Source organism: Devosia sp., from assembly GCF_036676215.1.
Lineage (GTDB): Bacteria > Pseudomonadota > Alphaproteobacteria > Rhizobiales > Devosiaceae > Devosia.
The window spans coordinates 113,443-171,113 of record NZ_JAKFDJ010000052.1 but is presented as its reverse complement, the minus strand read 5'-3'; the positions used below and the strand labels follow the sequence as shown (position 1 = coordinate 171,113).

48 protein-coding genes (2 of these 48 only partly in view) are annotated in these 57,671 nt (G+C 64.0%); 15 read left to right on the top strand and 33 right to left on the bottom strand.

Annotated elements, in window-relative coordinates; translation table 11 throughout:
* From V6M52_RS05175 to V6M52_RS05135, 9 genes are all read right to left on the bottom strand, one after another.
* Positions 1 to 338, bottom strand: the 5' portion of a protein-coding gene (locus V6M52_RS05175; protein ID WP_332688015.1) for a DHCW motif cupin fold protein. Its footprint begins 4 nt before the window's first position; only the first 338 of its 342 coding nucleotides appear in the window; it begins with the start codon at positions 336 to 338; the stop codon falls past the left edge of the window.
* A 4-nt stretch (positions 339 to 342) separates the two neighbouring features.
* On the bottom strand, positions 343 to 1,248 hold the full coding sequence (sucD, locus tag V6M52_RS05170) for a succinate--CoA ligase subunit alpha (RefSeq protein ID WP_332688016.1): 906 nt from the start codon (positions 1,246 to 1,248) through the stop codon (positions 343 to 345).
* Between the two features lie 8 nt (positions 1,249 to 1,256).
* Positions 1,257 to 1,631: a cupin domain-containing protein gene (locus V6M52_RS05165; protein WP_332688017.1), complete on the bottom strand. Its 375-nt coding sequence runs from the start codon at positions 1,629 to 1,631 to the stop codon at positions 1,257 to 1,259.
* Between the two features lies 1 nt (position 1,632).
* Positions 1,633 to 2,163 (bottom strand): hypothetical protein, encoded by a 531-nt coding sequence (locus V6M52_RS05160; protein ID WP_332688018.1) that lies wholly within the window; start codon positions 2,161 to 2,163, stop codon positions 1,633 to 1,635.
* A 4-nt stretch (positions 2,164 to 2,167) separates the two neighbouring features.
* A complete protein-coding gene (gene sucC / locus V6M52_RS05155; protein ID WP_332700138.1) occupies positions 2,168 to 3,361 on the bottom strand; it encodes an ADP-forming succinate--CoA ligase subunit beta in 1,194 nt (397 codons plus the stop codon).
* Between the two features lie 184 nt (positions 3,362 to 3,545).
* Positions 3,546 to 4,508 carry a malate dehydrogenase gene (gene mdh, locus V6M52_RS05150; protein WP_332688020.1) on the bottom strand — a complete coding sequence of 321 codons (963 nt, stop codon included), beginning with the start codon at positions 4,506 to 4,508 and terminating at the stop codon, positions 3,546 to 3,548.
* Between the two features lie 306 nt (positions 4,509 to 4,814).
* The gene (zapE, locus tag V6M52_RS05145) at positions 4,815 to 5,927 is read right to left on the bottom strand and encodes a cell division protein ZapE (protein WP_442881815.1); all 1,113 of its coding nucleotides are present in this window, start codon (positions 5,925 to 5,927) and stop codon (positions 4,815 to 4,817) included.
* A 241-nt stretch (positions 5,928 to 6,168) separates the two neighbouring features.
* Entirely contained in the window at positions 6,169 to 6,780 is a 612-nt protein-coding gene (locus tag V6M52_RS05140; RefSeq protein ID WP_332700130.1) for an AprI/Inh family metalloprotease inhibitor, read from the bottom strand.
* A gap of 119 nt (positions 6,781 to 6,899) precedes the next feature.
* On the bottom strand, positions 6,900 to 7,133 hold the full coding sequence (locus V6M52_RS05135; RefSeq protein WP_332700127.1) for a hypothetical protein: 234 nt from the start codon (positions 7,131 to 7,133) through the stop codon (positions 6,900 to 6,902).
* A gap of 503 nt (positions 7,134 to 7,636) precedes the next feature.
* Between V6M52_RS05135 and V6M52_RS05130 the strand changes: the two genes are divergently transcribed.
* Genes V6M52_RS05130 through V6M52_RS05115 form a run of 4 tightly spaced genes read left to right on the top strand, consistent with a single transcriptional unit; the run spans position 7,637 to position 13,401 of the window.
* Entirely contained in the window at positions 7,637 to 8,737 is a 1,101-nt protein-coding gene (locus tag V6M52_RS05130) for a microcin C ABC transporter permease YejB (protein ID WP_332687455.1), read from the top strand.
* On the top strand, positions 8,734 to 9,876 hold the full coding sequence (locus V6M52_RS05125; protein WP_332700124.1) for an ABC transporter permease: 1,143 nt from the start codon (positions 8,734 to 8,736) through the stop codon (positions 9,874 to 9,876). Before V6M52_RS05130 ends, V6M52_RS05125 begins: the two co-directional genes overlap by 4 nt.
* Entirely contained in the window at positions 9,873 to 11,501 is a 1,629-nt protein-coding gene (locus tag V6M52_RS05120; RefSeq protein ID WP_332700121.1) for an ABC transporter ATP-binding protein, read from the top strand. The genes V6M52_RS05125 and V6M52_RS05120 overlap by 4 nt, the downstream gene beginning before the upstream one ends.
* 49 nt (positions 11,502 to 11,550) lie before the next feature.
* Positions 11,551 to 13,401, top strand: coding sequence for an extracellular solute-binding protein (locus tag V6M52_RS05115; protein ID WP_332700118.1), 1,851 nt, complete (start codon positions 11,551 to 11,553; stop codon positions 13,399 to 13,401).
* 171 nt (positions 13,402 to 13,572) lie between these two features.
* Here V6M52_RS05115 and V6M52_RS05110 read toward each other — a convergent pair whose 3' ends face one another.
* Both V6M52_RS05110 and V6M52_RS05105 read right to left on the bottom strand, forming a co-directional pair.
* The gene (locus V6M52_RS05110) at positions 13,573 to 17,919 is read right to left on the bottom strand and encodes a translocation/assembly module TamB domain-containing protein (protein ID WP_332700115.1); all 4,347 of its coding nucleotides are present in this window, start codon (positions 17,917 to 17,919) and stop codon (positions 13,573 to 13,575) included.
* The gene (locus tag V6M52_RS05105; RefSeq protein WP_332700112.1) at positions 17,919 to 19,793 is read right to left on the bottom strand and encodes an autotransporter assembly complex protein TamA; all 1,875 of its coding nucleotides are present in this window, start codon (positions 19,791 to 19,793) and stop codon (positions 17,919 to 17,921) included. Before V6M52_RS05105 ends, V6M52_RS05110 begins: the two co-directional genes overlap by 1 nt.
* A gap of 373 nt (positions 19,794 to 20,166) precedes the next feature.
* On the opposite strand from V6M52_RS05105, the gene V6M52_RS05100 reads away from it, so the two are divergent.
* A complete protein-coding gene (locus V6M52_RS05100; RefSeq protein WP_332687390.1) occupies positions 20,167 to 20,943 on the top strand; it encodes an SDR family NAD(P)-dependent oxidoreductase in 777 nt (258 codons plus the stop codon).
* Here V6M52_RS05100 and V6M52_RS05095 read toward each other — a convergent pair.
* On the bottom strand, positions 20,940 to 21,980 hold the full coding sequence (locus tag V6M52_RS05095; protein ID WP_332700108.1) for an Ldh family oxidoreductase: 1,041 nt from the start codon (positions 21,978 to 21,980) through the stop codon (positions 20,940 to 20,942). The two genes, V6M52_RS05100 and V6M52_RS05095, sit on opposite strands and share 4 nt — an antisense overlap.
* Positions 21,981 to 22,130: 150 nt before the next feature.
* On the opposite strand from V6M52_RS05095, the gene V6M52_RS05090 reads away from it, so the two are divergent.
* From V6M52_RS05090 to V6M52_RS05075, 4 genes are all read left to right on the top strand, one after another.
* Positions 22,131 to 23,024 carry an aromatic ring-hydroxylating dioxygenase subunit alpha gene (locus tag V6M52_RS05090; RefSeq protein ID WP_332700105.1) on the top strand — a complete coding sequence of 298 codons (894 nt, stop codon included), beginning with the start codon at positions 22,131 to 22,133 and terminating at the stop codon, positions 23,022 to 23,024.
* Between the two features lie 170 nt (positions 23,025 to 23,194).
* Positions 23,195 to 24,895 carry a Rieske 2Fe-2S domain-containing protein gene (locus V6M52_RS05085; RefSeq protein ID WP_332700102.1) on the top strand — a complete coding sequence of 567 codons (1,701 nt, stop codon included), beginning with the start codon at positions 23,195 to 23,197 and terminating at the stop codon, positions 24,893 to 24,895.
* Positions 24,896 to 24,898: 3 nt separating this feature from the next.
* Entirely contained in the window at positions 24,899 to 25,543 is a 645-nt protein-coding gene (locus V6M52_RS05080) for a glutathione S-transferase family protein (RefSeq protein ID WP_332700099.1), read from the top strand.
* Between the two features lie 219 nt (positions 25,544 to 25,762).
* Positions 25,763 to 26,278 carry an Hsp20/alpha crystallin family protein gene (locus V6M52_RS05075; protein ID WP_332700096.1) on the top strand — a complete coding sequence of 172 codons (516 nt, stop codon included), beginning with the start codon at positions 25,763 to 25,765 and terminating at the stop codon, positions 26,276 to 26,278.
* Positions 26,279 to 26,362: 84 nt separating this feature from the next.
* Here V6M52_RS05075 and adh read toward each other — a convergent pair whose 3' ends face one another.
* Entirely contained in the window at positions 26,363 to 27,883 is a 1,521-nt protein-coding gene (adh, locus tag V6M52_RS05070) for an aldehyde dehydrogenase (RefSeq protein WP_332700093.1), read from the bottom strand.
* A gap of 203 nt (positions 27,884 to 28,086) precedes the next feature.
* Between adh and V6M52_RS05065 the strand changes: the two genes are divergently transcribed.
* A complete protein-coding gene (locus tag V6M52_RS05065; protein WP_332700091.1) occupies positions 28,087 to 29,937 on the top strand; it encodes a sigma-54-dependent Fis family transcriptional regulator in 1,851 nt (616 codons plus the stop codon).
* Positions 29,938 to 30,021: 84 nt separating this feature from the next.
* Positions 30,022 to 31,188, top strand: coding sequence for an enoyl-ACP reductase FabV (gene fabV, locus V6M52_RS05060; RefSeq protein ID WP_332687114.1), 1,167 nt, complete (start codon positions 30,022 to 30,024; stop codon positions 31,186 to 31,188).
* 7 nt (positions 31,189 to 31,195) lie between these two features.
* Here fabV and V6M52_RS05055 read toward each other — a convergent pair whose 3' ends face one another.
* The 3 genes from V6M52_RS05055 to epmA are packed head-to-tail and all read right to left on the bottom strand — an operon-like array spanning position 31,196 to position 34,039.
* Positions 31,196 to 31,978, bottom strand: a complete 783-nt coding sequence (locus V6M52_RS05055) for a phosphotransferase family protein (protein ID WP_332700088.1) — start codon at positions 31,976 to 31,978, stop codon at positions 31,196 to 31,198.
* On the bottom strand, positions 31,938 to 32,990 hold the full coding sequence (locus V6M52_RS05050; protein WP_332700085.1) for a lysine-2,3-aminomutase-like protein: 1,053 nt from the start codon (positions 32,988 to 32,990) through the stop codon (positions 31,938 to 31,940). Before V6M52_RS05050 ends, V6M52_RS05055 begins: the two co-directional genes overlap by 41 nt.
* Positions 32,987 to 34,039, bottom strand: coding sequence for an EF-P lysine aminoacylase EpmA (gene epmA / locus V6M52_RS05045; protein ID WP_332700082.1), 1,053 nt, complete (start codon positions 34,037 to 34,039; stop codon positions 32,987 to 32,989). Before epmA ends, V6M52_RS05050 begins: the two co-directional genes overlap by 4 nt.
* Before the next feature lie 125 nt (positions 34,040 to 34,164).
* On the opposite strand from epmA, the gene efp reads away from it, so the two are divergent.
* The gene (gene efp / locus V6M52_RS05040; protein ID WP_332689383.1) at positions 34,165 to 34,734 is read left to right on the top strand and encodes an elongation factor P; all 570 of its coding nucleotides are present in this window, start codon (positions 34,165 to 34,167) and stop codon (positions 34,732 to 34,734) included.
* 131 nt (positions 34,735 to 34,865) lie between these two features.
* On the opposite strand, the gene V6M52_RS05035 is transcribed toward efp, so the two are convergent.
* Both V6M52_RS05035 and V6M52_RS05030 read right to left on the bottom strand, forming a co-directional pair.
* Complete coding sequence (locus tag V6M52_RS05035; RefSeq protein ID WP_332689386.1) at positions 34,866 to 35,087, bottom strand: DUF2934 domain-containing protein; 222 nt, start codon at positions 35,085 to 35,087, stop codon at positions 34,866 to 34,868.
* Positions 35,088 to 35,138: 51 nt separating this feature from the next.
* Positions 35,139 to 35,630: a YciE/YciF ferroxidase family protein gene (locus tag V6M52_RS05030; protein WP_332689389.1), complete on the bottom strand. Its 492-nt coding sequence runs from the start codon at positions 35,628 to 35,630 to the stop codon at positions 35,139 to 35,141.
* A 138-nt stretch (positions 35,631 to 35,768) separates the two neighbouring features.
* Between V6M52_RS05030 and V6M52_RS05025 the strand changes: the two genes are divergently transcribed.
* A complete protein-coding gene (locus tag V6M52_RS05025; protein ID WP_332700079.1) occupies positions 35,769 to 36,491 on the top strand; it encodes a class I SAM-dependent methyltransferase in 723 nt (240 codons plus the stop codon).
* Here the strand turns inward: V6M52_RS05025 and V6M52_RS05020 are convergent, their stop codons facing one another.
* The 15 genes from V6M52_RS05020 to V6M52_RS04950 all read right to left on the bottom strand — a co-directional run bounded on the left by V6M52_RS05020 (position 36,492) and on the right by V6M52_RS04950 (position 55,791).
* Entirely contained in the window at positions 36,492 to 37,139 is a 648-nt protein-coding gene (locus tag V6M52_RS05020; RefSeq protein ID WP_332700077.1) for a ThuA domain-containing protein, read from the bottom strand.
* Between the two features lie 2 nt (positions 37,140 to 37,141).
* Positions 37,142 to 38,779: an acyltransferase gene (locus V6M52_RS05015; RefSeq protein WP_332700074.1), complete on the bottom strand. Its 1,638-nt coding sequence runs from the start codon at positions 38,777 to 38,779 to the stop codon at positions 37,142 to 37,144.
* Between the two features lie 165 nt (positions 38,780 to 38,944).
* Positions 38,945 to 39,955: a hydroxyacid dehydrogenase gene (locus V6M52_RS05010; protein ID WP_332700071.1), complete on the bottom strand. Its 1,011-nt coding sequence runs from the start codon at positions 39,953 to 39,955 to the stop codon at positions 38,945 to 38,947.
* Complete coding sequence (locus tag V6M52_RS05005; protein WP_332700068.1) at positions 39,952 to 41,805, bottom strand: DUF2264 domain-containing protein; 1,854 nt, start codon at positions 41,803 to 41,805, stop codon at positions 39,952 to 39,954. The genes V6M52_RS05010 and V6M52_RS05005 overlap by 4 nt, the downstream gene beginning before the upstream one ends.
* Entirely contained in the window at positions 41,806 to 42,840 is a 1,035-nt protein-coding gene (locus V6M52_RS05000; RefSeq protein ID WP_332700066.1) for an ABC transporter ATP-binding protein, read from the bottom strand.
* On the bottom strand, positions 42,837 to 43,856 hold the full coding sequence (locus V6M52_RS04995) for an ABC transporter ATP-binding protein (RefSeq protein WP_332700063.1): 1,020 nt from the start codon (positions 43,854 to 43,856) through the stop codon (positions 42,837 to 42,839). The genes V6M52_RS05000 and V6M52_RS04995 overlap by 4 nt, the downstream gene beginning before the upstream one ends.
* Before the next feature lie 189 nt (positions 43,857 to 44,045).
* The gene (locus V6M52_RS04990; protein ID WP_332686638.1) at positions 44,046 to 45,188 is read right to left on the bottom strand and encodes an ABC transporter permease; all 1,143 of its coding nucleotides are present in this window, start codon (positions 45,186 to 45,188) and stop codon (positions 44,046 to 44,048) included.
* Entirely contained in the window at positions 45,188 to 46,177 is a 990-nt protein-coding gene (locus tag V6M52_RS04985; protein ID WP_332686636.1) for an ABC transporter permease, read from the bottom strand. The genes V6M52_RS04990 and V6M52_RS04985 overlap by 1 nt, the downstream gene beginning before the upstream one ends.
* A gap of 86 nt (positions 46,178 to 46,263) precedes the next feature.
* Positions 46,264 to 48,192 (bottom strand): ABC transporter substrate-binding protein, encoded by a 1,929-nt coding sequence (locus tag V6M52_RS04980; protein ID WP_332700060.1) that lies wholly within the window; start codon positions 48,190 to 48,192, stop codon positions 46,264 to 46,266.
* A 144-nt stretch (positions 48,193 to 48,336) separates the two neighbouring features.
* Positions 48,337 to 50,160, bottom strand: a complete 1,824-nt coding sequence (locus V6M52_RS04975; protein WP_332700056.1) for a heparinase II/III domain-containing protein — start codon at positions 50,158 to 50,160, stop codon at positions 48,337 to 48,339.
* A 309-nt stretch (positions 50,161 to 50,469) separates the two neighbouring features.
* Positions 50,470 to 51,492, bottom strand: coding sequence for a LacI family DNA-binding transcriptional regulator (locus V6M52_RS04970; protein WP_332686631.1), 1,023 nt, complete (start codon positions 51,490 to 51,492; stop codon positions 50,470 to 50,472).
* A gap of 73 nt (positions 51,493 to 51,565) precedes the next feature.
* Complete coding sequence (locus tag V6M52_RS04965; RefSeq protein WP_332700053.1) at positions 51,566 to 52,534, bottom strand: acetylxylan esterase; 969 nt, start codon at positions 52,532 to 52,534, stop codon at positions 51,566 to 51,568.
* Between the two features lie 125 nt (positions 52,535 to 52,659).
* Positions 52,660 to 53,580, bottom strand: coding sequence for a flagellar motor protein MotB (locus V6M52_RS04960; protein ID WP_332686627.1), 921 nt, complete (start codon positions 53,578 to 53,580; stop codon positions 52,660 to 52,662).
* 79 nt (positions 53,581 to 53,659) lie between these two features.
* On the bottom strand, positions 53,660 to 54,523 hold the full coding sequence (gene motA / locus V6M52_RS04955) for a flagellar motor stator protein MotA (RefSeq protein WP_332686625.1): 864 nt from the start codon (positions 54,521 to 54,523) through the stop codon (positions 53,660 to 53,662).
* 230 nt (positions 54,524 to 54,753) lie between these two features.
* The gene (locus V6M52_RS04950) at positions 54,754 to 55,791 is read right to left on the bottom strand and encodes a LacI family DNA-binding transcriptional regulator (protein ID WP_332686623.1); all 1,038 of its coding nucleotides are present in this window, start codon (positions 55,789 to 55,791) and stop codon (positions 54,754 to 54,756) included.
* 247 nt (positions 55,792 to 56,038) lie between these two features.
* Between V6M52_RS04950 and V6M52_RS04945 the strand changes: the two genes are divergently transcribed.
* Together V6M52_RS04945 and V6M52_RS04940 are read left to right on the top strand one after the other, a co-directional pair.
* Complete coding sequence (locus tag V6M52_RS04945) at positions 56,039 to 57,073, top strand: Gfo/Idh/MocA family protein (protein ID WP_332700050.1); 1,035 nt, start codon at positions 56,039 to 56,041, stop codon at positions 57,071 to 57,073.
* A 9-nt stretch (positions 57,074 to 57,082) separates the two neighbouring features.
* Positions 57,083 to 57,671: the 5' portion of a sugar phosphate isomerase/epimerase family protein gene (locus V6M52_RS04940; RefSeq protein WP_332700047.1), read on the top strand. The gene runs 350 nt beyond the window's last position; the window shows 589 of its 939 coding nt (coding positions 1-589); its start codon is at positions 57,083 to 57,085; its stop codon lies beyond the right edge, outside the window.

The window sequence follows — 57,671 nt, the reverse complement described above, 5'->3', positions numbered from 1 at the left end:
TCCACTACGAAAAGCACCGCGCCGTTTTTGCTGGCCGAGCGGTGCTTTTCGGCACCGTCGGCAACCTGGTAGCTCATGCCGGCGGCCAGTTCGAACGTCCGCCCGTCTTCGAGCGTGGTCGAAAGATCGCCTGACAGGCAGAGCAGGATATGACCCTTGGCGCACCAGTGGTCCGCCACATATCCCGCCGAATACTCAACCATGCGGACCCGCACGGCATTGTCCGCTGGCCCGAACTGCCGGGTCCGCCAGATGGCTTCCCCGACATCGCCGGGATGCCGCTCCGCTTCGACGGTCGACCAGTCTGTGGTCCCGAACGGAATGGCTTCCAGCCGCATCTGCCTAGCCCTTCAGCACTTCGGCCAAAGTCCGGCCGATCCGCGCCGGCGACTTCGACACGCGGATACCCGCTGCCTCCATCGCCGCGATCTTGTCTTCAGCGCCGCCCTTACCGCCCGAAATTACGGCGCCAGCATGGCCCATGGTGCGGCCCTTGGGGGCCGTCAGGCCCGCGATGAAGCCGGCCATCGGCTTCCTGCGGCCGCGCTTGGCTTCGTCGATCAGGAACTGCGCTGCGTCTTCCTCGGCCGAACCGCCGATTTCGCCGATCATGATGATCGACTTGGTAGCTTCGTCGGCGAGGAACATTTCGAGCATGTCGATGAACTCGGTGCCCTTGACCGGGTCGCCGCCGATACCGACGGCAGTGGTCTGGCCGAGGCCTTCATTGGTGGTCTGGAACACGGCTTCATAGGTAAGCGTGCCCGAACGCGAAACAATGCCCACCGAGCCCTTGGAGAAGATCGAGCCCGGCATGATGCCGATCTTGCATTCTTCCGGCGTCAGCACGCCCGGGCAGTTCGGCCCGATCAGCCGCGACTTCGATCGTTCGAGCTTGGCCTTGACCCGAACCATGTCGAGCACCGGCACGCCTTCGGTGATGCAGACGATCAGCGGGATTTCCGCATCGATGGCTTCTTCGATGGCGGCGGCCGCACCGGCTGGCGGCACATAGATCACCGAAGCATTGGCGCCAGTCCTTTCCTTGCCTTCGGCGACCGAGCCAAAAATCGGCAGTTCGGTACCGTCGACACCGGAAGACCAGGTCTCCCCGCCCTTCTTGGGGTGCGTGCCGCCCACCATCTTGGTGCCGTAATAGGCCAGCGCCTGTTCGGTGTGGAACGTGCCGGTCTTGCCGGTCAGGCCCTGTACGAGAACGCGGGTGTCTTTGTTGACGAGGATGGACATGAACTTTCCTACAGTCGATTGAGTTCGGTGACGGTCAGCGCGCTTGCCGCATTGCCGGTATTGATAGTGGTCGAGGGTTCGACCATGAGCACGATCGGCTCGTGGGTCAGCGCACGCGGCCGATGCTCGACCGCGCGGGGCACGACTATGAAATCGCCCTCTGCCAGTTCGACCACGCCGTCGCGAAAATCGATGGCGATACGGCCCTTGAGTACGAGAAAACCTTCATCCTCGTTCTCATGGGCATGCCAGTCGAAAACCTCGCCAAACTTGGCGATCTTGACCTGGGACTCGTTGATGTCGCCGGCAATATGGGGCTGCCAGACGCCCTTGATCTGGTTTTCGGCAGCGCTCACGAGGCTGATTTTGCGCGGAACGGCCATGCTAGTTGCTTGCCTCTGCCTTGGGCGTAGCGATGGACAGCTGCACCACGAATGCCTCCTGGCTCCAATGCGCCAGCAGAAGCCGGTTGGTGGCGCCATTGGCGCCAGTCAGGCTGGCAAAGCTGCCATCCCCGTTCTGGATGGCTTCGCCTTCATAGCGATCGAGCTGCTGGATGGCCTGGATCAGGCTCTGCCCGTCGCCAGCCGGCTCGGCCACATCCACGCGGCAATAGCCGAACGTATTCTGCGGATAGCTTTCCACCAGCGCGAACATATTGGCATAGCCCAGTCCGGGCACGTCCTTGCTGCCGGCATAGGATTTGACAAAGGGGCTTTCGCTCTCCTGGTCATAGGCATCCCAGCCCTTGGCAATTGCCGCTTCCACGGCCAGGACGTCGCCGGCAGCGAACGTCTCGCACATTTCCAGCACCTGCACGCTTTGCGGCGTAGCAGCTGCCTTGACCTTGCCCTGCGCCATCACCGGAGTGATGCACAGGGCTAAGGCGACGATGAGTGCGAAGCCGGCGCGCATGGCGCTAGCCCTGCACTGCCTTGACGATCTTCTGGGCGGCATCATCGAGGTCGTCGGCCGAGATCACGTTGAGGCCGGACTGGTCAAGAATGGCCTTGCCTTCCTTGACATTGGTGCCTTCCAGGCGAACCACCAGCGGCACCTGCAGACCCACTTCCTTGACCGCGGCAATCACGCCCTCGGCGATCACATCGCAGCGCATGATGCCGCCGAAGATGTTGACCAAGATGCCCTTCACCGCCGGATCGGCCGTGATGATCTTGAACGCTGCCGTGACCTTCTCCTTGGAGGCGCCGCCGCCCACGTCGAGGAAGTTCGCGGGCTCTGCGCCATAGAGCTTGATGATGTCCATGGTGGACATGGCCAGGCCCGCCCCATTGACCATGCAGCCGATATTGCCGTCCAGCGCCACATAGGCGAGGTCATACTTGGACGCTTCGATTTCCTTGGCGTCTTCTTCGCTGAGGTCGCGCAGGGGTTTGAGCTCTTCGTGGCGGAACGCCGCGTTGTTGTCGAAGCTCACCTTGGCGTCGAGCACGCGCAGATGCCCGTCGGTCATCACGATCAGCGGATTGACCTCGAGCAGGCTCATGTCGGTCTCGACAAATGCCTTGTAGAGGATCGGGAACAGCTTGGCGGCGTCGGTCTTGGCGTCGCCTTCGAGTGCCAGCGCCGCAACGATGGTGGCCACATCGGCTTCGGTGACGCCGGCGGTCGGGTCGATATCGACGGTGATGATCTTCTCGGGCGTGTGCTCGGCAACCGCCTCGATATCCATGCCGCCTTCGGTCGAAACCACGACCGACACCCGGCCGCTCTCGCGATTGACCAGCAGCGAACAATACAGCTCGCGGGCAATGTCAGCGCCGTCTTCGATATAGAGGCGGTTGACCTGCTTGCCGGCGTCGCCGGTCTGCTTGGTCACCAGCGTATTGCCCAGCATTTCCTTGGAGAACGCGACCACGTCGTCGATGGTCTTTGCGAGACGCACGCCGCCCTTGGCATCAGGCCCGAGTTCCTTGAACTTGCCCTTGCCGCGTCCGCCGGCATGGATCTGGCTCTTGACCACATAGAGCGGCCCCGGCAGCGACTTGGCGGCCGCCTCGGCTTCGTCTGCCGAAAAGATCGCCACGCCAGCCGCAACCGGCGCGCCATAGCCCTTGAGCAGTTCCTTGGCCTGGTGTTCATGGATATTCATTGTCTTGACCCTTCGGGTGAAATTCTAGTGCCGACTTGTACATTCGGCGTCTCAGTCAGCCTTCCCTCCCCCTTGAGGGGAGGGATCGAGGGTGGGGGTGGCGGGGTTTGGCGCAGAAGCACAACGACCCCCTCCCCCACCCCTCCCCTCAAAGGGGGAAGGGAACCCTCCTGCGGTGGCAGTCTCAGGCGAGCTTGGGCGCGATCTTCTTGCAGGCCTCGATCAAGCCTTCGACTGACGCGACTGACTTGTCGAATGCCTTCTGCTCAGCCGAGTTCAGCGAGATTTCGATGATCTTCTCGGCGCCACCGGCACCGATCACCACCGGAACACCCACATAGGTGCCCTTCACGCCATACTGGCCATCCAGATACGCCGCGGCGGGCAGCACGCGCTTCTTGTCCTTGAGATAGCTCTCGGCCATCGCAATTGCCGAAGTGGCCGGCGCATAGAAGGCAGAGCCGGTCTTGAGCAGGCCGACAATCTCGGCGCCGCCATCACGCGTACGCTGGATGATGGCGTCGAGCTTTTCCTTGCTCATCCAGCCCATCTTGACGATGTCGGTGAGCGGGATACCGGCAACGGTCGAGTAGCGGGCCAGCGGCACCATGGTGTCGCCATGGCCGCCCAGCACGAAGGCATTGATGTCTTCGACCGAAACCTTGAGTTCGTCGGCGATGAAGTGGACGAAGCGCGAGGAGTCCAGCACGCCGGCCATGCCGATCACCTGGTTGGTGGGCAGGCCAGAAAACTTCTGCAGCGCCCAGACCATGGCGTCGAGCGGGTTGGTGATGCAGATGACGAAAGCCTTGGGCGCGTACTTGGCAATGCCTGCGCCCACCTGCTCCATCACCTTGAGGTTGATCTCGAGCAGGTCGTCGCGGCTCATGCCCGGCTTGCGCGGCACGCCGGCAGTGACGATGACCACGTCAGCGCCCTTGAGGTCTTCATACTTGGAGGTGCCGGTGATCTTGGCATCATAGCCTTCCACCGGAGCCGACTGGGAAATGTCGAGCGCTTTGCCCTGTGGCACGCCATCGACGATATCGAACAATACGATGTCGCCAAGGTCCTTGAGAGCTGCCAGGTGGGCGAGAGTTCCACCGATCTGACCCGAGCCGATAAGAGCGATCTTCTTGCGCGCCATTAGTCCTCATCCCAGACTGCGTTGAATTGGCGCACCTCTTAACCCCGTCGGTCCGGAGGGGCAAGTGAACCCTTCGTCGTAAAGCCGATTTGACCCTTGCTGATGAGCGAAGGGGTGGTGCCGGATGGGCAGGGCTTTGAGCTGTCCCGCAGGGCAAATCGCTCCGGTGGAGCGATTTGAGGCGAGAAGGCCATGAGGGCTGTGCCCGAATGGCGGTTTGCCTCCCCCAAACACAGTTCGTCACTCTCGGGCCTGACCCGAGGGCTCTACACTTGCTGAATGTCCGGTAAGTACAGATCCCTCGGGTCAGGCCCGAGGGCGACGAGCCAGTTCGATCGGGCCTTCCATGCTCGGTTCGTCCCGCAGCGCCTTGGCCAGGTATTCTTCCGACTGCATCTCGACCAGTCGCGATACCGTGCGCTGGAATTCAAACGCCGTCTTGTCGTCCTTGCCCAGTTGCTCGAGCGGCACCGCGAAGCTGGCCCCCAGCTTCACCCCGCGGTCGTAGAGATTGTCGATCAGCAGGATGAACCTTTTCGCCGCGTCAGATTTGGTGCGGCCCATCTGCGGCACGCCGTCGATGATGATCGAATCGAACTGATGGGAAATCCGGACGAAGTCGCGCGAGCCCAGCGGCTTCTCGCAGAGATCGGCAAAGCCAAACCGCGCTGCCCCCATCGCCACCAGCGGCACATGGATCTTCCGCCCGATGCTTTCGACCACATCCGGATGTCCCGGCTCACCACCGGTGATGCGCAGCCACAGCCGGTCCATCTCCGCCTTCACCTCCGGCCCGGTGCCATAGGCATAGACATGCTGGCCGGCAAACTTCATGCGGCGATAGTCCTGCGCCGCCGCTAGTCCCGCCACTGTTGTGTGTGTCTTGAGCAGCGCGATGAACGGCAGGAACAGCTGGCGATTGAGGCCATCCCTGTACAGCTCGTCCGGGATGACATTGGAGGTGGCGACCAGCGTAACGCCTTGCGCGAACAGCTTGTCGAACAGACGGTAGAGCAGCATGGCATTGGTGATGTCATGCACGTGAAATTCATCGAGGCACAGCAGCCGCAATCCAGATTTGACGATGGGCTTCACCACTGCCTCGACCGGATCGGCATCCTTGCCCTTGGCGCTCTTGCGGAATTTCGCCATGCCCGCATGGATCTCGTCCATGAACTCGTGGAAATGCACCCGCCGCTTTTGCTTGATCGGTACGGCGGCGAAGAACAGGTCCATAAGCATGGTCTTGCCCCGCCCCACCTCGCCATGGAGATAGAGCCCGCGCACCGGCGCGCCTTTGTCGAACAGCTTGCCGAGCAGCCCCTTGGGCTTGTCCGCCGCAAGCCCCGCCAGAACGCCATCCAATAGCGCTGCCGCCTCGCGCTGCGCCGGATCGGCCAGCACAACACCACGACCCACCAGCTCCGCGTAGGCGGTGCTGACGGGTCCGGTAGAAGCGACAGGGACGGAGCGTGCGGGGCGCGAAGGCAAACAGAAGGACTCTCAGCAGACCTCATCCTGAGCTTGTCGAAGGACGAGGTCGTGGCACGATGCGGGCACGACCTCGTGGTTCGACAGGCTCACCATGAGGTCTACTGGACATTGCGGCAGCACCGGAAGCGCAGAAGCCGGCCATTTGCAGGCCGGCTTCACCGAAAACTCAGCGCGACATGGAGATGGCCTGGCCACCACCCATGGTACCGATATAGCGGCCAGCACTCGGCGCGAGGAAAGCGGCGATATTGCCGTTGTCATCATAGAGCTGGAGTTGGCTGCCGACCTGCTGCCACCCGGTGACGGAGGCGATCTGCGGCACGGTGCAACCCGGGGCAGAGGCACGATAGTAGCTCGTACCGGTCTTGGCCGTCATTGGCAGGTTGATGCGGCAGGTGGCGGCGCCGGCCACCACATTCCATACCCCTTCGGGGCCGGCACTCATGCCGCCGGCAACTGGCTGGGCCAGTGGATCAAGCGAAACGATAGAGCCACCCGGATTGGCCGAGGTAGTAGGCGCTGCCATCGCCGTCTGGTTGGCTGGAACACCGCCCAGCACAGGCTGGCCGGAAAGGCCGGGCGCCACGGTGCCGGTCGCGCCGAGAGCGGGCAGCGTGCCCTGCTGCACGGTCGATGTTTGCACCGGCTGCAACTGGGCCGGAGCCCCGATCGTATTGAGGTTGGCTGTATTAGAACCGGTAGATTGGCACGCCGCCAGCACAACGGCGATTGCCGCCACGCCCACCGCGGACAACGATCCGCGCATCCAAACCGTCATGGGTTCGCTCCTGCCCTAAGGCTTAATAAAGGTTAACAGCTGGGCTGGCTTATAGCCAAAGCCCGCGCTGCGTTCAACCGCCCGGTCCGCACTCGAGCAAAGGCACATCAATATGGCCTTTATGGGTCGGGCGTTGCCATCTCCTTCAACAGTTCCGCGGCCAGGACAGTTGCATCACCGGCCTCTTCCTCGGGCACCTGCACCGGCACGCCGTCTGGGCCAAACAGATTCGGCACTCCCGGCAACCCGCCCTCACCCTGTTCCAGTGGATGAAATCCATAGGCCCGCAATGCCACTTCGAGCGCCCTGGCCATGGACGCATTCTTGGCTTTGGCAATGATCTGGTAGGCCATGAAGGCTCCTCGTTGTCGCCCGATCCTGCCGGGAGTGGGTTTGATGGGCAAGGATTATTGCGCGGCCACTGGCGCGATCTCTCAGTCGACACCTCCCCCTTGCGGGCTTGAGAGCGGCCCCAACGGGCAAGATTGCTCCAGCGGAGCAATCTTAGCGATCAAGGCCATGAGAGCTGTGCTCGAATGGCAAGATCAAGGGTGGGGGATGTTTAGGCCGGATATCGGGGCTCTCGTGCCCTCTCCTAGTCTCCCTTTGATGGGGAATTACGCGCGGGGTGGTGGATCGGCTTCGTGCCCCTTCCAACCGCCATTCGGGCATAGCCCTCATGGCCTTCTCGCCTCAAATCGCTCCACTGGAGCGATTTGCCCTGCGGGACGGTTCGAAGCTTGCTAAGCCTTCATCAAAGTGATGCACTTGGCTCAAGCCGTTTCACCGCATGGTGATTTGCTGGCGGAACGGCCCAGCGCTTAGCTCCACGCAAACTCGTCTGCCCGGAGACCCGATGGGCGCCTACATCCTCCGCCGCCTGTTGCTGATGATCCCGACCGTCTTCGGCATCATGGCCATCTCTTTCATCATCACCCAGTTCGCCCCCGGCGGCCCGGTCGAGCAGGCCCTCGCCAATCTCTCCGGCCAGAATTCCTCGATTGCCGAGCGCATCTCGGGCGGCGGTGGCGGCGACCTCGGAGGCCAGGCGCCCCAGACCCAGCAGGGCGGCTCGACCTATCGTGGCAGCCAGGGCCTGTCGCCCGACCTGGTCGCTCGCATCGAAAAGCAGTTCGGCTTCGACAAGCCCCCGCTCGAACGCTTCGGTATGATGCTTTGGAACTATCTCCGCTTCGATTTCGGCGACAGCTACTATCGCGACATCTCCGTCATCGACCTTGTGCTCGAAAAGATGCCGGTCTCCATATCGCTCGGCCTGTGGATGACCTTCATCGCCTATGGCATCTCGATCCCGCTTGGCATCAAGAAGGCCGTCACTGACGGCTCGCGCTTCGATATCTGGACCTCGACTGTGGTCATCATCGGCTACGCCATCCCCGGCTTCCTCGTCGCCATCGCGCTGATTGTGCTGTTCGCTGGTGGCAGCTTCTGGTCGATCTTCCCGCTACGCGGCCTCACGTCGCCGGGCTTTGACAGCTTCCCCTGGTGGCGGCAGATACTCGACTATTTCTGGCACCTGACCCTGCCCATCATCTCCATGGGCCTGGGCGCCTTCGCGACGACCACGCTGCTGACCAAGAACTCGTTCATCGACGAGATCGGCAAGCAATATGTCACCACCGCCCGCGCCAAGGGGCTGACGGAAAACCAGGTGCTCTATCGCCACGTCTTCCGCAATGCCATGATGCTGATCATCGCCAGCTTTCCCGGCGCCTTCATCGGCGCCTTCTTCGGCGGCTCGCTGCTGATCGAGACCATCTTCTCGCTCGATGGCCTGGGCCTGCTCGGCTTCCAGTCGGTGGTCAGCCGCGACTATCCGGTGGTCTTTGCCACGCTCTACATCTTCTCCCTGCTCGGGCTGGTCATCGCGCTGATCTCGGACCTCGCCTATATGTGGGTCGATCCGCGCCTCGATTTCGAAAGCCGCGAAGTATGAGCGAGATGGCGACACAGGCCGCGGCCATCGAGGCGCCGCGCAACCGCTTGCTCTCCCCACTCAGCGCGCGCCGGCTCGCCAATTTCCGCGCCAATCGCCGCGGCTACTGGTCGCTGTGGATTTTCCTCGCGCTATTCCTGGCCACCCTCGGCTCCGAATTCATCGCCAACGACAAGCCCATCATCGCCTCCTACAAGGGCGAACTGCTGTTTCCCGCCTTTGTCGACTACCCCGAATCCAGGTTCGGAGGCTTCCTCGCCATCACCAATTACCGCGACGACTTCATCGCTGCCGAGATTGAAGCCAATGGCTGGGCCATCTGGCCGCCGATCCGCTTCAGCTACGGCACGGTCGATGGCTTCCTGCCCTATTCCGGCGCCGTCGCGCCCAGCTGGATCATGACCCAGGCCGAAAACTGCGCCCGCTATCCGCTGCAGGCGGCCGACCCCAATTGCCATCGGGGCAATTATCACTGGCTCGGCACCGATGCCAGCGGTCGCGATGTCGTCGCGCGGCTGCTCTACGGCTTCCGCATCTCGATCCTGTTCGGCCTGACGCTGACCATTCTCTCCTCGGTCATCGGCGTCGTCGCCGGCGCCGTGCAGGGCTATTTCGGCGGCTGGGTCGACCTGCTGTTCCAGCGCTTCATCGAGATCTGGACCTCCATCCCCGCCCTCTATCTGCTGCTCATCATCTCCTCGGTCATCGCCCCCAATTTCTGGGTTCTGCTGGGCATTCTGCTGCTCTTCTCCTGGGTCTCACTGGTCGGCATCGTGCGCGCCGAATTCCTGCGCGGCCGCAATTTCGAGTATATCGCCGCCGCCCGCGCCCTCGGCGTCTCCAACATCACCATCATGTTCCGCCACCTGCTGCCCAACGCCATGGTGGCGACGCTCACCTTCATGCCCTTCATTCTCTCCGGCTCCGTGGTCACTCTCACCTCGCTCGACCTGCTCGGCTTCGGCCTGCCCCCCGGCTCGCCCTCGCTCGGCGAATTGCTGGCCCAGGGCAAGAACAACCTCCAGGCGCCCTGGCTCGGTCTCACCGGCTTTTTCACCATCGCGACCATGATGACCCTGCTGGTCTTCGTCGGTGAAGCCGTCCGCGATGCCTTCGATCCGCGAAAGTCGATCGCATGACCGCGCCCCTCCTCTCTATCCGCGATCTCACCATTGCCTTCGGCGCCAATGCGGCCACGCGCAACATCGCCCTGGACATCGCTCCCGGCGAAACGGTCGCCCTGGTCGGCGAAAGCGGCTCCGGCAAATCCGTCACCGCTCTCTCCATCCTCAGGCTCCTGCCGGCCACGGCGCAGGTCACCGGCCAGATCCTGTTCAAGGGCCAGGACCTCGTCACCGCGCCGCCCGGCGAACTGCGGGCCGTGCGCGGCAACGATATCTCGATGATCTTTCAGGAACCGATGAGCTCGCTCAATCCGGTGCACACCGTCGAGCGCCAGATTGGGGAAGTCCTCGCCATTCATCGGGGCCTGCGCGCCACCGCCGCCCGCAAGCGCACGCTCGAACTGCTCGACGCCGTCGGCATTCCCGATCCGGCCAGTCGTCTCGCTGCCTATCCGCACCAGCTCTCGGGCGGCCAGCGCCAGCGCGTCATGATCGCCATGGCCCTGGCCAACGAGCCCGACCTGCTGATCGCCGACGAGCCCACCACGGCCCTCGATGTCACCGTGCAGGCGCAGATTCTCACCCTGCTCAAGGACCTGCAGAGCCGCCTTGGCATGGCCATGCTGTTCATCACCCACGATCTGGGCATTGTCCGACGCATCGCCGACCGCGTCTGCGTCATGACCAATGGCGAAATCGTCGAAACCGGCCCGGTCGCGCCGCTCTTTGCCGATCCGCAGCACGCCTATACGCGGCACCTCCTCGCCGCCGAGCCGCGGGGAGTCCCGCCACTCTCCGATCCCGCCGCCCCTTCCATCGTCGATGTCACCGACCTCAAAGTCTGGTTCCCCATCAAACGCGGCATCTTCAAGCGCACCGTGGGCCACATCAAGGCCGTGGACGGCGTCGATCTCTCCATTCGCCGCGGCGAGACCCTCGGCGTCGTGGGCGAAAGCGGCTCCGGCAAATCCACCCTCGGCTATGCGGTCCTGCGCCTCCTGCCCTCCGATGGCCGTATCGTCGTCCTTGGCAACGAGATCCACGCCCGCTCCTGGAAAGCCATGCGCCCGCTGCGCGCCGATATGCAGATCGTCTTCCAGGACCCCTATGGCTCTTTGAGCCCCCGCCTCTCGGTCGATCGCATCATTGGTGAAGGCCTTGCCGTCCACGCGCCGCAAATCGGCGCGAAAGAGCGCGATGCCCGCGTCGTCAAGGCGCTCGAAGAGGTCGGTCTCGCCCCGGATACCCGCTTCCGCTACCCCCACGAATTCTCTGGGGGCCAGCGCCAGCGCATCGCCATCGCCCGCGCCATGGTGCTCGAACCCAAATTCGTCGTGCTCGACGAGCCCACCTCGGCGCTCGACGTCTCCATCCAGGCCCAGGTGGTCGATCTGCTGCGCGACATCCAGCAGCGGCGCGGCCTCACCTACATGTTCATTTCTCACGATCTCAAGGTCGTGCGGGCCCTGGCCAATCAGCTCATCGTCATGCGCAATGGCAAGATTGTCGAACAAGGATCCGCCGCCGATATCTTTGCCGCGCCACAGTCCGAATATACCCGCGCGCTCATGGCCGCCGCCTTCGATCTGGCCGTTGTCCACCCGCAAAGTCTTGATCCGGCGCCCCCTGTCACGCCATGACGATTGCGCCTAGTCTGCTGTCATCAAACTGCAATCCCGGAGCCGTCCGATGAAGTTCGCACCCCTCCTCGCCGCCGCCGGCCTGCTGCTCGCTTTCATGGCCCCGGCGCTGGCCCAGACCCCGACCGATGTCTGGGTCCACGCGGATTCCCTGACCGATAGCCCCAAATATCCCGAGGGCTTCACCCATTTCGACTACGTCAATGTCGATGCCCCCAAGGGCGGCACGGTGCGGATGGGCGACATGGGGGGCTTTGATACCTTCAACCCCATCCTGCCCAAGGGCGAAGTCGCCGGCGGCATCGGCCTGCTCTACGAAACCCTGCTGACCCCCTCCTTGGACGAGGTCAACACCTCCTATGGCCTGCTGGCCGAAGCCATGAAGGTGGCGCCCGACTATGACTCGGTCACCTTCCGCATGGACCCCGACGCCAAATGGCACGATGGCGAGCCTGTGACGGCCGAGGACGTCGTCTGGTCCTTCGACAAGACGCGCGAGCTCAGCCCCAACTACGCTCAATATTACGCCAATATCACCAAGGCCGAAGTCACCGCCCCCGGCGAGGTCACCTTCAGCTTCGACCAGACCGGCAATCGCGAACTGCCCCACATCCTCGGCCAGGTCCTGGTCATGCCCCGACATTGGTGGGAGGGCACCGACGCAAGCGGTAAGCAGCGCGACATCGCCGAATCCACCCTCGAGCCGCCACTCGGCTCCGGCCCTTATCGTCTCGACAGCTTCGATGCCGGCCGCACCATTTCCTACAAGCGCGTCGAGGATTACTGGGGCGCCGATCATCCCACCCAGGTCGGTACCAACAATTTCGACGAATACGTCATCGAGTATTTCCTCGATGAGACCGTCTGGTTCGAAGCCTTCAAGGGCGACCAGTTCGACTGGTGGAACGAATACACTGCCCGCCGCTGGGCCACCGCATTCGATTTTCCCGCCGTCCAGCAGGGCCGGATTGTGCAGGAGCTCTTCCCGCAGGACTATAACGGCAATGGGCTGATGGTCGGCTTCATTCCCAATCTGCGCCGTGAGAAATTCCAGGACCCGCTGGTGCGCGAAGCGCTGAATTACGCCTTCGACTTCGAGGCCCTCAACCAGACCCTGTTCTATGGCCAGTATGAGCGCGTCGACAGCTACTTCTTCGGCCTGCCCTTCGCCTCGACCGGCCTGCCCGAGGGCGAGGAGCTTGAGGTATTGAACTCAGTCAAGGACCTGGTGCCGCCCACGGTCTTCACCGAGCCCTATACCAACCCGGTCAGTGGCGATCCGGCCAAGCTGCGCGCCAATCTGCGCACCGCGCTCGATCTGTTCACCCAGGCCGGTTACACACTCAACGGCACCCAGCTGGTCGATGCCGATGGCCAGCAGCTGACCATCGAAATCCTCAGCAATCAGCCGACGCTCGAGCCCATGTTCCAGAACCTGGTCAACAATCTGGGGCAGATCGGCGTCACCGCCACCATTCGCCTTGTCGACGCGCCGCAATATATCAATCGCCTGCGCAGCTTCGACTACGACATGATCTACACCCAGTGGCGGCAGTCCTTCTCGCCCGGCAATGAGCAGCGCTTCTTCTTCGGCTCGTCAACCGCCAATGAGGAAGGCTCGCAGAACTATGCCGGCATCGCCGATCCTGGCATCGATGCCCTCATCGACAAGCTGGTCATAGCCGATGACCGCGACACCCAGTTGGCCATCACCGCCGCGCTGGATCGCACCCTGCTGCATCACCACTATGTTGTCCCAGGCTACACCCTGCGCAACGCCCGCATCGCTCGCTGGGACCGCTTCAGCCACCCCGAAACCCTGCCGGAATTCTCCTCGGGCTTCCCCACCATCTGGTGGTGGGACGCCGAAAAGGCGGCCAAGACGGGTGGGGCGCAGTAGGGCTTGTTGGTGCGGGCACACATCAACCCAGCCCACTGCTCGTCACCCTCGGGCTTGACCCGAGGGCTCTTCACTTGCCAGGCCTTGACCGAAGTACAGAGCCCTCGGGTCAAGTCCGAGGGTGACAATCCAGTTTGGTTGAGCTGATAAGGCAAGCCAGTAGCACCGGCACTAATAGTCCCGCTCGTAGAACACACCCAGGCTCGAATTGCCGTCCTGCCCGGCGGCGCCCGTCACCTTGAGATCATCGGTCACATCAAGGTTGATCGTCACCTTGTTCTGCCCATTGGCCCCGGCCTGTACACCCAGATAGACATTGTCCTGGATATAGGTCCCCGCCTGCACCGCAACATTGCCGCTGTCGTCGGTGACGATATCGAGGTCGGCCAGCCCGGCCGCGCCACGCAGGCTGTCGACCAGCCCGCCACCGCCGCCGCCCACCAGTTCGGCCGCCGCGCCGGCCAGCCGGGCCAGTTGCAGGGGCGAGAGCTCGCCCATCGAGCGGTTGAAGATCAGCCGGCTCAGCACTTCGTCCTGCGGCAGCGCCGGGCTTGAGCTGAACGTCACATTGATATCCGATGCACGGCCAGAGACGGTTACGAACACCGTAATCCCCTCCCCTTCGGTACGCGCCACCAGGTTGAGGAACGGATCGAGATCGCCCACCAGCGTCACCGTACCGCTCTCGAACGTCACGCGCTGCCCCAGGATCGAAAGCCGCCCGCGATTGAGCGAGAAGCCGCCCACCGGCTGGATATCGTTGATCGGCCCGGTCAGCCGCACCGTTCCGCCCATTTCGGCGTCCAGCCCACGACCGCGGATGAAGATCTGGTTGGGCGCGCTGAGATTGATGTCAAGCACCAGCCCCGCCGGCCGGCTCTGCGGAATGGGCGCGCCACTGCGGTCGTCAATTCGCGCCCGCGCCAGGGTCTGCTCCACTGCCGGCGGCGCGCGCACATGCTCGACGTCGATCAACTGCGCCCCGCCGCCGAAATTCTCCGGCACGGTGATGTTGGCTTCCTCAACCAGCACGTCGCCGCTCAGCAAGGGCGAGCCGGTGAGGTTCCCCGTCAGCGCCAGATTGCCCGAGAGCGTCGCGACGAACAGATTGCCATCGGCATAGCGCGCCGAATTGAGCGCCACGCGCAGATCGGCCGGAAAACCACCCGACAGACCGATTGAACCCGACGCCGAAACCGTTCCGCCCGTCGCCAGGCTGCCTGCAAGGTTCTCGACCACCAGATTGTTGCCATTGAGGCTCGCCGAACCGCTGACGCCCTGCAGCCGCAGATTGAGTTCGGGATCGACATAGCCGGCCCCGCTGGTCGAAACCCGTCCGCCAAATTGCGGGCTGGCAAGGCTCCCCGTCACCCGCGCATCCAGCGTCAGCACACCGCTCAGCTGCCCGCCGCGGTCGGCGACAAAGCGGTTGCCCAGCGCCAGCGGTGCCGAGCCCTGCAGCGCCAGATTGAGCCCATTGCCTTCCAGCGGCACACTGCCCGAACCACTGATCGTCAGCCCGCCCGAACCATTGGCGCTCAGCGAGGCCAGCGTCACCGTGCCATTGCGGAATGTCCCATTCGCAGCAGCCGTCAGCGGCGCAATGCCGAATTCGCGGATCGCAGCAGCATTGACGCCCTCGGCCCGCGCCTCAAAGCTCACCTGCGGATCGCTGCCGGTCCCGGTAATGCTCGCGCGTCCATTGAGTGTGCCCGCCAGTTGCAGGTCGGGCACCACGGCATTGGCGATCGACAGCGGTAGCGAATTGATCTCAAGCGCAATACCCAGCGTTTCACCTGCCGATCCGGTCGCGGTGACCGAACCCGATCCAACGTCGAATCGCACGGCATCCACAGCCACGCTGGAGCCCGTCACCTGCAGCACGGTCGGCTGCGCCAGCCGCGCCGATAGCGCGCCCTGCCGCAGTTCGGCCCGGTCCACCGCAAGGCTATAGCCGTCCGAGACCGGTGTCAGTGACCCGGCTATATCCACATCCGTGCCCGTCGCCAGCGCCGCCTGCGCGTCGAACGCAGTCGTCGCGCCACTCTGAGTCGCCCGCGCCGTCAGCCTGTCGATATCGACACCCGCCGCCGACACGTCGCTGGCATTGGCCGCGCCATCCACCACCGGCACGCCGAACAGGTCCGCCACCGTCGCATTGATATCGGCCGCCCCGACTGCAATATCGTTGACCACCAGCCCGCGCACATCGCCACGCACCGTCGCGCCCTGCTTGCCCTCGACCGGCGCCAGCGTCACCTCGGCATTGACGGCCCCTTCGGCATCGAGCAGCGCCAGTGCTGCCGGCACTGACACGTCGGGCGACACCATGGTCAACCCGCCATCGATCAACCCGGTCAGCAGCGTCCGCGTCAGCCCGCCGGTGATCCGCGTCCCTGCCGCCTGAAAGTCGATGGCACCCAGCGATTGCGCGCTCGGCGTCAGACTGACGTCGGCCGCCAGTGTGGTGCGGAATCCGTCCAGAGATCCGGCGCCAGCAATCTTGCCGTCGAGCCGGTCGACATTGTAGCGCCCCACAAAGCCGACCTGGCCGTCGCGTAACGCCCGCCCGGCCAGTTCGCCACTGGCGACACGCGCATCGAGATTGAGATCGATCACACTCTCGGCGCCCTTGGCCGTGCCCACCACCGCGAGCGCGCCGCTCGCCTGGTCCGACAACAGCGCCAGGTCGCTCAGGTCCAGGTTGAAAGTGAAATCGGCCAGCGCGCTGGCATAGGTGCCATCGGCCAGGATCTGCACCTGCTGGTTGGCGATGCGGAAATTCTCCGCCGTCAGCCCGGCCTCGGTGCGGGCCACCCGACCGCTCAGCTCGACCGTCCCGGCCAGCAGCCGGTCGGCAATTTCGTCATCGATCGCCAGATTGCTGCCCGTACCGTCCAGCGTCAGGTCGAACCCGCCGCTCAGCGGCATGATCGAGCCGCTGGCCCGCAGCGCCAGCCCCCCATCCAACTCGCGTCCCGCGAGCCCCGAGAAGGGCGCAATGCTCGACGTCTCAAGATTGATGTCGCCGATAAAATCAAAACCGTCCAGCTGCCCGGCCAGCGCCGCCGTCAGCGCGGCGCCCGCCACACGGAACTCAGCCAGCTGCACCGGCTCGCCAGCATTCCACAGCCCGGCAATGCCGATACCGATGCTGTCGCCCAGCGCCGCCCGGACCTCATCGGAGCCCGCGATCCCCGAGACCGTTCCATCGCCATTGAAGGTCAGCCGGCGCGCTGTCGGATCGTCCAGCGCCGATGCGACGCCGCCCAGCGTCAGCGCCACGGTGTCCGCGGCAAAGCCCGGCTGCTCGAAATCCTTTACCGCCAGATTGGCCGACCAGTTGGTGGCGCTATCGCCGGCCTGCCCGCCATAGTCGATGCTCAACTGCGCCGAACCCAGCCGCGTCGCGCTGCCCGGCACCGGCAGGATCACCTGTCCGCCTGCCGTATCGGCGACCACCGCGTTCAGCGTCAGCGACCTCAGGAAATTGTCCGGCGTCGTCTCCGCCGCCCCTTCTAGTGAAAGCTGCCCGCCGGTCAGCCGTAGCCCGGTAACGGAAATCCCGCCCTCGGACCGCACCAGCGCATTGGCCGTCAGCGCCGTCTCGGCGCCGAAGAACGGCCGATAGGGTTCGGCGATCAGCGTCGACAGCGGCCCACGCAAATCGGCGGCTATGGCAATGCCCTCCGCCAGCTGGCTGACCGTGGCTAGCCCCGACAGCGCCGTCTGCCCATTGGCCAGCAACACCAGATCACCGCGCAAGTCGGTCACCGGCCCAGTGCCCGCCAGCATCAGCGTCACTGCGGGCCTGTTCTCGATATTGAGCAGGTTGGCGATGACACCGTTTTCCGGCTCCACCAGCGACAGGTTCACATCGACCACATTGTCGGCCCGCTGATAGGCCACATCTAGGTCGAGCGTCCCGCCCGGACCGTCCAGCCGCACGATATCCAGATTGGCATCGAGATTGCCGCCCTCCAGCGTCAGCGCCCCGGCCAGCGAAATTTCCGAACCCAGCCCGAACACGTTCTCGCCGAACGTCACCGAGGGTACGCTCAGTTCCTCAAAGATGATCGCCACCGGAAATTCCGGTACCGCGAGCCCGCCCGCTTCCGGCGGCGGCAAGTCCACCGCCCCCTCGGCCGGCACGGCATTGCGGATATAGTCGATGGAATCGGCCTTGATCGAGCGCACTTCCAGCCGCCCGGTGAACAGAGCCGCCTGATTCCAGTTGAGCGTGGCATTGTTGACGCGCAGCCAGACCCCTTCGGTGTCCGAGATGGTGATCTCGCGCACCGAGACGTCCGAACCGAGGAAGCCCTCGATATTGGACAGCCTGATCTGCCGTTCCGGCGTCGACAACTGGTCCTGGACGAAACTGGTCAGCCAGTCCTTCTGCTCTTCATTGTTCATCGACAGCACGTCCTGCGCCACAATGGCAGCAGGCACGGCCAGCCCGACCAGCACGAACAGGAGGACGATCAGCCGCCGCGGCAATGCGTAGAGCCGGGCCATCAGAAGGCCTGCCCTATGCCGACATAGAGCGCATAGTCGGGGTCGCCCGCCCGCTTGTTGAGCGGCACGGCCACGTCCAGCCGCAGCGGCCCCAGCCCGGTATAATAGCGCACGCCGACGCCCGCCCCGATCCGCAGATCGGTCAGCGCCGGAAACACGTCGGCCGCCACATAGCCGCCGTCGACGAAGCCGACCACGCCGATATCCTCGGTCACCTTGGCCCGCGCCTCGATCGAGGCTTCCAGCAGGTAGCGCCCGCCGGTGATCACGCCCGCGCCATTGTCGACGCCGATGGATTTGAACCCATAGCCGCGCACAGAGCCGCCGCCGCCGGCAAAGAACAGCTTGTCGGGCGGGATTTCCGCCAGGCTCGGCCCCACCAGCGCCCCGACCTTCAGCCGCCCCGCCAGCACGAAGGGGTCATCTTCGCCAAAGCCGAAATAGGTGCGGCCCTCGACCGTCATCCGCGCCGCCGCATTGCCGTAGTTCAATTCATAGAAGGGCTCGAGATTGACCGCGCCATACCAGCCGCTGGTGGCGTCCACGCTGTCGTTGCGGAAATCCAATACCGCGCCACCATAGAGTCCGACGGTCTTGAAGTCGCGCGTGCCGAACGCGTCATCGAACCGGTTGATCTCGAACTGCGTCCCGCCTTCGAGCGTGATCTGGTCCGACAGCATATGCGTCAGCCCCACCCGCCCCGCCGCCGACGTTTCGCTATACGTCGGATAGATCGTTCGTTCCGCCGAGACGGCCGCGATGAGATCGGTATCAGGGGTAAACATCCCCGGCTTGGTGAAGGTGCCGCCAAAGAAATAGTCGAACTGCGCCGTGTCGATCGGCCAGGCAATGCTGGCCACCCGCGCATCGAGCCGCAAACGCTCGGCCTGCCCGAACAGGTTCCGCCACAGATGGAACGCTTCCAGCCCCAGCCCGTCCACGGTCGAATAATTCGCGCCCACGCCAAACCGCCGCCCCGGCAGTTCCTGCACGATGAGATTGTAGGGCAGCAGGCCATCGCTCCCGATCGCTTCGGCCGCTTCCAGCCGCGCCGCCCGGAACACTTCGAGCCGGTCGAGCCGTCGCTGCGCCAGCGCCAGCTCGTCGGGATCATATTCCTCGCCCTCGGTCAGTCCGGTCTGGCGCCGCACGAATTCGGGGTCCATCCGCTCCGTCCCGGTCACCGTCACCGCGCCGAACGCGGCCTTGGGGCCAGGATTGACCGTAATGGTCACATCGACCAGTTGCGAGGCATGGTCCGCCACCACGTCGCGGCTGACGATCGCCGCCTTGGCATGCCCCTGCTGCCGCCACGCCTCCAGCGCCAGTTGCTCGGCCCGCAGGATCACCGAAGACTTGGCGATTTCCCCTGTCCCAAAGCCTGCGCTCAACGGTGGCTCGACATGGTCGAAGGAATCGCTTGTCGGCACCGCCTGGTTGATCAGGTTGACGCTGCTGAACCGGAACAGCGGACCCGGATCGACGACCACGGCCACATCCACCGGATCGGGCAGGTCGACGTCTGGCGCCAGATTGGCCGCCTCCACCCCGCCGACGCGAATGCTCACCGTGCCGCCGTAGTGACCTTCATTGTAGAGCGCCGCGACGATCCGCCGATAATCACCCCGTGCCTTGGCCAAAAGGCCCGCGGCGCCCGAGGCAGGCTCGTTCTGGTCGGCTACCAGCGCCGAGGCATTGCGCACCGCGCTCTCGACGTCGCCCGTCGCATTGACTGTGATGATGACGGAATAGGGCTGCGGATCGGCGATCACCGCATCGGCGTCGCTCTCATCCTCGAAAAACTTCATGCCGAAGATTTCGAATGCAGCAACAGGCGCCGCCGTCACGCCGAAACCGGCCAGGGCAACACACAAGGCGCCAAAACTCGTTACCAGACGCGCGATATGCAGTGGACCAGTTCCCGCCCGTTACGCTTCAACCAGAAGGCAGAAGCCTGACTTTGCCCTCCGGGCAACAAGATTCAGTTAAGCACCTTGCCCGGCTGGGCTGACGCTGCGCGCCGCCCAACAGGCGTTCATTTCGTGGCGAGTTTAGGGCTGAGCCGTGGCGGGAACAACCTCAGGTCCGATTTGTCCCAAATTGTCGGGTACAATCGTGGCCGATGAGCAACGCAGGGCACCAAGGGAAACGCCCCGCCGGCTCGAGCTGTGCCGCCGAGCGGGCATTGACCTCCCCGTGTCCCCAGTCCACCTTGCCGTCTCGCGCCTAACGCCCAGGACTATCCCCATGTACCAGTTGCTCGACCCCAGCCGCTTCGTCGTCTTCATCACGGGCGCCAGCTCAGGCTTCGGCGCCGCCGCGGCGCGGCGCTATGTGGGAGCGGGCGGCAAGGTGATTGCCACCGGCCGTCGCAAGGATCGTCTGATCGACCTGCAGATCGAGCTCGGCGCCGAGAACTGCCACATCGTCGAGCTCGACATCCGCGACCGCGCCGCCATCGATGCCGCCATCGCCGACCTTCCGCCCCCATTCGACGCTATCAACATCGTCCTTGCCAATGCCGGCCTGGCGCTGGGCCTGCAGCCCGCGGCCGAAACCGACATCAGCGATTGGGAGACGATGATCGCCACCAATGTCACCGGCCTGGCCTATACCGTCCGCGCCCTATTACCCGGCCTCATCGCCCGCGGCGGCGGTCATGTCGTGACCATGGGCTCGGTCGCCGGCGACTATCCCTATCCGGGCGGCTCGGTCTATGGCGCCACCAAGGCCTTTGTGAAGCAGTTCGCTCTCAACATCCGCTCCGATGTGCAGGGCAAGAATGTGCGCGTCACCAATATCGAGCCGGGCCTCACCGAAACCGAGTTCTCCCTGGTCCGTTTCAAGGGCGACGAGGGCAAGGCATCCAAGCCCTATGAGGGCACCAAGGCGATGAATGCGGACGATATCGCCGAGTCCATCTTCTGGGCCACGTCCCTGCCCGCCCATGTCAACGTCAACCGCCTGCAACTGATGGCCACCACCCAGGCCTTCGGTCCCTTCGATATCTATCGCCAAGGCTAGGTCCCGAGCCCCAGGAACCGTAGTGTATCGGGGTCGACCGGCACGCCCTCTGCCTGCCGTCGCGCCCGCTCCGCCCATTCCCGGTCGCCCGGCGCCATCACGCGCTCGGCGCCCGGCCGCAGCGGCGCGCTGCGCAGGCCCGCCAAGTAGCGCGTGATCATCGCCCCGAACAGCTCCCGCCCAATGAACTTGTCGGGGTCGATGACCAGCACGAAGTGCCCCATATTGCGCGGTGTGGAAGTGTTATCACCCCCATACATGGGGATGAAATCGGTATCGAGCGTCGTCCCGGTCAGCAGCGCCGAAAACAGCGTCGCCACCCCGGCCAAGCCCGCGCCCTTGTAGCCATACTGCGCCCCGCCTAGCGGCAGCAGCATATCCACCTGCTCCGGGTCGGTCACCGGCAGCCCGGCCGCGTCGGCCGCCACCCCCTCGGGCAGATCCACCCCCAGCGAGCGATGCAGCAACACCCGGTTCATTGGAATCGACGAAGTCGCCATATCCAGCAGCCACGGCTCGCTGTCCGGCACCGGCGCAGCAAAAGCCAACGGGTTGGTGCCATGGAAGCGCTGCGCGCCGTCAAACAGCGTCACCATCGAATCGGTATTGGTCGTGGCAAAGGTGACAAAGCCCCGCTCCGCTCCGGCCAGTGCATAGGCCCCCGCCGCGCCCAGATGGGACGAATGGGCAATCCCCACCGCACCCACGCCGGCCTGCTGCGCCAGCTCGATCCCCACCTCGACCGCCCGGTATGCCGCATAATGCCCAAGCCCATCGTCGCCATCGACCATGGCGCTGCCCGACGCACGAATATCCATCTTGAGCTGCGGATCCTTGTTGAGCCGCCCTCCAGCCAGCATGTTGCAGTAGTGCTCGGTCAGCCGCACGCCATGGCTGTCCACGCCCACCATGGACGCATGCAGCATCGCCCGCGTCGCCGCCGCCAGCGACGGCTCGCTCGCCCCCGCCCCGCGCAATGCCGCCGCGACCTTTGCCTCCAGCACGTCCGCCGGAAACCGCTCTGCCGAACTATCCACCGTCTGCCCCTACCACCCGGTCAGTGCGGGCCTGACACCTTACCGTCCACCACAGCTAACGTCATTCCCGCGCAAGGGAGATTCCCGCTTTGCCGGGAATGACACCATGAATGGAGCGGACTATGCTCACCCCAACAGTTGAGACCGCCCATGCCCTCCATCGATCCCGTCACCCGCGACCTCTGGCACGTTATCGCCGCCACCGACGAAATTCCCGTCGGCCAGGTCGAGACCACCTTGCTGCTCGATACGCGCATCGCTCTCACCCGCGACGACACCGGCAATCCCGTGGTCTGGCTGCGGACCAACGAGGAACAGGGCGACGAGATCGACCCCGAAACCATCCTCGACCGTCTCCCCGCCATCACCGGCTACGGCTATATCTGGACCAGCCTCGGTAGTCCGCCGGCCGAGCTCTTCCCCATCCCCGAATATGCCGAGCCCGACCGTGTCAACATGAGCTGCGGCTCCATCGGCATCCACGTCTCTGCCCCCCGCGCCGTGGAAAACTTCCTCGACATGGGCCATTTCCCCTATGTCCATACCGACATTCTCGGCGCCGAGCCGCATACCGAGGTCAAGGAATACGACGTCGAGGTCTCCGAGGAGCGCGACGAGGTCCTCGCCACCCGATGCCGCTTCTTCCAGCCCCGCGCCGCCCTTTCGGCCACCGAGGGCATGGAGGTCGAATATGTCTATCGCGTCCCCCATCCCTTCTGCTCGGTGCTCTACAAATCCTCCCCCGAGGCGCCCGACCGCCGCGACGTCATCGCCATCTTCCTCCAGCCGATGACCGAGGAACGCTGCCGCGCCCACCTCCTGCAATCGATGATCGACAGCACCTCGACCATCACCGACCTGCGCCGCTTCCAGCAGACCATTTTCGGCCAGGACAAGCCCATCCTCGAAAACCAGTACCCCAAGCGCCTGCCCCTCGATCCCCGGGCCGAGACGCCCATCCGAGCCGACAAATCCGCCATCGCCTACCGCAGATGGCTGAGCCAGAAGGGCATCACCTACGGCGTGATCCCGATGGCGAGCTGAATCATGCTGGCTGTCGCTGAATTCGCGGCTCTATTCCTCCCCTCCCCCTTGAGGGGAGGGGCCGGGGGAGGGAGGCCTCAATTCCAACATTGTGCTGCCCCGTACGCCAGGGTTGCCTATCTCGACCTTCCGATCGTGGCGCGATCCCAGTCCATCGTGGATCATCTCCCATGACCCTCTCCCTTTCCGATCCCACCTGGTACCCAATCGCCTCGAGCGAAGACCTCCCCTTCCGCCACGTCTACCAAGGCCAACTCCTGGGCCGCGAACTCGCCGTCTGGCGTGCCGATGACGGCAACGTCAATGTCTGGGAAAACCGCTGCCTGCACCGCGGCGTGCGCCTCTCCATCGGCATCAACGAGGGCGGCGAGCTCAAGTGCCAATATCACGGCTGGCGCTATGCCAATCGCTCCGCCGGCTGCACCTATATCCCGGCCCACCCCGCCGATGCGCCGGCCCGCCTCATCCAGAACCGCACCTATCCTGTGCGCGAGGCCTTCGGTCTGGTCTGGTCCGCCGCCAATGACGACATCCCCTTCGCGCCCTTCCCCGGCGCCGAGGCCGGTGACTGGTTCGCGCTGCGCCCCATGCCGGTCAACGCCGCGCCCGAAGACGTGCTCGCCGCTTTGGCTGGCCTGGCTCCCGATGACCAGCCCGCCGACCTGCTGCCCGGCCTCGCCATCCGCTCCGGCGGCACCATCTATTTCGTCCAGCCCGTCGATGCCGGCCGCGCCGTGATCCGCGGCCTGCTGCCCTCGCAACCCGACGCGGCAACGCTCCGCCACTACAACGAGACCCTCTCCAAACTCCGCGATCGCCTCGAACGCGCCGCTGCCCGCAAGCCCAGTCCCGCCCCCTTGCAGCCCGCCTTCGACAAGGTCTCGGCCGATCTGGCCACCATGCCGGATATCCCCATACCGCGCGGCAACACGCTGCCCGTGGTGGTCAGGCGCAAATGGACCAGCGCCGATGGCGTCATCGGCTTCGAACTGGCCGCCCGTGATGGGCACCTGCCCACCTTCCAGCCGGGCGCCCATATTGACCTGCATCTGCCCAACGGCATGATCCGCCAATATTCCATCACCAATGGCCCGGGCGAGCTGATGAGCTACATCATCGGCGTCAAAGCCGAGAGCGCCAGCAAGGGCGGCTCCAAAGTCCTTGTCGACAGTGTCCGCGAAGGCGATGTCCTCGCCATTTCCGAGCCGCGCAACAACTTCCCGCTGCGCCGCGACGCCACCCGCACCGTGCTCATCGCCGGCGGCATCGGCATCACCCCGCTGCTCTCCATGGCACGCTTCCTCGACAAATCGAGCCTGCCCTACGAGCTGCATTACTTCACCCGCGCCGGCGAACAGGTCGCCTTCCGCGGCGAGCTCGAAGCGCTCCACGGCAAGGTCATCCTCCATACCGGCCGGCCCCGCACCGAGATCGGCAGCACCATCGCCGCCGCGCTCGGCGAGTGGTCCTTCGCCCAGCACGTCTATGTCTGCGGCCCCGGCCCCATGCTCGAAACCGTCCGCGCCACCGCCGCTGCCCAGGGCTGGCCGGACGAATCCATCCACTTCGAATATTTCAAGAACGACAAGGTCATCGACGACAGCTCTGCCTTCGACGTCGAACTCGCCCGCTCCGCCATGACGCTCCACATCCCCGCGGGCAAAACCATAATGGAAGTCATGCGCGAAGCCGGCCTCACCGTCCCCAGCTCTTGCGAACAGGGTGCCTGCGGCACCTGCCTCACCACGGTGATGGAAGGCGAAGTCGATCACCAGGACGTCTATCTCAACAACAGCGAGAAAGCCTCGAACACCTGCATGATGACCTGCGTCTCCCGCGCCAAGAGCGCCCGTCTCGTGCTGGATATCTGACCCATGGCCATCACCCTCTACGACTTCGAGCTCTCCGGAAACTGCTACAAGCTCCGTCTGCTGATGAGCATCCTCAAGCTCCGCTACGACATCATCCCGGTCGATTTCTATCCCGGCCGCCAGCACAAGGCCGACTGGTTCCTGCGCCTCAATCCCTTCGGCCAGCTCCCCGTTCTCAAGGACGATGACCTGGTCCTCTCCGATTCCGGCGCCATCCTCGCCTATCTGGCAAAGAAGTATGACGAGACCGGCCTCTGGTTCCCCGACGATCCGGCTATCACCGCCGAAGTCCTGCGCTGGCACGCCATCGCCGACGACATCACCTCAACCGCCTCCGCCGCCCGCCTGGCCCTCGGCTTCTTCTACGATTTCGACATCGAGAAAGCCCAGAAAGGCGCCCACCGCATTTTCCGCCTGATGGACGAACATCTGTGGTTCGGTGAGCGCGAAGGCCGCGACTGGCTCTGCTCGCCCACCCACCCGACGACGGCCGACATCGCCTGCTTCCCCTATGTCATGCTGAGCGAGGAAGGCGGCATCTCCCGCCAGGACTATCCCGCCCTCCGCCGCTGGACCGACCGCGTCCGCCGCATTCCCGGTTTCGTGGTCATGTCGGGGATTTTCCCCGCGGGTCGGGCGGCAGAATAGAAGACGAAAAAAGCCTCCATCGGCCCTTGAAGCGCCCCGATTGCAGACCAAGATTAACTGCGTCGGACGTCATCGCTTCGGCTCCTATCCACCATGCGCCTGCCGTCCGGCATCGGACCTGGTTTTCCTCGCTGCAAGCTTGGAAATCCAGGATCAAACCATCGACCGCACCGGAGGTTTGTTCCGGCCCCGGTCGAGTGCATGAGAGGAGACGTATGAATGAGTATTCGTGATCTGATCCCTCGTGGTCGCAGTAGTGGCGACGTCCCCGCGACCTATGGCCGTGGCGACGACAGCCCGTTCATGTCGCTGCACCGGGAGATGAACCGGCTGTTCGACGACGTGTTCCGCGATTTTGGCCGGCAGCCGCTGGGCCTTGGCCAGTCTTTCATGACCAGCTGGCCTAGCGTCGAGATCACCGAGACGGGCAACGAAATGCGGGTGACCGCGGAAATGTCGGGCCTCGATGAGAAGGATGTCGAGGTGATGTTCGACGATGGCGTCCTCGTCCTGCGGGGCGAAAAGCGCTCCGAAACCGAGGACAAGGACCGTCGCTTCTCCGAGCGCTACTATGGCCGTTTCGAGCGCCGCATCCCCCTGGGCTATGATGTCGATCAGAACAAGATCAATGCCCAGTTCAAGAACGGCCTGCTCACGGTAACTTTGCCGAGGAGTGCTGAAGCCGAGACCCGGCTCAAGCGCATCCCCATCAGCGGCCAGAGCCCGGTGCACTGAGCGCAGCCCCTAGGGCCGGAGCTGGTGCCCCGGCCCTCTCTGCCGGCGCGCCAGGCCGCCCACCGGAATGAACTGTTGCGCGACCTAGAAAAAGCCGAGTTTGTTGGGCGAGTAGCTCACGAGCATGTTCTTGGTCTGCTGGTAGTGGTCCAGCATCATGCGGTGGTTCTCGCGGCCGATGCCGGATTGCTTGTAGCCACCAAAGGCCGCATGTGCCGGATAGGCGTGGTAGCAATTGGTCCATACCCGCCCGGCCTGGATACCGCGGCCGAACCGATAGGCCCGGTTGGTGTCGCGCGTCCACACCCCGGCGCCAAGGCCATAGAGTGTGTCATTGGCGATTTCGAGCGCTTCGGCATCGTCCTTGAAGGTGGTCACCGATACCACCGGCCCGAAGATTTCCTCCTGGAAGATGCGCATCTTGTTGTGGCCTTCAAACACCGTCGGCTTGACGTAATAGCCACCGGCCAGTTCGCCCCCCAGATTGCTACGCTCGCCACCCGTCAGCACCTTTGCGCCTTCCTGCCGGCCGATATCGAGATAGCCCAGGATCTTCTCGAGCTGTTCGCTCGACGCCTGCGCGCCGATCATCGTGCTCATCTCGAGGGGTGAACCCTGCTTGATGGCTTCCACGCGTTTGATCGCCCGCTCCATGAAGCGGTCATAGACGCTTTCCTGGATCAGCGCCCGGCTGGGACAGGTGCAGACCTCGCCCTGGTTGAGCGCGAACATCGCGAACCCTTCCAGCGCCTTGTCGAAGAAGGCGTCATCCTGCGCCAGCACATCGGCAAAAAAGATGTTCGGCGATTTGCCGCCCAGCTCCAGCGTCACCGGGATCAGGTTCTGGCTGGCATATTGCATGATCAGCCGGCCCGTCGTGGTCTCGCCGGTAAAGGCGATCTTGGCGATCCTGTTCGAGCTGGCCAGCGGCTTGCCCGCCTCGAGCCCGAAGCCGTTGACGATGTTGAGCACACCGGGCGGCAAAATGTCCTCGATCAGTTCCATCAGATAGAGGATCGAAGCCGGCGTCTGCTCGGCCGGCTTGAGCACCACCGCATTGCCCGCTGCCAGCGCGGGCGCCAGCTTCCACACGGCCATCAGGATGGGGAAGTTCCACGGGATGATCTGCCCCACCACGCCCAGCGGTTCGTGGAAATGATAGGCCACAGTGTCGTTGTCGAGCTGGGAAATCCCGCCTTCCTGCGCCCGGATCGCCCCGGCAAAATAGCGGAAGTGGTCGATGGCGAGCGGAATATCGGCCGCCGTTGTCTCGCGGATCGGCTTGCCATTGTCCCAGGTCTCGGCCAGGGCGATCTCGTCCAGATGCTCCTCCATCCGGTCGGCAATCTTGTTCAGCATCACCGCGCGCTGCGCCACGCTGGTCCGGCCCCATGCCGGCGCCGCCTTGTGCGCGGCATCGAGTGCCTTTTCGATATCCGCCGCCTTGGATCGCGCCACCTCGCAGATCACCTGCCCGGTCACCGGTGAGGTGTTCTCGAATGTCTCGCCATCCACGGCATCTACCCACTGCCCCCCGATGTAATTGCCATACTTGGCCTTGAACGGAGACTTGGTCCGTTGGCCGACGAATTCCGGTTTGTTCATGGCATCCTCCCTTGTTTTTGGATGCCTTTGTCATTGCAACCGCCATGCCAGAAATGGCTAAGCCGTTGATCGAAAACCCGAACTATTGGTGATCCGCTTTTGTCTGGACGGATCGGATTTTCGGATGCAACACTTTGCCACAACCAGAAGCGATGGCCGATGCAACACCTGTTGCAAACTGCCACAACTGGGAGGAACTGCAGATGAACATCGCGTCCGAAGCGGCTTTGGCGGCCGCCCGCGAAACATTCTTCTCCGGCAAGACCCTGCCCGAGGGCCTCGTCCCCGCGCCCATCCTGCGCTCATGGCAACGCTGCGCCGATCAGGGCCTCCACGCCGGCAGCACCATCCGCGCCGAACCCATGACGGCGGCCGAGCTGCGCGCGCTGCACGAACAGAACGAAGCGCTGCGCCTGCTCTCGCGCTCCGAACTCGTCTCCCTGCGCACCGAGGCTCGGCTGACCGACAGCGTCGTCATCCTCACCGACTCCAAGGGACTGGTACTCGATACCGCCGGCAGCCCGGAATTTGCCGGCCGCGCCGCCCAGGTCGCCCTGCGCCCGGGCGTCGCCTGGTCCGAAACCTCCACCGGCACCAATGCCATCGGTACGGCCCTCGCCGAACGCCGCGCCATCGAAGTCCACGGCGCCGAGCACTTCTTCGAGCCCCACGGCATCCTCCACTGCGCCGCCAGCCCCATCTTCGATCCCTATGGCAAGCTGGCCGGCGTCCTCGACATGTCCGGTCACGCCTCGGCCGAGCACACCCACGCCATGGGCCTGGTCCGCCTCGCCGTCGAGCAGATCGAGCACCGCTTCTTCAACCGCGCCTTCGACGAAATGACGGTCGTGCGCTTCCACCGCAGCGCCGACCTGCTGGGCACAGCGCGCGAAGGCGTGCTGGTGTTCGACGGCGACAAGCTCGTCGCTGGCAACCGGCGCGCCCTTCACCTCGTCGGTCTCGACCGCAAGGCCCTGCGCCAGTCCAAGCGCGAAGAGATCTTCGAGGGTGCCGGCCTTGCCATCGATCGCGGCGAACTGCGCGCCCGCAACGGCGAACGCTATTTCGCGGCCGTGTCGCAACCCCGCGCGACGCCCCTCCATGTCACGGGCACGCTTCCCCGCGCCGCCAAGTCCGCTCGCCCCTCCCCATTGCTGACGCCGCAAACCCGCGCCGATCTGGCGAGGGCCATTCGGCTCGTTAATGCCGAAATCCCCCTGCTGATTGCCGGCGAAACCGGCGCGGGCAAGGAAGTCTTCGCCCGCCACCTGGCTGGCCTCACCAACCGTGCCGGCAAACCCTTCATCGCCATAAACTGCGCCGCCCTCCCCGAATCCCTGATCGAGGCCGAACTCTTCGGCTACGACGCCGGCGCCTTTACCGGTGCGAAGAAGTCCGGCGCCAAGGGCCTCGTGCAGCAGGCGGAAGGCGGCATCCTGTTTCTCGACGAAATCGGCGACATGCCGCTTTTGCTCCAGTCCCGCCTGCTCCGCGTGCTGCAGGACAAGGAAGTCGCCCCCCTGGGCGGCGGCACCCCGCAAAAGGCCGACTTTGTCCCTGTCTGCGCCACCAATCGCGATCTCAAGGCCATGGTCGACGCCGGCACCTTCCGCGCCGACCTCTATTTCCGCATCGCCCAATACACGGTGACCTTGCCCTCGCTCGCCGAACTCCCCGACCGCGAAGATATCGTTGCGACGCTCTGGTCCCAGCTCGCTTCCGCCCATGGGCGCCTGTCCGAGCCGGTCCTCGCGCGCCTTGCCGCCCACCACTGGCCGGGCAATTACCGCGAACTGGCCGGTACGCTTCGCGCCATCGCCGCCCTCAGCGACCCCGGCACCCCGATCACCCTCGCCGACCTGCCCCAGACCATCACCACCGGGACAGCTAGCCCCATCATCCATGACGGCAATCTGGGCACGCTCACCGAATCCGCCATGCGCCGCGCCGTCGATCTGCACAGGGGCAACCTGTCCGCCGCCGCAAGAGCCTTGGGAATTGACCGCTCCACGCTCTATCGGCGGCTGCTGTGGAAATCCAGGCTCGACGGCTGAGGCGTTTCAAAATGCCCGCGCCCGACTAGCCGTCAGCCAACAATCCCGCTATTGCCTTGACCAAAATCGAGGAGTCTTTTCCGCATGATCATCGAACCCAAGATTCGCGGCTTCATCTGCACCACCGCCCATCCCACTGGCTGCGCCACCAATGTGCAGCGCCAGATCGATCATGTCGTGATCAAGGGGCCCATCCCCTCGGATCGCAAGCGCGTCCTCGTCCTCGGCTGCTCCACGGGTTACGGCCTCGCCTCGCGCATTGTCACCACCTTTGGCAGCGGCGCCGACACGGTGGGCGTCTCCTTCGAGCGCGAGCCGGGCGAGACCAAGCCCGCCTCCGCCGGCTGGTACAATAACCGTGCCTTCGAAAACCGCGCCCGCACCGCCGGCGCCAAGGCTGTGACCATCGAGGGCGACGCCTTCTCCGATGCAGTCAAGGCCGAGACCATCGAGGCTATCAAGGCCAATCTGGGCCAGGTCGACCTCATCGTCTATTCGCTGGCCTCCCCGGTTCGCACTGACCCCAAGGACGGCGTCACCTATCGCTCGGCCATCAAGCCCTATGGCACGCAGGTGACCTCCAAGACCCTCAACACCGGAACCGGCGAAGTCTCCGAAATCACCGTCGAGCCCGCCACCGAAGAAGAAGCCGCCGCAACCGTCAAGGTGATGGGCGGCGAGGACTGGGAACTCTGGGTTGCAGCGCTGGCCGCAGCCGGCGTCCTAGCCGATGGATTCACCACCCTCAATTACACCTATCTGGGCAGTAAGTTGACCTGGCCGATCTACCACAAGGGAACCCTGGGCAAAGCCAAGGCCGATCTCGACCGCGCCGCCGCCGCCATCCGCGCCACCCATGGTCCGGAGGCCGCCCATGTCGTGGCGCTGAAGGCCGTGGTCACGCAGGCCAGTTCCGCCATTCCCGTCGTGCCGCTCTATGGCACGCTGCTGATCAAGGTCGAGGACGAACTGGGCCTGGGCGAAGGGCCAATCCAGCAGATCGACCGTCTGTTCCGCGAAAAGCTGACCAACCTCAAGCTCGACGATGAAAAGCGCATCCGCGTCGACGATTGGGAACTGTCCGAAGCGATGCAGGCCGAACTCAAGAAGCGCTGGGCCGCCCTCACGACCGAAACCCTGCCGGCCCTCGCTGACCTGCCCAAATATCGCGAGGAATTTCTCAAGCTCTTCGGCTTCGCGGTGGGCGGCGTGGACTACAGCCAGGACGTCGATCCGCGGGTGGTGAACTAGTCTCTGATCACAGAGCCGAGCGAACAAGGGCGGCCAGCCGCTCGTGTTCGCCTGGCACCTGTTCCACCAGCCGCGCCGCTGCCAATACTGGCAGCCAGGACAGTATCGCCTCGCGCGCTCGCCCACTGAGCCGCACATAGGCATCCAGATAGGTCGCTGCGACATCCGGCACATTGTGCAGCAATAGCAGATAGCTCCGGCAGGCATCCGCCTCCGGCGCACCCTGCGTTGCATCCAGCCAGTCGATGATCATCGGCGCCTCTGGCGTCCCCATCACGTTGAAGGGGTGGAAATCGCCATGGCAGAGCCGGTCGCCATCCGGCAGGCTCTCCACAAGCTGCAACGTGGCGCCGATTTCGTCAGCCGACAATTGCCTCGCCCGGGCGATGGCCCCGCGCAGGCGGTCCCGCAGCCGGGGCAAGAATAGCCCGGGCTCATAATGGACGCGGAGCTGCAACCGGACCACGTCATCGAGCATCGCGCGCGCGTCGCTGGGATGCTCCAGCATCTCCGCGGCGATCGGCCGGCCCGGCGCACGACTCATCACCACGCCCCACCGGCCGTGGGTCTCCAGCACGCCACGCACCTTGGGCACTGGCAGCGGCCCGTGCTCGAGCATGGCCAGCGTCGCCGCCTCCCGAAACACCCGCTCTTTCCCCTGCCCGGCCTGATAGAGCTTGATGACGTCGGCGCCCCATTCGAACACTTCGGCCACCAGTCCGGCGCCAAGCCGTTGCCCCAGCATCACCTCAATTGCCTCCACCGGGTGGCGGATAGCGATGCTCGCCACCCTGCCAGTCACGCACGGTAAAGCACCCGTCGCCACCGGCGATAGTGGCAGCGCCGATATCCGCCTTGCCATGTCCACCTGGGATATCCAGCACATAGGTCGGCTGCGCCAGGCCTGAAATCCGTCCCCGCAAGGCGGTCACCAGCCTTTGCCCCTCTTCGATGCTCACCCGGAAATGACCCGTCCCTGGCGCGAGGTCGGGATGGTGCAGGTAATAGGGCTTCACCCGGTTTTCGACGAAAGCCTTCATCAGGCTCGCCAGCGTATCGACGTCGTCATTGACGCCCCTGAGCAGTACGGACTGGCTGATCAGCACGATCCCGCCATCCACCAGCCGCGCCATCGCCCCGCGCGCCGCCTCGGTGAATTCACGCGGATGGTTGGCATGCACCGCCAGATACGTCGTCTTGCCGCTGGCCCGAAGCGCCGCGACCATTTCCGCATCCACCCGCTCCGGCTCCACCACCGGCACCCGCGTATGAAACCGAACGATCTTCACGTGATCGATGCCGGCAAGCCGCGCCATGATCTCGCGCAGCCGCCGCGGCGACAGCACCAGCGGATCGCCGCCGGTGAGGATCACTTCCCAAATGTCTTCATGCGCCGCGACATAGCCGATGGCCGCGTCGAGTTCCGGCCCGGTCAGCGTCCCCAGCCCAGCCGGCCCCACCATTTCCCGCCTGAAGCAGAACCGGCAGTACACCGGGCACACATGCACCGCCTTGAGCAGCACCCGGTCGGGATAGCGATGCACGATCCCCGTCACCGGCGAATGCGCCAGATCCCCGATCGGATCGGCCCGCTCCTCCGGCGTGGTCACCAGCTCATCCACCCTCGGCACGAACTGCCTTGCGATAGGATCATTGCGATCGCTGGGGTCGATCAGATCGAGCACTGCCGGCGTGATGCCGATGGCATATTTCGCGGCCACGGCGTCGAGGCCGGCCCCATCCGCTACCAGCCCGGCTGCAACGAGATCGCCAAGGCTCTTGATTGGCCGATGCAGGGTCATTCCGCCACCGGCGCCCACAGCACCGCCTCGATCCTCGGCGCCGCCGTCGCCAGCATCACCAGCCGGTCAAAACCCAGCGCCACCCCGCTCGCCTCCGGCATCAGGCGCAGCGCCGCTAAAAAGTCCTCATCCAGCGGATAGCGCTCGCCATAGAGCCGTTGTTTTTCGTTCATCTCGGCGGCGAATCTGCGGCGCTGCTCGTCGGCATCGGTCAATTCACCAAAGCCATTGGCCAGTTCCACCCCACAGGCATAAAGCTCGAAGCGCTCCGCAACACGCTGGTCATCCGCAGTCCGCCGCGCCAGCGCCGCTTCAGCGGCGGGATAGCGGTCGAGCACCGTGATCCGGCCCATCCCCAGATGCGGCTCTACCTTTTCCAGCAGCACGCGGCTGAACAGGTAACTCCAGCTTCGATCCTCGGGCACCTCAAGACCCACCGCAGTCATCTGCGAGGCCAGCGCGTGGCCATCAGGGACGCCAGCATGATCCAAGCTATCCAGCAGATTAATGCCAGCATGCTGCAAGAAAGCCTGCGTCACGCTGACCCTTTCTGGTTCAGCAAAGGGGTCGCAGCTGCGGTCCCGAAACACCAGCGCGTCGACCCCCGTCGCCTGCGCGGCCAGCCGCAGCATGGCCACGCAATCCCCGATCACCGCATCATACGACTCACCCGCCCGATACCACTCCAGCATGGTGAATTCGGGGTGGTGCAGCGCGCTGCGCTCGCGGTTGCGCCACACATGGCCGAGGCTCGCAATCCGCCGCTCTCCCGCCGCCAAGAGCTTCTTCATGGTGAATTCCGGGGAGGTATGCAGATACATCTGGCTCCCCTCCCCGTCATTGCCGATCATCGTGGTGCCAAAGGCATGCAGATGCGTCTCATTGCCCGGCGAACGCTGCAACCCCGGCGGGTCGACCAGCAGAAAGTCGTTATCCGCCAGATATCCCCTTATCCCCGCCTCGATCCGGTTGCGCGCCAACAGGATCGGCCGCCGGTCCGCATGGACGGAAGGGGTCCACCATGGCGATGGCTGGGGGAGCTGGTTCATGTGACCTTTATCACGGCCGGGCTGGCGATTTTCGACGAGATAGGGTAGTTGGCGCACGAAAGTCTATTCCGGCGCGGGACGGCCCTGCCTCTACGACGCGCCACCGATGTGAACAAGGAAGAATAATGGTCAAGGTCATCGCCTCTTCGCTGCGCAAGGGCAACGTCGTCGAACAGGACGGCAATCTGCATGTCGTGCTGACGGCGGAAAACGTCCATCCCGGCAAGGGCAATTCCATCACCAACGTCAACATGCGCCGCATTTCCGATGGCGTGAAGGTCGTCGGCCGCTGGCGCACCGTCGAAATGGTCGAGAAGGCCGACGTCGATGACCGCGAATATGACTATCTTTATTCCGACGGCGAAGGTCATCACTTCATGGAGCCGGTCAGCTACGAGCAGATCACCGTCCATGACGACGTCATCGGTGACCAGAAGGCCTACCTCACCGACGGCATGAAGGTGCATCTCAAGACCTTCGAGGGCACGGCCCTCGCCATGGAACTGCCGCAGCGCGTTACGGTCGAAATCGTCGAGACCGAGCCGGTGGTCAAGGGCCAGACGGCCTCCTCGTCCTACAAGCCCGCTCTGCTGACCAATGGCCTGCGCGTCATGGTCCCCCCCCACATCGGCGCCGGCATCCGCATCGTCATCCTCACCGAAGACAACTCCTACGTTGAGCGGGCTAAAGACTGATCGCCGGCCGCCTTAGGCGGCAAAATCTCCCCAGTGGGGAGATTTTAGGCGATCAGGCCTTAAGCGCTATGCGCGCAGGGCCCAGGTCCTCCCTACGCACAGTACAAAGACGGGCCCAAGCGGGCCCGTTCTCATTTTCCCTCGATCTCGCCGGCGGCGTCACGCCAGTGCTTTTCAGCCCGGCCCATTGGCGTGCCTTCGGCCAGCCACTTGTCATAGGCCAGCTCGCGCAGATGCATCTCCTTGGCCCTGAGCCAATAGTCGAACGACCGGCCCTCGGGCCGTCCGTCCTGGTCCCATAGGAAATAGGCCGTCTGCCGAACGCGTTCGGCCAGTTCAGAATTCTTCCGCATCGCCGCCACCGTGGGAAAGGGGCGCGGGACTTTAGCCCGCGCCTACCGGGCTTAGGCCGCCTTCCGGTTCACATTGGCGGTGGCGACCTGGCTGAGCTTCTTGTCGGTCGCCACCTCTTCCTGCAGCGTCGCATCGAGCAGCGCCACGGCGTCCTTCATGCCGAGCTGGTTTGCCCAGGTCTTGAGCGTGCCGTAACGGGCGATCTCATAGTGCTCGACGGCCTGCGCCGCCGCCACAAGCCCGGCATCCAGCGCCACGGTGCCCTTGTATTCATCCATGATCGACTTGCCCTCCTCGATAATGCCGAGGATAGCGTCGCAGGTCTTGCCGCGAGCCGGCTTGCCGAGCAGTTCGAAAATCTGCTCCAGCCGTTCCACCTGGACTTCGGTCTCGGCCAGGTGCTGCTCGAAGCCGGCCTTGAGCTCTGCCGAAGTGGCGGCCTTGGCCATCTTGGGCAGTGCTTTCAGTATCTGCCGTTCGGCATAATAAATGTCCTTGAGCGTATCGAGGAACAGGTCGTCGAGGGTCTTTTCGGTAGCCATGGTTCTGTCTCCGGGATGTTTGGTGACGCTGCCCGCATGAACGGCTCCACCCTCCCAAGGTTCCGCGCAGAATGAACCATATGGCCACCGCCGCGTCCCCGGCATAGGCTCCATCCGAATCCACCGATCGGCCCTGCCATGACCGCCTCACTCTACCCCGCCGGCTTCTATGAAAACCGCCGCGCCCACACTGCCCACGCCGCGCGGCGTATCCTCAGCGCCCTGCCCCCGGGCCTGCCGCGCCGCGCCGTGGCCGATATCGGCTGCGGCACCGGCACCTGGCTGGCCGCCGCGCTCGATGCTGGCGCCGTGACCGCATTTGGCATCGAGGGCGATTGGGTCACCCCAGCCATGCTCGACCACAAGGCGATCATTTTTGCGCCGAAGGATCTCGAACACCGTTTCGCCGGTCCTCGCACCGATCTCGCTTTGTCGCTGGAGGTGGCCGAACACCTCTCCCCCGCCAGGGCCGAAAGCTTCGTCGCCGATCTCGTCGCCCTAGCCCCTTCCATCCTGTTCAGCGCCGCCATTCCCGGCCAGGGAGGCGTCGGGCACCTCAACGAACAATGGCAAAGCTGGTGGGCGACCCGCTTCGCCGCTCATGGCTACGGCGCCTACGACGTGATCCGCCCCGCCATCTGGACCGACGAAGCCATCCCCGCCTGGTATCGGCAAAACGTCGTGCTCTATCTCGATGCCGAAACCGCAGCCCGCCTCGGCCTCGCCGCCACCGCGCCCGCCCTGCTCGACCGCGTCCACCCCGCCTTCTGGGACCGCGCCAACCGCGAGCTCAAATACGCCAATGCCCTGCCGGAATCGGAGGTCTTGCGGCGGCAAGTGGAGGCCGCGCAGCAGCAATAGCTAACGCGCCGCCCACACCAGCCCACGCCGCAGGATCTCCCGCACCGGCCCGCTGGCCAGCTCATCGGCCGTGTGCCCCAGCGACGAGTAGAACACCCGTCCCTTGTCATGCATCGTCGTGAACACCACCGGCATCACCACATCCTTGCGCCACGGGTGGAATTCCCCCGAAAACACCGTGGTCGCCAGCACCTCAACTGCCGGATCGTAATTGAGATAGTATTGCTCGCTCGTATGCTCGAAGCTCTCGATCCCCGCCATGATCGGGTGATCGCCGCGCGTCACATCCACCTTGTAGGTGATAATATTCCCCGGATGCTGCACCCAGTAGCAGCTCGCCGCATAGCGGAACGGCACCGAGCTGCGAAAACTCGTCGCCAGCCCCATGTGATAGCCCGCCAGCCCCGTCCCCGCCCGGATCGCCGCGATCAGATTGGCCATCTTCTCGGGCGCCACTGTCCCGTCGGTGATCACCGGCACCACCAGGTCATTGCTGCCGACATCCTCGGCGCCCAGCGCGTCATAGTCCGCCGTCACCGTGACCGCAAAGCTCTCCGCCTCCAGCAGGTCGCGCACCACATGCGCCCCTCGCTCCGGCGTATGCAGCTCCATCCCGCCCCACACAACGAGGGCCTTCTTGCTGGTCATGCTCACAGCCCCAAACCCACGGCTCGCGTCCGGTGCACACCCTTGGGCACAAACGCAAACTCTCCGGCAATCCCCAGCAGGTCCGCGGCCAGGTGCACCACCGATAGCCACATCTCGGTGCCCTGCAGGCTCGCCGCCTGTCCATCGGCAAAAGCAAAGCCCTCGCCCGCCATCCAGCGCTCCTCGGCCCGCCCGATCACCGCCCGCGCAATCGCCTCCGCCTCGGCCCTTCGATAGTCAGTCTGCCGCAGGCAGAGCATCAGCGGATGGATCGTATCGAGCAGGTTGCAGGCCGTATAAGTGCGACCCGAAAACCCGCCATAGTTCCGATAGTTGAGCAGCGCCGAGTCGATTGCCCGCTCTGCATTGGGCACCGGCAGCCCGAACTGCGCATAGGTCCCGCGCGTCAGCCGGTAGAACCCGTTGACCGGTTGCAGCAGCCCCTCGTCCGCCGTAGTCGAACCCCAGAGCCCGGTCGCCCGGTCCTGCTTCATCGCCAGCCAGCCGAACAGCGTCTCCCGCGTTCGCCCGGTCGCAAAATATCGCGCATTGAAATAAAGCGCCGTGCCGATGCTATCGACCGCCGCACCCGCGCCCCAGGCCCGCTCGCGCCATGTCAGGCTTTCGAGCCAGTCGCACAACGCGCTCGCCCCCAGCTCCACCGCCGCCACCGGATATCTCGGCTGCCCGCCCAGCACCTCGATGGCATAGCCCACCGACAACACATTGTAGAGCGCCAGCCCGTCGTCGCGCATCGCCTGCCCCGCCACAGGCGGACGGTGCGGATCGGGAAACAGCCCCGTCACCGGGTCCTGCAAGTCCCGCAATTCGCCCAGCGTCTTGGCCACATCGAGCCCGTCCGGCACCGCGCCGAACCCGGCCGCAATCTCGATGGCATCATTCCGATGTCGCGCACTCGCGCGCACCGTGCCATCGGCCTCGCGCGACACATAGTTCCCGTCCTGCCGATGCCGCGCCAGGATGCCCGGCCATTGCGCCTGCGCCGCCGCACCTAGCCGCGCGAGACTCGCCACGGCGTCACCCTTCGCCGATTGTCCGCGATAGCGCACCACCTTGGCCGGCACCCCGCCCACGATCGCCAGCGGCGGCACATCCTTGCTCACCACCGCTCCGGCCGCGATCACGGCGCCCTTGCCCACCGTCACCCCATCGAGCACCACGGCATTGGCCCCGATCCACACATCATCCTCGATGGTGATGCCCAGGCTCTCATGCTTCTGCTGATGGATCGGCACGCTGGGGTCATCGAAGCCGTGGTTGAAGCCCACGATCGACACATGGCTGGCAATCCGTACCCCGTCGCCGCAGCGCACCTTGCCCGAAATCATCGCATAGGGATTGACCGTCGTATGCGCGCCAAACTCCACATCACCCCGCACCAGCGCGTGCCCTGCGATCCAGCTCTGCTCGCCCAGCACCAGATGGCTGGTGAAGATCGCCGCTTCCGCCGCCACATAGGCGGTTGGGTGAAAACTCGCCCCCGCGACGTGCGCCCAATGCGCCTGCCGCGCCCGATGTTCGGGTGCATCGATATCGGCCGGGGTGCGATCCCAGGTGAGGAATTGCAGGCGGGCTTCGTGCTCTGCCCCCTCATCCGCCCTGCGGGCACCTTCTCCCACGAGGGGAGAAGGGAACTCCACTCTTGCCCCGCTCACAATGCGCCCCACCAGCTGCAGAGGAGGCCATCATGCAGACGCGGCCTCCGAGCCCCCCTTCTCCCCTTGTGGGAGAAGGGGCCCGCAGGGCGGATGAGGGGTAACTTTGTCAGGCACATAACGTCACCATCACGCCAACCGCTCCAGCAGCGCCGGTTCGATTTCAAATTCCAGCTTTTCCCCGGCGATGAACCGCTCGATTTCCTCGATCGCCATCTGCCCCAGCCGCAACCGCTCGGCCCCCACCGCCCCCGCGACATGCGGCGTCAGGAACACGTTCGGCAGACTATAGAGCGGCGAGCCGCTGGCAGGAATTTCGGGATCGGTCACGTCGATGACCGCGTGAATGCGGCCTGTCATCAGTTCAGCGATCAGCGCCGCCTCATCGACCAGCGCACCGCGCGCCGTGTTGATGAGTGCGGCGCCGTCCTTCATCAGCCGCAATTGTCTGGCCCCGATCATCCCCCGCGTAGAGGGCAGCGACGGCGCATGGATCGAGACCACGTCCGAGCGCGCCATCAGGCTATCGAGATCGACCAATTCCGCCCCTGCCAGTATCGGATCGCCCTTCTGCACGAAGGGGTCGCTGATCAGCACGGTGAAGTCGAAGCCCTCGAGCATCCGCGCCACTTTCCGGCCAATGCGCGAGGCTCCCACCAGCCCGATGGTACGATGATAATTGCCGATTGGCTCGTCCATCAGCGCGTAGCTCGATCGCCGCGCCGGGTCGGCCCGATAGCGGTCCCGCAGCTCGAACACCCGCTTGTTGGCAAAGATGATCGAGGCGAGCGTGAACTCGGCCACCGGCACCGCATTGGCGTCTGCCGCATGCGTCACCCGCACTCCGGCAACATAGACCGCCGAGTCCACTGTGAATTTCACTGTCCCGGCCGCGTGGGCGATGAGCTTGAGGTTTGGCGCTGACCGGATCACCTCTTCGGTCACCATCGGGCAGCCCCAGCCTGTTACCAGAATATCGATCTGGCTCAGCACGGCGCGCGCTTCGGGGCTGGAAAAATCCTCCAGCGGTTCAGGCCGAACGATATCGCAGCCCCGCGCCAGCCGTGCCAGCGCTTCGGCGTCGAACACATGCCTGGTCTTGTCGGCAGCCATGGCGAAGGCGAGTTTGGGTCGCATCAAAACCGCTCCGGCACCAGAATGGCGCTGACGTCTACGCCCTCGCGGGCAAACAAGGCCTCGAGCGCCGAGAGATCAGGCGCCGCCGGCGGCCGGCCAAATGCCGCCTCGGCGTCGGCCCCCCAAGGCAGGGCCATTGCAGCCGTCATCAGCACCGTGGTTCCCGCCGGGATCTCGCCTCGCAATTGCGGCACGATAGTCTTGGAGACGATGAGATTGGTATTGGGCTGCGCCTTCTGCGCCCTCCCATCGCGCTGCCCGGTCAGATCAACGATAACCGAAATATCGGTGACGCTACGCGCGCTGGCCTCCCCCTTGGCCTCGACGCAGCGATCCGCATTCATATCCGCCCGGGCGATGGCAAAACCACCTTCGGTCGCATGCAGCACCCGCGGCGTGGTGATCCGGTGCACCCTGATATGCCAAGGATTGGCCGGCAGCAGCCAGGTCTCCACCGTCACATCGGCCCAGGGCTTCCACACGCCGTGCAGCACGTCCCCGGCAATGCGTGCCGTCTCGTTGCTCTCGCGCACCCGATAGTGCCGGCCGTCATCGGAAAAGCCGATCACGCCGTCAAAGGCTGCCAGATTGTAGCCGCGCTCGTCATTCTCGATGGAAAAGCCATAGCGCGACGAATAGACGAACTTGGCGTATTTCTCGGCGCCCCAGCGCATTTGATAGTTCTGCTGCCCGCTCGACAGCGCCACCACGTTGCCCGGCATATGCATCATCACCATGCCCGGATGCTTGAGCGGCACGGGCGCCGCATCTGTGGCGGCCGGTGCTTCCTCGGCGGTCCAGAACGGATGGTCATCCGGCAGGGCCAGCGGCAGAAAGGCCTTGAGTGCCCAATAGGGCGAGCCGGCCGAATTATAGTTCTCCGCCATCATCAGGCTGGGATAACCATAGCCCACCGACAGCACGCCATTGCCATGCGCGATCGGCTTGTCCGCCCACCAGCGCAGGTGCCGCATGAACTGCCCCTTGATCTCGCCCCAGGGCAGCGCCTCGAGGTCCGCAAAGGCCAGCGCCCCCCAGATGCCGCCACAGGCAAACCGATAGGTAAGGCTGCGCCCGAAGGCCAGCGTGCCGCCGTCTTCGTCGAACCAGTGGCGGATATCCCTGGCAAACAAGGCCGCGCGTTCCTTGTAGGCCGCGACGCGCTTTTCATCGCCCCGCGCCAGCTTGGCGTAGATCAGGCCGTAAAAATGCATGGCGAAGGGGATGTAGTGGTCGATCCGCCGCACATTGCCATCGCGATACCAGCCGTCACCCAGGTAAAACCCGTCCAGCTCTTCAAGATATTTCTCGGTCAGCGACCGGTCGAACTCGACGCCACATTCCTCCAGCCCCAGATCGACCAGGATACGGAAGAATTTCCAGTTGTTGTCGGCATAGTCGAAGCTGCGCGCATGCTTGAGATATGCTGCAAGATTTCTTTTGGATTTCTCGCTGAGCGGCTCCCACACCAGATGCGGCAGCAGCCGCATGGTGAAGCCAATGGCCGCCAGTTCGACCATGCGCTGGTCGGTCGAATTGACCTGGCCCCAATATTCGGGATGCTCGGGGTCCGTGCCATTGGCCAGCCCCTGCCGGTAGAGTGCCCAGTGGTCGAACGTGCCACCGCCCGCCGCCAGCGGCGTCAGCCCCCAGAGCGGCCGCGCAAACCCTTCGAGGTCCGCGGCTGCCCGGTCGAAATGCGCCGCCGCCCCATCGAGCCGCACCCGTGCGCCACCTTCCGAGAAAAAGGGCAGCAGCGGGTTGAACAGGTCATGCAGCGCCTTTTCCACATCGGCGCGGGTCTTGAGCGGATTGCCAGAAAGAGGATTGGCGCTCACCGGATCGTAAATCATCTAGGCAAATTCCTTCGCAGGCGCGTCTTCATAAGCGCCCTTCAAATCGAGTTTTTCGGCAAAATGGCACGCCGCCTGCTGCGCGGTTCCGTTGATCGGCCGCAGCTCCGGCCGCTCGGTCCGGCAACGGTCCTCGGCATATTTGCAGCGGGTATGGAACGGGCAGCCGACCGGGCGATTGCCCAGATAGGGGATCTCCCCCCGCACTTCCTTTTTCCGCCCCTTGCGCCGCAGCGGATCGGCAATCGGCAGGGCTTCGAGCAGCAGCTCGGTATAGGGATGGCGCGGCCGCTCGAACAGCATCTCGCTGAGCGCATTCTCCACCACATGGCCCAGATACATCACCACCACCCGGTCGGCGATGTAGTTCACCACCCCCAGATCATGGCTGATGAAAATGTAGGTCAGCCCGAATTCGGCCTTCAAATCCTCAAGCAGATTCAGCACCTGCGCCTGGATCGACACATCCAGCGCCGACACCGCCTCGTCGGCAATCACCAGCTTGGGGTCAAGCACCAGCGCCCGCGCAATACCGATGCGCTGACGCTGACCGCCCGAAAACGCATGTGGATAGCGCCCCACCGCCTCGGGCGGAATACCGACCTTTTCCAGCGTCGAGATCACCCGCTCTTCCAGTTCCTTGCCCTTGCAGATCTTGTGGATGCGCAGCGGCTCGGCGACGATGTCGAAGACCCGCATATTGGGGTTCAGCGAACTCATCGGATCCTGGAAGATCATACGGATATCCTGCCGCCACGGCTTGATCTGCCGCTTGTTGAGCGAAGTCAGTTCCACGTCGCCGCCGGACCTGGGATGATAGGTCACCGTCCCTTCGCTCACCGGCTGCGCCTGGATGATGCAGCGCCCGAGCGTGGTCTTGCCACAGCCGCTCTCGCCCACGATGGCTAGCGTCTCGCCGGCCTCGACGGAAAGGTTGATGTCTGTCAGCGCATCGAGCCGCCGTTCCGGCCCGAACCAGCCGCCGCTCAGGGCGTAATGCTTGGAGAGATTTTTGACCGTCAGCAGCGTGCTCATGCCAATTCTCCCACCGGCACGCGCGTCAGCAGATGGCACCGCGCATGGTGCCCATTGCCGACATCGGTCCGCTCCGGCCGCACCGTCGCACAAGGCTCGAACGCATAGGGACACCGGCTGGTAAACGCACAACCCAACGGCCGGTCCTTCGGCGCCGGCACCGTCCCCTTGATCGGCGAGAGCCGAACCCGGTCGGCCTTGCGTGCCATCTTGGGGATCGAGCTCATCAGCGCCTGCGTATAGGGGTGCTTGGGAGCCCGGAACACGTCGAAGACGCTCCCCTGCTCCACCACGTCGCCCAGATACATCACCGCCACCTCGTCGGCGATTTCCGCCACCACGCCCAGGTCGTGGGTGATGAACAGCATGGCCATGCCGAAATCAGCCTGTAGCTGCCGCAAGAGGTCCAGGATCTGCGCCTGCGTCGTCACGTCCAGCGCCGTCGTCGGCTCGTCGGCGATCAGCAATTGCGGCGTGCAGGCCAGCGCCATGGCGATCATCGCCCGCTGCCGCAGGCCACCGGACAGCTGGAACGGATAGGCATCCGCCCGCTCCCGCGCTCCGGGAATACCCACCTGGTCGAGCAGCGCCACGGTGCGCTCCCGCGCCGCCTTGGGGCTCAGCCCGTCATGGGTAGTCATCATCTCGTCGATCTGGTCGCCGATCGTATGCACTGGCGACAGCGAACTCATCGGCTCCTGGAAGATCATCGCAATCTGGTTGCCGCGGATCTTCCGCAGCGCCAGGCTGTCATGCTTGAGCCTGGCAATATCGGTCGGCGCCTCCCCCGGCGCCTCAAACAGGATGCGCCCGGTGGGTATATTCGCATTTCTGTCGAGCAGCCGCAGGATGGCGCGGGCGGTGACGGACTTGCCGCAACCGCTCTCGCCCACCAGCGCCAGCGTCTTGCCTGGCGTCATGGTCAGGTCGACCTGCCGCACCGCCTCGATATCGGCCTCATCGGGCGACGAGAACACGATGGACATGTCGGAAATGGTGAGGATGGGTTGGGTCATTGAGTGACTCCACTATGTCCAAAGAGAAAGAGCCCCCTCACCCGTCTCGGCCTGCGGCCGATCCACCCTCTCCCACGAGGGGAGAGGGGGAGCACCGCGTTTCGGGAGGCACGATGCCCCCCTTCTCCCCTCGTGGGAGTAGGTGCCCGAAGGGCGGATGAGGGGGTCTTCGCGCATCGCACCATCATCTCACCGCCCATGGGGATCAGCCGCATCGCGCAACCCGTCCCCGAAAAAGTTCATTGCCAGAATGATGATCACCACGCAGATGCCCGGCGTCAGCAGCCAGGGCGCAGTGGCCAGGGTCCGGATATTCTGTGCGTCCTGCAGCAGCGTGCCCCAGCTGACGATCGGCGGCTGCAGGCCGAGCCCGAGAAAGCTCAGCGCCGTTTCCGCCAGGATCATGCCCGGAATGGCCAGCGTCGCCGCCGCGATGATGTGGCTCATGAAGCTGGGCACCATGTGCCGCGTGATGATGCGCCAATCGCTGGCACCATCGAGCTGCGCCGCCGTCACGAAGTCCTCGGTGCGCAGGCTAAGGAACCGTCCCCGCACCACGCGCGCCAGCTCGGTCCAGCCGATGAGGCTGAGGATCAGCGTGATGGCAAAATAGGTCTGCAGCGCCGTCCAGTCCTTAGGCATGGCCGCCGCCAGTCCCAGCCACAAGGGAATGGTCGGCATTGAGCGGATGAATTCCACCACCCGCATCACCGCAGAGTCGAACCAGCCCCCATAATAGCCAGCAAAGCCGCCAATAGTGATGCCGAAGAACAGGCTCAGCGTCACACCCGCCAACCCGATGGAGAGCGATATCCGCGTGCCATGGATCAGCCGGCTCAGCAGGTCCCGCCCCAGCCGGTCGGCCCCCAGCACATAGAATGGCGCCCGCGGCTCGGCCACGCCCATGAACTTGACCGACATGGGAATGAACCCGGCCAGGAGGTATGGCTCGCTCGGCGCGAAAAACTGCACCGGAATGCGCTCCTCGGGGTCGATCACGAAGGTGCGGCGCAGGGCCACCGGATCGATCTCGGTCTTGTAGCCGTTCACGTGCAGCTGGAACGACCACGACCCATCAGGCTCAGTGGCAATCAGCTGGATGCCCTGCGGCGGCGCATAGGTATAGCGCGCGCTATAGGCAGAGGGATCGGTGGGCGCGAGGAACTCGGCCAGGATGGCAACCAGGTAAAAGGCGACCACGACCCAGAGGCTCACCAGCGCCAACCGGTGCCGCTTGAAGCGGCGCCACATTAGGCCAAACTGGGTCTCGCGCTTGGCGGGGGCGATCGCCCCGGTCGTCGTCTGAATTGAGGTCATGGTGTCCACGGCCATCACTTGCCTCCGTAGCGGATACGCGGATCGATCCAGGCCAGCAGGATGTCCGAGATCAGCGTCCCCACCACCGTCAGCACGCTGAGCAGCAGGATGATGGCACCCGCCAGATACATGTCCTGGGTGGTGAGCGACCGCAGCAGCATCGGCCCGGCGGTCGGCAGGTTCATAACCACAGAGACGATCACCGACCCCGAAACCAGCGCTGGCAGCAGCCAGCCGATGGTCGAGATCAGCGGATTGAGCGCCAGCCGCACCGGGTATTTCAGAATCGTGCGGAATTCGGTCAGGCCCTTGGCCCGCGCCGTGGTCACATAGGGCTTCTTGAGCTCATCAAGCAGGTTGGCGCGCAGGATGCGGATCAGCTCGGCCGTGCCGGCCGTCGCCAGCACCAGCACCGGTGCCCAGGCGTGTGTCAGGAAGTCCCAGACGCGCGGCAAGCTCCAGCGCGTGCTCTCGAACTCGGGTGAAAACAGGCCCCCCATCGTGGTGCCGAACCACACGAAGGATAGGTACATGACGATGAGCGCGAAGAAGAAATTGGGTACGGCAAGGCCGATGAAGCCGAGCACCGTGGCGAGATAGTCGCCCAGCGAATACTTCCGCACCGCCGCATAAATGCCGATGGGCACCGCGATCAGCCACATGACGATCACGGCAAGGCCTTCGAGCAGGATCGAATTGCCCAGCCTGCCCCAGATCAGCTCGGATACCGGGCGCTTCCACTCGAAGCTATGCCCGAAATTACCCTGCAGGATGCCAGTGACCCACTTCCAGTATTGCACATAGAACGGCTCGCCCAGGCCATACTGACTGCGCAGGTTCTCGATGACGCGCGGGTCCAGCTGATCCCCGGTAGAGGACAGGGCGGCGATATAGCTCGTCAGATAGTCGCCGGGCGGCAACTGGATGATGGCGAAGGCCACGATGGAGACAGCGACCAGCGTCAAGAGCATGGCGATGAAGCGTCGGATGATGAAGCCAACCATGATGGGCCTTTCCCGGAAGATTTTGGGTTCCCCCCGCGGCGGGTCAGTGCCGCGGAGGGACGAAGCGGGAGGGAGGTTTGCCCCGCTTATTCGAAGTACCAGACCACCGGATCCATCGGCGACGGGGTCGGGAAGAGCCAGGCGTTGAACATGCTCTCCGGCGCGTTCTTGAGGTTGTTCCGGATGATCGAATAGGAGTTCGGCATCAGGCTCACCCCGATCACCGGGAACTGTTCCTTGGTGATGGCCAGGACCTGCTTCATCAGCGTGGCGCGTTCGTCAGGATCGGACGAGGAGCGGATCTGGCGATAGAGCTCCATCTGGTCCTGCGCCCACTGGGCCGGCTCTTCGGCAATCTCGGGACGCGTGCCGTTGAACCACTGTGCCCAGCGATAGGCCCAGACCGATTCATCGTTGAACGGCATGTAATAGCGCGGGTCCTGCAGCACTTCGAGGCCGCCGTCGCCGGCCCAGACCTGGGCATCGAAGTCGTTGCTCGGGCGCTTTTCGTAGAACAGCGTGCGGTCGATATTGTTGAGCTCGATCTCGACACCCACAGCGGCAAGCTGCAGCTGCATGATTTCGAGAATGTCGATCCATTCCGGGCGCAGGGCCGAGATCACATCGACGGTGATCTGGGCCGGCTGGCCGTCGCTCATCAGGCGGATGCCGTCGCCGTTCATCTCGGTCAGGCCCGCCGCTTCCAGATGCTGGATGGCAAGCTCCGGATCGAACTCGGTATATTGCTTGGCCAGTTCCTCGTCATAGAACGGGGATTGCGGGCGCGGCGCAACCTGGAAGGGTTCGCCCTGGCCGGTGAAAACCACATCGACGATTTCCTGGCGGTCGATGGCGTGCGAGAGGCCGACGCGGAAGTCCTTGTTCTGGAACAGTGCGCGCTTGACCGGGTCTTCATGGCTGAAGTTGAGCTGCAGCACCAGCGTGTTGGAGGCCGAGGGAACGACCTCGCCCAGATGGTAGTCGCCGGCTTCCTGTCCGTCGAAGAACAGTGGCTTGTTCACGTTGGTGGCGATGTGGCGTTCCTGGAAGTCGATCTCGCCGTTGAGCGCGGCCAGCGTCAGCTCTTCCACCCCGCCCTGGCTCACACGCATGTCGAGCGCGTCGATATAGGGCAGCTGGTTCCCTTCGGCGTCGACCTTCCAGTAATAAGGATTGCGCTTCCAGGTCATGCGGGCCGCATTGGCGGTCAGCGGGGTCTCGATCACCCAGCCATAGATGGTGGGCAGGTCAGGATTGGCAAAGCGGATGGTTTCCCAACCCCAGGCGCAGCGATCCTGCAGCTGGAGCGCCCAACTGGTAAAGCCGGCCGCCTCGGCTTCCGCCGCCGCATTCTCGTTGTAGGTGGGGTGGAACTGGCTGCAATAGGCCTTCTGCAACGAGGTAATGTGGATGCCGTTCACACTGGCCAACTCGTCCATCAACATGCCGTTTGGCTTGTCGAATTTGAATATGAACGTCAGCTCGTCAATGACCTCGACAGTCACCGGATTGTTCACATTGTCGATCCAGCTGGCTGCCGGATAGTCCGGGTCCTTATAGATCTCGACGGCGAAGGCGATGTCCGCACTGGTGAACGGCGTGCCATCGCTCCACTTGACGCCTTCGCGCAGCTTGAAGGTGTATTCGGTAGCCTCGGCGTTGGCTTCCCAGCTTTCGGCCAGGTTCGGCACCACAGTCTGCCAGTCACGGTCAAACCGGACGAGACCTTCATAGGCAACCGTCTTGACGATCAGCCCGTTGTCGCCGCCGCCATTCATGCCCATGCGCCAGGTGCCGCCATAGGTGCCGATGGCATCGCCCTCGACCACCAGCGGATTGGCCGGCAGGCGCTCTTCCAGCGGCGGCAGTTCGCCGCTTTCCACCAATGCGTCGAACATGGGCGCCTGGCCCGCGGCCAGGGCCTGTCCGGCGGCCAGCAGCGCAGCCATGGCTACGGCGCCGGCGAGCCGCAGGCCACCCTGGCCCCTGCTTTGACCGAAACTTGTATGCCTCATTGTCGTCCTCCCTTGTCCGGGCGCTCCCTGCCCGGGGTTGATTTCTGGCGAATGCCGACATTGCGTCGTCACCCGTAACCGCGCGGACCGATTTGGCGCCGCGCCCCTCACTGTGCCGGCCGTTCGGCCGACGCTCCCGCTCGTTCAGAGCGGCGAGATTTCCAAATCCACCCGACCGCTGGCCACCCGGCCCACGGCTGTGAACAGCACGCGGGTCAGGTCCACCGATGGGGCATATTGCTTTTCGACGCCGGCATGGCGCTCGGTGCTGACCGATACCGCGCGCGGGTCGAACCGCACCGACACCCCGCCCCCGGCGTCGCCGATGCGCACCGTTTCCGGCCCGGCCTCGACGGCCAGGGGCGTCACCAGCACTGACTGGAACGTGCCGCTGCCATCGGCAAAACTGAAGCTGTCGCTGAGCGCGACGCGCCCGCCGGGCACGCTGCGATCGAACACCACATCGCGCTCCAGCACCTTGATGCCGGCCGCTGCCGGGTAGGCCGCAGCCATGGCCAGCGTCAGCCGGTCGGCGTCCGCGCCATGGCTGTGCGTCACCATGCTGGCAGCATGCGCGGCACCCTCGGTCTGCTCGTAACCATTGACCATCGGCACCGAATGACCACGCGATGAGGCCATGATGTTGCTGTAGCGCTCGGGTCCGAAATAGGCCTTGGAATACCGCCCGCGCCCGGGGTCGGTCAGCACGACCTTGCCCTTGCTGACCACGATCAGCGAGCCGACATCGTTCTGGTTGTGCATTTCGTCATTGTGCCCGCCCTTGATGGCCAGCCGCAGCGATTTGGGATCGCTAGGATCGAGCCGGCTGAGCATCCAGGCCATGTCGGAAAACCAGTCATGTGCGGTTCCGCCAAAGGCGACATTGCGCTCCGGCAGCGGCCAGGCAAACTGGCGCAGCGGCCAGGCGAACTGGTTGAACACGTCCACAGCAAAGTCGTTCTTCATCCCCAGCTCGGTCAGCGCTGGCAGCTCCAGCCGCTCGGCCAGATGCGTGAGCAGGCCCGGGTGAAAACTGGGATTGCTGTCCGAGTCCGAAAAACTCGCCCACAGCCCCTGCGTCAGCACCGTCCGCACCGGGAATTGCGCGATCTCGCGGATCTGCGGATCGTCCAGCAGGTCGATCTGCCCACCGGTACGCGTCGCCAGCAAATGCGCCAGCACCACGTAATTGCCGAAACCATAGGACCAGTAATCGGGCCCTTCCGACGAGCCGCCCTGGCTGTCGAAGGTCTCGAGATAATCGGCGAGGCTATAGAGGCCCCGCGTGATGATGCTGGCGAGCCGGTCGAGATCGGTCTCGAGATAGCAGGCTGCCCCCACCACCCCGGCGACACATACGGCGGTCCAGTTGTTGACCTGCTTGTCCGGCGTCGAATGCAGCCACCAGTGATCGTTGCGCTCGAGGAACGGCGCAATGGTCCGCCGGTCGATCTCGCTGCGCAGCCGCGTTCTCAGCGACACCGACAGGGCGTCGCCGATCAGGTAATCCATCTCGGCCAGGTCGAGCGCCGTCATCGCCGCCGCCAGGTCCACCGTCGGGTGGTCAGGCAGGTCGAGCATGCGGGCATGCGCCGGCCAGGCCCAGTTGGTTTCTTCCAGCCGCGCAAAGGCCAGGTTCTCGATGGCATCGACGAATTCGCCCTGCCCTTCGAGCCATTCGGCCAGCGTCAGCCGGTAGAGCATGTTGCGGCGCTCTCGCTGGGCATCTTCATAGCCCTCGCGCTGGCCGGTTCGTGAGAATTCGAGATAGAGGCTGGCCGGCAGCGCCGGGATCGGCGCTATGGCATCAGCGCGGGCGCGATCGAGCAGGTCGGCGATTGCCCCCTGCCCCACCTGCGTGCGAATGGCGCCAAAGCCGACATCCCCACCGCGGGCGAAGGGCACGAAGTGCGGCGCTGTCTTCAGCACCTGGCGCACATGCCGAACATTCCACCGCCGCAGTTCCAAAGATTCCTCCCGGGCCAGTCGATCACGCTGTCGTAGGGACAATCTTTTTGATCTTCGCCAGTAAAGGGAGGCTAGTTCACATTTTGCGCAATCGCAAGTATTTTGCGCAATTCACGCAAGTTACGCAAATTTGTTCATATTGCGCTGGAATGCCAAGGGTCTAAGGGTAGCAAAACCCATATGGGAACCACTCAAGTCCCGCATGATGACAACATTTTTGGGGCAGGTGTTACGGCTGATCGAATGCCATGTGGCACCTGCTGGCAGCCCGTGGCCGGACTTACCCCTGCTCAAAGGCCCCGTCGGTGACTATCGCGTTGCCATTGTTTGCACGGTGAAAACCGTCTCGCCCGGCACCATGGAAACGCCCACTTCGAGCTGCTGCACCGCCGTCTCGCCATCCATGTGCTGGGCCAGCAGCCGCACCGCACCCCGCCCGATCGCCTCGCGGTCGACGCGAACGGTGCTCAGCCGCGGCGTCGCCATCCCGGCAATCGGCAGGTCGTCGAAGCCGATTATGGAAAAGCTCGGCGCCAAGGGGCTTTCCGGGCCATAGAGCCCTTCCAGCATCTCCACCGCCGCAATGTCGTTCCAGCTGAACATGGCCGTCACGTCATGCTTGCCGGCGAGCAGGTCGGCCAGCAATTCCCCGGTGGCCCGCTCCGCCGTATTGACGATGACCCCAGTCGCGCCAGGCGTCGCCGCAATAGCCGCCTCAAAGCCCCGTTGCCGCTGCAGGATCGTCGGCCGATAGCGATGGGTATAGTGTAAAATCCGCCGGTGCCCGGCATCCAGCAGCCGCTGCGTCGCCTGGTAGGCGCCGTAGAAATTGGCCGGCGATACCGAGCTGATCCGCATCCCGGGATCGCTGCCATTGACCAGAACTGCCGGGATTTCCTCGGCAGCGCACCATTGCGCCAGCTCGTCCCAGGCATCGATCCCCGCCAGCAGGACCCCGCCGGCATCGGCCTGGGCGATCTGCTTGCGGATCATGTCCAGCGTCACCACGGCCTCGTTGACCAGCCGTACATCGAGCACCATGCCGGCCTCGGCCGCCTGCGCCTTGATCCCTTCAAGAATGCCGAAATAGAACCCCGAGAGCCCGCTTGTCGCGCTCCCCAGCGGCACCAGCGCCACCGCCCTTTTGTCCCCGCTCACCGCGGCCGTGCTATGCTTGGACCTGTAGCCCAGCGTGCGCGCCATCCGCTGCACGTCGCGGCGCACTGCGTCGCTGATGCCGATCTCGTTGGCCAGTGCGCGCGACACCGTGCTCACGGAAACGCCGAGGCGCTCCGCAATATCGGCCTGGTTTGCACGTCTCTGGATGGCCACGGGATCCTCGCTTGTCTATCTACGCAATATTTGCGTTTTTTGAGCAAAGCAAGAGCCTATGCAATTTATCCCCTTACCAGAAGCGTTCCGCCAGCCACTGCATCTGTGCCCGATCCTGGAACGCCCCGCCGCCCTCGTGGTTGTTGAACTCGTATTCCACCATGGTCTTGTCCCCGCCCGCATAGGCGTTGAACGCGCCATAGACGGTCGAGGGCGGACAGGTCTCGTCCATCACCGCAACTGAGAACAAAGCTGCCGCCCTGGCCTGCCGGGCGAAGTTGACGCCATCGAAATAGTTCAGCGTTTCGAAGACGATAGCCTTCTTGTCGCGGTGCTGTGCCAGGAAGCGCACGATCTCGAGATAAGGGTCGCGGTTCGCCTTCTGCACTGCCCGCGGATAGTCGCAGAGGAATGGCACATCGGTCATCACCGCCTTTATGCGCCGATCTATCCCTGCCACCGCCAGCGCAATGCCACCGCCCTGGCTGCCGCCGCAGACCGCGATCCTGTCCGCATCGACGAAATCCTGCGCCACCAGCATATCCACGGCCCGCACCGCGTCAGTGAACAGCCGCCGGTAGTAGTAATCCTGCTTGTCCAGCACGCCCTTGGTCATCACCCCGGGGATGGAGGGCGTGGTACCCACCGGGTCAGAGGTCGCGCCCACAGCCCAACCGCTACCCTGCCCGCGCGTATCCATGCGGAAATAGGCATAGCCCGAGGCGGCCCAGTGCAGCTGCTCATGCGGAAAGCCCCGCCCGCCGCCATAGCCCAGATACTGCACCACCAGCGGCAGCCGCCCGCTCCGATGGGCCGGCAACACCAGCCACCCCTTGATCGGATGGCCGCCAAAGCCCGGAAATGTCACGTCAAACGCCTCGACTGCCTTGAGCGTGGTTTCCGCCGGCACGATGCTGACCGTCCCCCCAATGGCCCTGGCCTCGGCGATATTTGCGTCCCAGAACGCGGAGAAGTCCCCGGGCGCCTGCACCGCGCTCTGATAGGCGCCAAGCTCGGGTTGGATGAGATCGGGAAAGGGCACGGTAGCACTCCAGGGCAACGTTTTCGCTGCCGACCATGCACCGCCGTCGCCTGCCATACCAGATGCATCGCGCAACTTGGTCACAGCAAAAAGCCCCGCGTGCGGGGCTTTAATCTGGTGCCAGCCTAGGGTTCGAGATCCGCCGGAACGGGGGGTGTTTCATAGAGCAGCGTGATCTCGATCCGCTCATTGGCCGCCATATAGGGGTCGTTGGGGAAGAACGGAATGACCGTCGAGCGCCCGACCACCGAGTCGATCCGGTCGTCGCTCAGGCCGAACTCGCCCAGAATCTGCCGCACCGTATTGGCGCGGTCGGCCGACAGTTCCCACGAGCCGTAGCGCGGATTGGCATAGACCCCGCCGGCAGCCGTGTGCCCGGCAATGCGCACCGGGCTGGACAGCCGCTGCAGGATGGGCGCAATCGCCGCGATTGCCTGCCGCGTCACCTCATTGGGGTATTTTGACCCCTCTGGAAACATCGGCCGGCCCTCCTGGTCGATGATGCGAATATTGAGGCCTTCGCTGGTTTCTTCGACCAAGAGGTTGTCGGCAATTTCGGTAATGTCCGGCATGGCCTGCCAGGCCTGGCGGATGCTGGCGGCGGCGCTATGAAAGCCCTGGTCGTCCGTGGCCTTGAGATCGTATTGCGACGCCTTGGCCGCATCGAATTCGCTGCCGGCCATTTCGTCGCGGCCGCTGAGCGCCCCCTCGACGGTGCCAAATTCCTTGCCCTTGGGCGTAACCGAGGCATCCACCGTTACGTCGGGCGTCGAGCCCGCCATCATGGCATCGGAATTGTCGAGCGCCGTCCCCCCCATCAGCCCGCCCGAGCCACTGGTGGTTGGAGCGATATTGGGCGGCGCGAAATAAGAGGCCAACCCCTCTTTCTGCTCCGGCGTGGTCATGCTGATCAGCCAGAGCAGCAGGAAGAAAGCCATCATTGCGGTCACGAAGTCGGCATAGGCGATCTTCCAGGCGCCACCATGGTGGGCATGCTTGTGCTTCTTGACCTTCTTGATGATGATCGGCTGGTCGAAGTTCGCCATTCTGGCTTCCTAGAGTGTTTTCAGCAAAAGTGGACACCACTTCTGTGGCTCGAAAACGCAACCACAAGAACCGCCGGGCTCAAGTCGCAGCGGGCAGATTTGCGGTGGCCTCGTCGATCTCGGCAAATGTCGGCCGGTCTTCCGACATCAGCGCCTTGCGCGCGAATTCGATCGCCATCACCGGCACCTGCCCGGAGATATGAGCCAGCAGGCCCACCTTCAGCGACAGGAAGTACTTCGACTCCGCCTCATAGATGTTGCGCAGCGACTGCGCGAAGGGCGCAAAAAACCCATAGGCCACGAACACGCCGAAGAACGTGCCCACCAGCGCGCCGCCGATCATATGGCCCAATACCTCTGGCGGCTCGCTGATCGCGCCCATGGTATGGATCACGCCCAGCACGGCGGCCACGATGCCCAGGGCGGGCGTACCGTCAGCCAGCGCCTGAATGGCACTGACCAGACGCTCCCGTTCCTGATGATGCGTTTCAAGTTCCTCATCCATCAACGCTTCCATCTCATGGACGTTGTTGGAACCCAGGGTCACCATGCGCAGATAGTCGCAGACGAACTCAACGGCGTGGTGGTTGTTGGCAAAGGTGGGGAAGCGGGCGAACAGCGTCGATTCACTGGGGTTTTCGATATGCTGCTCCAACGCCAGGATGCCCTTGGACTGCACCAGCTTGTAGAGGCTGAACTGCATGCCCAGCAGCTCGACATAGGCCGCCTTGTTGTATTTGGGGCCCTTGAACAGCGTCCCGAAAACGCTCAGCGTCTCCTTGAGCACCGGGCCGGTATTGGCGATGACATAGGCGCCGATGGCCGCGCCCAGAATGATCAGGAATTCGAACGGCTGCCAGAGCACCTGAAAGTGCCCGCCCACCCCAAGATAGCCGCCAACAACAGAACCAATGACGATAACGATGCCGAGAATAAGACGCATTAGACCTGAAACTCACCTTGTGGACGACATCGTTTCCAGGTCGGCATTATCGGTCGGTTTACCTTAACAGCCGGTTTATCCAGAGGTTCTCGCCGCCTGCACCATCACCGATGTAGCGTGCCCCCACCGATAACAATATCTCCGGCAGTTGAATCGAATGCCGCTGCCGGAGGGGCGAACCTTAGCCGCGAGGGCGCCTCCGGGGGCGGCGCCGTCATCAGGGACCTCCCCTAGAGCAGCGCCGGGCTGTCGCTGTCGCCTTCGATCAGCTCAAGCGGCAGCACCTTGCGGACCACGCCCAGCGGATACTGTTCGGCATAGGCGGGCATGGTGGCCAGCAGAGACTCGGCCAATTGAATGCCCAGTTCGCGCAGCGATAGATAAAAGCAGGTCAGCTTGGGGTTGAGATACTGCGCATTGGTGCTGTGCCGGCCGATGATGGCGAAATCAGCGCCTGGTCGAATGCCGCAGTCGTACAGCCCTCGATAGAGCCCCACCGTCAGCATCTCGTTGGTCAGGATGAAGCCGGTTGGCCGGTGGTCGGCGGGCATGGCAGCGATGCGCTCGCCCATCTCGTGGCCGCCGCGATCGTTCGGATTGGTACGGAAGATCAGGTCTGGATCAAAGGGGATGCCGTGTCGCTTCAAGGCGTCCCGATAACTGTCAATAAAGACGTAGCCGAGGTTGGTATCATCGTTGGGTGCGAATGCGCCGATACGGCGGTGCCCGCGCGCAACCAGGCGATCAACAGCCGTTTGAGCCATGCCCTCGAAATCCAGGTCCAGCCAGGGATGGCCCACATCGGTAAGGCTGCGCCCCAGCGCGATGAAGGGAATTTTCCGCTGGGAGAGAAACTCGATGCGGTGATCGTGCCGCTTGGTGGCCGAAATGATCAGGGCATCGGCAAATCCACGGGCGACGACGCGCTGAAGATAGGCGTCCGGATCCTCCTCCGACGAGCAGAGCAGGACCACCAGATCGAGCTGATGGCGAGCGCACACGGTCTGCACGCCATCGAAGACGCTCATAAAGAAGACGTCGCCTTCACCCGTGATTTGCGAGCCGGTTTGCATCATGAAGCCGACGACGCCGGTGGACCCCTTGCGCAGGGCGCGGCCTGCCTGATTGGGCACATAGCCCATGGCGGTGGCGGCCTCCAGCACACGCTGACGGGTCTGCTCGTTGACGTCGGGCTTGCCATTGAGCGCGCGAGAGACGGTGCCGATTGAGATATCGAGGTCTTTTGCTAAGCGCCTGATACCCTTCATGATTTCGACATTCCGCCATCCTTCACGAAGCCCTTTTTGGGGCGATTCTTGATCATTCAATGAACCCGGATTGCTGCCATTGCAAGCGGGGCTTGCCCACAAGCACGGGCGACTTCCAGAAACGTTTACGAAAGCTATTGACTCCGCAACAACTCCACATCTAGTCTCGTAAACGTTTACGGAGCAAGCGCAAACAGTTTCCACGAGAAGATGGAACGACCGCGCCCTGCTCAGGGAGGATTTCGTTTTGACGTTCAAGGCCGTACTGGCGGGTTGCGGAAGCATGTCCAAGGGGTGGTTGTCGGCGATTGCTGAACATCCGCTGCTCAAGGGCAGGGTCGAGGTTGTCGGGCTCGTGGATCTCCACCTGCCGACGGCCGAGGCACGCGCTGCCGAGTTCGGGCTGAGCCATGCCGTAATCGGCACCGACCTCGATGCGGTCCTCACTGCAACCAAGCCCGACCTGCTGTTCGATGTCGTGGTGCCGTCGGCCCGGGAGGGTGTCGTAGCGACAGGCCTGCTTCACGGTTGCCACGTGCTGAGCGAGAAGCCGATGGCGGCGAGCCTCGAAGCCGGACGGGCGTTGATCGCGCAGGCCAATGCCGCCGGACGCGTCCATGCCGTGGTACAGAACCGGCGTTTCATCGCCGGGGTCCGCCGTATCCGCCGGTTGATCGAGAGCGGCGCGCTGGGCGATGTCACGGCGCTGCATTGCGATTTCTTCATCGGCGCGCATTTCGGCGGCTTCCGTGAAGAGATGGAACATGTGCTGCTGCTGGACATGGCGATCCACACTCTGGACGCGGCGCGGTTCATGGCTGGGGTAGCGCCCAAGGCGGTTTATTGCCTCGAAAACAATCCGCGCGGTTCCTGGTACGCGCATGGCGCCGCAGCCAATGCGATCTTCGAATTTGATGACGGCGTGGTGTTCAACTATCGCGGCTCCTGGTGTGCCGAAGGCGCCAATACAAGCTGGGAAAGCGCCTGGCGCATCGTCGGCACCAGGGGCACGCTGACCTGGGACGGTGAAGAGGCATTCGAGGCCAAGGCGGTGGCCGGCGACACGGGCTTCTTCCGAGAGCTCGAGACTATCGAGGTGCCGGCGCCGGCCGATATCGACCAGACCCATGGCCATGCCAGCGTCATCGCCGAATTCCTCGACGCCATCGAGGAGGGCAGGCCGCCCGAAACGGCCAGCAACGACAATATCAATAGCCTGGCCATGGTGTTCGCCGCGATCGAAAGCGCCAGGACCGGCCAGCGCGTCCTCATTGCAGTCTAGGAATTACCCGTGAGCAACCCAGCCAAATCCATCCGCATCGGCACCATGATCCAGGCGACGTCCGGCCAGGCGGCAGAGAACATCGCTGCCATCGCCGATCTGGGCTTTGAGAGCTTCGAGCCGTTCTTCTGGCAGACAACCAATGGGCAGGACCTGGCAGAGCTCGGCAAGCGCTCGCTTGATGCCATCGGCAATCGCGACATCACCATCTCGACCCTGGGCATGTTCGGCAATCCGCTGGAAGACCAGGAGATGGACCGCCAGACCCTGCAGGGCTGGAAGGACTGCATCGACAATGCGCATCATTTCGGCGCGACCTGCGTTGCTGGCTTCACCGGCCGCGTGCGCAACAAGCCGCTGACCGACAGCCTGCCGCGCTACAAGCAAGTCTGGAGCGACCTGGCCAAGCGTGCGGCGGACAAGGGTATCAAGATCGCCTTCGAGAACTGCGCCATGGATGGCAACTGGCAGACCGGCGACTGGAATATCGCGCACAATCCCGACGCCTGGGAGCTGATCTTCAACGAGACGCCGGATGACAATATCGGGCTCGAATGGGAGCCCTGCCACCAGATGGTCTACCTGATCGATCCCATGC

What these genes read in the sequence shown, in the direction of transcription:
- sucD (WP_332688016.1), bottom strand. Translation starts at nt 1,248, where the DNA reads ATGTCCATCCTCGTCAACAAAGACACCCGCGTTCTCGTACAGGGCCTG.
- V6M52_RS05165 (WP_332688017.1), bottom strand. Translation starts at nt 1,631, where the DNA reads ATGGCCGTTCCGCGCAAAATCAGCCTCGTGAGCGCTGCCGAAAACCAG.
- V6M52_RS05160 (WP_332688018.1), bottom strand. Translation starts at nt 2,163, where the DNA reads ATGCGCGCCGGCTTCGCACTCATCGTCGCCTTAGCCCTGTGCATCACT.
- sucC (WP_332700138.1), bottom strand. Translation starts at nt 3,361, where the DNA reads ATGAATATCCATGAACACCAGGCCAAGGAACTGCTCAAGGGCTATGGC.
- mdh (WP_332688020.1), bottom strand. Translation starts at nt 4,508, where the DNA reads ATGGCGCGCAAGAAGATCGCTCTTATCGGCTCGGGTCAGATCGGTGGA.
- V6M52_RS05140 (WP_332700130.1), bottom strand. Translation starts at nt 6,780, where the DNA reads ATGACGGTTTGGATGCGCGGATCGTTGTCCGCGGTGGGCGTGGCGGCA.
- V6M52_RS05135 (WP_332700127.1), bottom strand. Translation starts at nt 7,133, where the DNA reads ATGGCCTACCAGATCATTGCCAAAGCCAAGAATGCGTCCATGGCCAGG.
- V6M52_RS05130 (WP_332687455.1), top strand. Translation starts at nt 7,637, where the DNA reads ATGGGCGCCTACATCCTCCGCCGCCTGTTGCTGATGATCCCGACCGTC.
- V6M52_RS05125 (WP_332700124.1), top strand. Translation starts at nt 8,734, where the DNA reads ATGAGCGAGATGGCGACACAGGCCGCGGCCATCGAGGCGCCGCGCAAC.
- V6M52_RS05120 (WP_332700121.1), top strand. Translation starts at nt 9,873, where the DNA reads ATGACCGCGCCCCTCCTCTCTATCCGCGATCTCACCATTGCCTTCGGC.
- V6M52_RS05115 (WP_332700118.1), top strand. Translation starts at nt 11,551, where the DNA reads ATGAAGTTCGCACCCCTCCTCGCCGCCGCCGGCCTGCTGCTCGCTTTC.
- V6M52_RS05110 (WP_332700115.1), bottom strand. Translation starts at nt 17,919, where the DNA reads ATGGCCCGGCTCTACGCATTGCCGCGGCGGCTGATCGTCCTCCTGTTC.
- V6M52_RS05100 (WP_332687390.1), top strand. Translation starts at nt 20,167, where the DNA reads ATGTACCAGTTGCTCGACCCCAGCCGCTTCGTCGTCTTCATCACGGGC.
- V6M52_RS05090 (WP_332700105.1), top strand. Translation starts at nt 22,131, where the DNA reads ATGCCCTCCATCGATCCCGTCACCCGCGACCTCTGGCACGTTATCGCC.
- V6M52_RS05085 (WP_332700102.1), top strand. Translation starts at nt 23,195, where the DNA reads ATGACCCTCTCCCTTTCCGATCCCACCTGGTACCCAATCGCCTCGAGC.
- V6M52_RS05080 (WP_332700099.1), top strand. Translation starts at nt 24,899, where the DNA reads ATGGCCATCACCCTCTACGACTTCGAGCTCTCCGGAAACTGCTACAAG.
- V6M52_RS05075 (WP_332700096.1), top strand. Translation starts at nt 25,763, where the DNA reads ATGAGTATTCGTGATCTGATCCCTCGTGGTCGCAGTAGTGGCGACGTC.
- adh (WP_332700093.1), bottom strand. Translation starts at nt 27,883, where the DNA reads ATGAACAAACCGGAATTCGTCGGCCAACGGACCAAGTCTCCGTTCAAG.
- V6M52_RS05065 (WP_332700091.1), top strand. Translation starts at nt 28,087, where the DNA reads ATGAACATCGCGTCCGAAGCGGCTTTGGCGGCCGCCCGCGAAACATTC.
- fabV (WP_332687114.1), top strand. Translation starts at nt 30,022, where the DNA reads ATGATCATCGAACCCAAGATTCGCGGCTTCATCTGCACCACCGCCCAT.
- V6M52_RS05050 (WP_332700085.1), bottom strand. Translation starts at nt 32,990, where the DNA reads ATGACCCTGCATCGGCCAATCAAGAGCCTTGGCGATCTCGTTGCAGCC.
- epmA (WP_332700082.1), bottom strand. Translation starts at nt 34,039, where the DNA reads ATGAACCAGCTCCCCCAGCCATCGCCATGGTGGACCCCTTCCGTCCAT.
- efp (WP_332689383.1), top strand. Translation starts at nt 34,165, where the DNA reads ATGGTCAAGGTCATCGCCTCTTCGCTGCGCAAGGGCAACGTCGTCGAA.
- V6M52_RS05035 (WP_332689386.1), bottom strand. Translation starts at nt 35,087, where the DNA reads ATGCGGAAGAATTCTGAACTGGCCGAACGCGTTCGGCAGACGGCCTAT.
- V6M52_RS05030 (WP_332689389.1), bottom strand. Translation starts at nt 35,630, where the DNA reads ATGGCTACCGAAAAGACCCTCGACGACCTGTTCCTCGATACGCTCAAG.
- V6M52_RS05025 (WP_332700079.1), top strand. Translation starts at nt 35,769, where the DNA reads ATGACCGCCTCACTCTACCCCGCCGGCTTCTATGAAAACCGCCGCGCC.
- V6M52_RS05020 (WP_332700077.1), bottom strand. Translation starts at nt 37,139, where the DNA reads ATGACCAGCAAGAAGGCCCTCGTTGTGTGGGGCGGGATGGAGCTGCAT.
- V6M52_RS05005 (WP_332700068.1), bottom strand. Translation starts at nt 41,805, where the DNA reads ATGATTTACGATCCGGTGAGCGCCAATCCTCTTTCTGGCAATCCGCTC.
- V6M52_RS05000 (WP_332700066.1), bottom strand. Translation starts at nt 42,840, where the DNA reads ATGAGCACGCTGCTGACGGTCAAAAATCTCTCCAAGCATTACGCCCTG.
- V6M52_RS04995 (WP_332700063.1), bottom strand. Translation starts at nt 43,856, where the DNA reads ATGACCCAACCCATCCTCACCATTTCCGACATGTCCATCGTGTTCTCG.
- V6M52_RS04990 (WP_332686638.1), bottom strand. Translation starts at nt 45,188, where the DNA reads ATGGCCGTGGACACCATGACCTCAATTCAGACGACGACCGGGGCGATC.
- V6M52_RS04985 (WP_332686636.1), bottom strand. Translation starts at nt 46,177, where the DNA reads ATGGTTGGCTTCATCATCCGACGCTTCATCGCCATGCTCTTGACGCTG.
- V6M52_RS04980 (WP_332700060.1), bottom strand. Translation starts at nt 48,192, where the DNA reads ATGAGGCATACAAGTTTCGGTCAAAGCAGGGGCCAGGGTGGCCTGCGG.
- V6M52_RS04960 (WP_332686627.1), bottom strand. Translation starts at nt 53,580, where the DNA reads ATGGCGAACTTCGACCAGCCGATCATCATCAAGAAGGTCAAGAAGCAC.
- motA (WP_332686625.1), bottom strand. Translation starts at nt 54,523, where the DNA reads ATGCGTCTTATTCTCGGCATCGTTATCGTCATTGGTTCTGTTGTTGGC.
- V6M52_RS04950 (WP_332686623.1), bottom strand. Translation starts at nt 55,791, where the DNA reads ATGAAGGGTATCAGGCGCTTAGCAAAAGACCTCGATATCTCAATCGGC.